Annotated in this window: 50 protein-coding genes and 1 tRNA gene (2 of these 51 cut by a window edge); 20 read left to right on the top strand and 31 right to left on the bottom strand. The window is 68.1% G+C overall.

Annotated features, from left to right (window positions below; all coding sequences use genetic code 11):
* Both lysX and G6N57_RS19390 read left to right on the top strand, forming a co-directional pair.
* Positions 1 to 2,016, top strand: partial view of a bifunctional lysylphosphatidylglycerol synthetase/lysine--tRNA ligase LysX gene (gene lysX, locus G6N57_RS19395; protein WP_077740991.1) — the 3' portion only. It extends 1,299 nt beyond the left edge of the window; 2,016 of the gene's 3,315 nt are visible here — the last part of the coding sequence; its start codon lies beyond the left edge, outside the window; the stop codon is at positions 2,014 to 2,016.
* 74 nt (positions 2,017 to 2,090) lie between these two features.
* The gene (locus tag G6N57_RS19390) at positions 2,091 to 3,425 is read left to right on the top strand and encodes an alpha/beta hydrolase (RefSeq protein ID WP_234815643.1); all 1,335 of its coding nucleotides are present in this window, start codon (positions 2,091 to 2,093) and stop codon (positions 3,423 to 3,425) included.
* Between the two features lie 3 nt (positions 3,426 to 3,428).
* Here G6N57_RS19390 and G6N57_RS19385 read toward each other — a convergent pair whose 3' ends face one another.
* Together G6N57_RS19385 and G6N57_RS19380 are read right to left on the bottom strand one after the other, a co-directional pair.
* Positions 3,429 to 4,508: a hypothetical protein gene (locus tag G6N57_RS19385; RefSeq protein ID WP_097925888.1), complete on the bottom strand. Its 1,080-nt coding sequence runs from the start codon at positions 4,506 to 4,508 to the stop codon at positions 3,429 to 3,431.
* Positions 4,505 to 5,845 carry a hypothetical protein gene (locus G6N57_RS19380; RefSeq protein WP_407665940.1) on the bottom strand — a complete coding sequence of 447 codons (1,341 nt, stop codon included), beginning with the start codon at positions 5,843 to 5,845 and terminating at the stop codon, positions 4,505 to 4,507. Before G6N57_RS19380 ends, G6N57_RS19385 begins: the two co-directional genes overlap by 4 nt.
* Positions 5,846 to 5,907: 62 nt before the next feature.
* Between G6N57_RS19380 and G6N57_RS19375 the strand changes: the two genes are divergently transcribed.
* A complete protein-coding gene (locus G6N57_RS19375) occupies positions 5,908 to 6,351 on the top strand; it encodes a hypothetical protein (protein ID WP_077740993.1) in 444 nt (147 codons plus the stop codon).
* Position 6,352: 1 nt separating this feature from the next.
* Here the strand turns inward: G6N57_RS19375 and G6N57_RS19370 are convergent, their stop codons facing one another.
* The 3 genes from G6N57_RS19370 to G6N57_RS19360 all read right to left on the bottom strand — a co-directional run bounded on the left by G6N57_RS19370 (position 6,353) and on the right by G6N57_RS19360 (position 9,872).
* Positions 6,353 to 7,549, bottom strand: coding sequence for a CHAT domain-containing protein (locus tag G6N57_RS19370; RefSeq protein ID WP_174814497.1), 1,197 nt, complete (start codon positions 7,547 to 7,549; stop codon positions 6,353 to 6,355).
* On the bottom strand, positions 7,546 to 9,291 hold the full coding sequence (locus G6N57_RS19365; RefSeq protein WP_077740995.1) for an ATP-binding protein: 1,746 nt from the start codon (positions 9,289 to 9,291) through the stop codon (positions 7,546 to 7,548). The genes G6N57_RS19370 and G6N57_RS19365 overlap by 4 nt, the downstream gene beginning before the upstream one ends.
* A gap of 71 nt (positions 9,292 to 9,362) precedes the next feature.
* Positions 9,363 to 9,872: a lipoprotein LpqH gene (locus G6N57_RS19360; protein WP_077741976.1), complete on the bottom strand. Its 510-nt coding sequence runs from the start codon at positions 9,870 to 9,872 to the stop codon at positions 9,363 to 9,365.
* Positions 9,873 to 9,964: 92 nt separating this feature from the next.
* Here G6N57_RS19360 and G6N57_RS31710 point away from each other — a divergent pair, with 92 nt between their 5' ends.
* From G6N57_RS31710 to G6N57_RS19345, 3 genes are read left to right on the top strand one after another with little or no spacing between them, the layout of a single operon-like run.
* Positions 9,965 to 10,327, top strand: a complete 363-nt coding sequence (locus tag G6N57_RS31710; RefSeq protein WP_165777760.1) for a hypothetical protein — start codon at positions 9,965 to 9,967, stop codon at positions 10,325 to 10,327.
* A gap of 3 nt (positions 10,328 to 10,330) precedes the next feature.
* Complete coding sequence (locus G6N57_RS19350) at positions 10,331 to 11,494, top strand: winged helix DNA-binding domain-containing protein (protein WP_077740996.1); 1,164 nt, start codon at positions 10,331 to 10,333, stop codon at positions 11,492 to 11,494.
* Positions 11,491 to 12,060: a DUF1109 domain-containing protein gene (locus G6N57_RS19345; RefSeq protein WP_077740997.1), complete on the top strand. Its 570-nt coding sequence runs from the start codon at positions 11,491 to 11,493 to the stop codon at positions 12,058 to 12,060. The genes G6N57_RS19350 and G6N57_RS19345 overlap by 4 nt, the downstream gene beginning before the upstream one ends.
* Before the next feature lie 26 nt (positions 12,061 to 12,086).
* Here the strand turns inward: G6N57_RS19345 and G6N57_RS19340 are convergent, their stop codons facing one another.
* Positions 12,087 to 13,733 (bottom strand): ATP-binding cassette domain-containing protein, encoded by a 1,647-nt coding sequence (locus G6N57_RS19340; RefSeq protein WP_077740998.1) that lies wholly within the window; start codon positions 13,731 to 13,733, stop codon positions 12,087 to 12,089.
* Between the two features lie 63 nt (positions 13,734 to 13,796).
* Complete coding sequence (uvrA, locus tag G6N57_RS19335; protein WP_077740999.1) at positions 13,797 to 16,691, bottom strand: excinuclease ABC subunit UvrA; 2,895 nt, start codon at positions 16,689 to 16,691, stop codon at positions 13,797 to 13,799.
* 73 nt (positions 16,692 to 16,764) lie between these two features.
* Between uvrA and G6N57_RS19330 the strand changes: the two genes are divergently transcribed.
* Positions 16,765 to 17,448: an MBL fold metallo-hydrolase gene (locus G6N57_RS19330; RefSeq protein WP_077741000.1), complete on the top strand. Its 684-nt coding sequence runs from the start codon at positions 16,765 to 16,767 to the stop codon at positions 17,446 to 17,448.
* A 22-nt stretch (positions 17,449 to 17,470) separates the two neighbouring features.
* On the opposite strand, the gene G6N57_RS19325 is transcribed toward G6N57_RS19330, so the two are convergent.
* On the bottom strand, positions 17,471 to 17,914 hold the full coding sequence (locus G6N57_RS19325; protein ID WP_065458495.1) for a universal stress protein: 444 nt from the start codon (positions 17,912 to 17,914) through the stop codon (positions 17,471 to 17,473).
* A 346-nt stretch (positions 17,915 to 18,260) separates the two neighbouring features.
* Here G6N57_RS19325 and G6N57_RS19320 point away from each other — a divergent pair, with 346 nt between their 5' ends.
* Positions 18,261 to 19,799 (top strand): glycosyltransferase family 39 protein, encoded by a 1,539-nt coding sequence (locus G6N57_RS19320; RefSeq protein WP_077741001.1) that lies wholly within the window; start codon positions 18,261 to 18,263, stop codon positions 19,797 to 19,799.
* Between the two features lies 1 nt (position 19,800).
* On the opposite strand, the gene G6N57_RS19315 is transcribed toward G6N57_RS19320, so the two are convergent.
* From G6N57_RS19315 to uvrB, 5 genes are all read right to left on the bottom strand, one after another.
* Positions 19,801 to 20,646 (bottom strand): acyl-CoA thioesterase, encoded by an 846-nt coding sequence (locus G6N57_RS19315; protein ID WP_097925887.1) that lies wholly within the window; start codon positions 20,644 to 20,646, stop codon positions 19,801 to 19,803.
* Positions 20,647 to 20,706: 60 nt separating this feature from the next.
* A tRNA-Cys gene (locus tag G6N57_RS19310) sits at positions 20,707 to 20,777 on the bottom strand.
* A gap of 61 nt (positions 20,778 to 20,838) precedes the next feature.
* A complete protein-coding gene (locus G6N57_RS19305) occupies positions 20,839 to 21,609 on the bottom strand; it encodes a DUF899 domain-containing protein (protein WP_077741003.1) in 771 nt (256 codons plus the stop codon).
* Positions 21,610 to 21,697: 88 nt separating this feature from the next.
* Positions 21,698 to 23,116, bottom strand: coding sequence for an MFS transporter (locus tag G6N57_RS19300; protein WP_077741004.1), 1,419 nt, complete (start codon positions 23,114 to 23,116; stop codon positions 21,698 to 21,700).
* A 45-nt stretch (positions 23,117 to 23,161) separates the two neighbouring features.
* Entirely contained in the window at positions 23,162 to 25,321 is a 2,160-nt protein-coding gene (gene uvrB, locus G6N57_RS19295; RefSeq protein ID WP_077741005.1) for an excinuclease ABC subunit UvrB, read from the bottom strand.
* 67 nt (positions 25,322 to 25,388) lie between these two features.
* Between uvrB and G6N57_RS19290 the strand changes: the two genes are divergently transcribed.
* Entirely contained in the window at positions 25,389 to 25,895 is a 507-nt protein-coding gene (locus G6N57_RS19290; RefSeq protein ID WP_174814575.1) for a ribonuclease FAU-1 family protein, read from the top strand.
* An 11-nt stretch (positions 25,896 to 25,906) separates the two neighbouring features.
* A complete protein-coding gene (locus tag G6N57_RS19285) occupies positions 25,907 to 26,482 on the top strand; it encodes a hypothetical protein (protein WP_077741006.1) in 576 nt (191 codons plus the stop codon).
* A gap of 3 nt (positions 26,483 to 26,485) precedes the next feature.
* Here the strand turns inward: G6N57_RS19285 and G6N57_RS19280 are convergent, their stop codons facing one another.
* From G6N57_RS19280 to rpsA, 3 genes are all read right to left on the bottom strand, one after another.
* Positions 26,486 to 27,220 (bottom strand): FadR/GntR family transcriptional regulator, encoded by a 735-nt coding sequence (locus tag G6N57_RS19280; protein ID WP_077741007.1) that lies wholly within the window; start codon positions 27,218 to 27,220, stop codon positions 26,486 to 26,488.
* Between the two features lie 104 nt (positions 27,221 to 27,324).
* Positions 27,325 to 28,488, bottom strand: coding sequence for a dephospho-CoA kinase (coaE, locus tag G6N57_RS19275; protein ID WP_077741008.1), 1,164 nt, complete (start codon positions 28,486 to 28,488; stop codon positions 27,325 to 27,327).
* 75 nt (positions 28,489 to 28,563) lie between these two features.
* Positions 28,564 to 30,003 (bottom strand): 30S ribosomal protein S1, encoded by a 1,440-nt coding sequence (gene rpsA / locus G6N57_RS19270; protein WP_003884756.1) that lies wholly within the window; start codon positions 30,001 to 30,003, stop codon positions 28,564 to 28,566.
* A 227-nt stretch (positions 30,004 to 30,230) separates the two neighbouring features.
* On the opposite strand from rpsA, the gene G6N57_RS19265 reads away from it, so the two are divergent.
* Both G6N57_RS19265 and G6N57_RS19260 read left to right on the top strand, forming a co-directional pair.
* Positions 30,231 to 31,421: a PrsW family intramembrane metalloprotease gene (locus G6N57_RS19265; RefSeq protein WP_077741979.1), complete on the top strand. Its 1,191-nt coding sequence runs from the start codon at positions 30,231 to 30,233 to the stop codon at positions 31,419 to 31,421.
* 5 nt (positions 31,422 to 31,426) lie between these two features.
* Positions 31,427 to 32,062 carry a LysE family translocator gene (locus G6N57_RS19260; RefSeq protein WP_097925886.1) on the top strand — a complete coding sequence of 212 codons (636 nt, stop codon included), beginning with the start codon at positions 31,427 to 31,429 and terminating at the stop codon, positions 32,060 to 32,062.
* Between the two features lie 18 nt (positions 32,063 to 32,080).
* Here the strand turns inward: G6N57_RS19260 and polA are convergent, their stop codons facing one another.
* Together polA and G6N57_RS19250 are read right to left on the bottom strand one after the other, a co-directional pair.
* Positions 32,081 to 34,819: a DNA polymerase I gene (gene polA, locus G6N57_RS19255; RefSeq protein WP_077741980.1), complete on the bottom strand. Its 2,739-nt coding sequence runs from the start codon at positions 34,817 to 34,819 to the stop codon at positions 32,081 to 32,083.
* A gap of 10 nt (positions 34,820 to 34,829) precedes the next feature.
* Positions 34,830 to 35,717 (bottom strand): LysR family transcriptional regulator, encoded by an 888-nt coding sequence (locus G6N57_RS19250; protein ID WP_097925885.1) that lies wholly within the window; start codon positions 35,715 to 35,717, stop codon positions 34,830 to 34,832.
* A gap of 70 nt (positions 35,718 to 35,787) precedes the next feature.
* On the opposite strand from G6N57_RS19250, the gene G6N57_RS19245 reads away from it, so the two are divergent.
* The 3 genes from G6N57_RS19245 to G6N57_RS19235 are packed head-to-tail and all read left to right on the top strand — an operon-like array spanning position 35,788 to position 38,724.
* Positions 35,788 to 36,918, top strand: a complete 1,131-nt coding sequence (locus G6N57_RS19245) for an FAD-dependent monooxygenase (RefSeq protein WP_077741011.1) — start codon at positions 35,788 to 35,790, stop codon at positions 36,916 to 36,918.
* On the top strand, positions 36,915 to 37,580 hold the full coding sequence (locus tag G6N57_RS19240) for an alpha/beta fold hydrolase (protein ID WP_077741012.1): 666 nt from the start codon (positions 36,915 to 36,917) through the stop codon (positions 37,578 to 37,580). Before G6N57_RS19245 ends, G6N57_RS19240 begins: the two co-directional genes overlap by 4 nt.
* 37 nt (positions 37,581 to 37,617) lie before the next feature.
* On the top strand, positions 37,618 to 38,724 hold the full coding sequence (locus G6N57_RS19235) for an ABC transporter substrate-binding protein (RefSeq protein ID WP_077741013.1): 1,107 nt from the start codon (positions 37,618 to 37,620) through the stop codon (positions 38,722 to 38,724).
* Here the strand turns inward: G6N57_RS19235 and G6N57_RS19230 are convergent.
* Together G6N57_RS19230 and G6N57_RS19225 are read right to left on the bottom strand one after the other, a co-directional pair.
* Positions 38,657 to 40,150: an FAD-dependent monooxygenase gene (locus G6N57_RS19230; protein WP_077741014.1), complete on the bottom strand. Its 1,494-nt coding sequence runs from the start codon at positions 40,148 to 40,150 to the stop codon at positions 38,657 to 38,659. The genes G6N57_RS19235 and G6N57_RS19230 overlap by 68 nt on opposite strands.
* Complete coding sequence (locus G6N57_RS19225; RefSeq protein WP_077741015.1) at positions 40,147 to 40,716, bottom strand: TetR/AcrR family transcriptional regulator; 570 nt, start codon at positions 40,714 to 40,716, stop codon at positions 40,147 to 40,149. The genes G6N57_RS19230 and G6N57_RS19225 overlap by 4 nt, the downstream gene beginning before the upstream one ends.
* Positions 40,717 to 40,825: 109 nt before the next feature.
* Here G6N57_RS19225 and G6N57_RS19220 point away from each other — a divergent pair, with 109 nt between their 5' ends.
* From G6N57_RS19220 to G6N57_RS19210, 3 genes are all read left to right on the top strand, one after another.
* A complete protein-coding gene (locus G6N57_RS19220; protein WP_077741016.1) occupies positions 40,826 to 41,290 on the top strand; it encodes a Zn-ribbon domain-containing OB-fold protein in 465 nt (154 codons plus the stop codon).
* A complete protein-coding gene (locus G6N57_RS19215; protein WP_003884768.1) occupies positions 41,290 to 42,489 on the top strand; it encodes a lipid-transfer protein in 1,200 nt (399 codons plus the stop codon). The genes G6N57_RS19220 and G6N57_RS19215 overlap by 1 nt, the downstream gene beginning before the upstream one ends.
* Before the next feature lie 88 nt (positions 42,490 to 42,577).
* Positions 42,578 to 42,805: a DUF167 domain-containing protein gene (locus G6N57_RS19210; RefSeq protein WP_075919992.1), complete on the top strand. Its 228-nt coding sequence runs from the start codon at positions 42,578 to 42,580 to the stop codon at positions 42,803 to 42,805.
* An 85-nt stretch (positions 42,806 to 42,890) separates the two neighbouring features.
* On the opposite strand, the gene G6N57_RS19205 is transcribed toward G6N57_RS19210, so the two are convergent.
* The 3 genes from G6N57_RS19205 to G6N57_RS19195 form a co-directional block, all read right to left on the bottom strand.
* Positions 42,891 to 44,897: a DUF7064 domain-containing protein gene (locus G6N57_RS19205; RefSeq protein WP_077741017.1), complete on the bottom strand. Its 2,007-nt coding sequence runs from the start codon at positions 44,895 to 44,897 to the stop codon at positions 42,891 to 42,893.
* A 45-nt stretch (positions 44,898 to 44,942) separates the two neighbouring features.
* Positions 44,943 to 46,880, bottom strand: coding sequence for a primary-amine oxidase (locus tag G6N57_RS19200; protein ID WP_077741018.1), 1,938 nt, complete (start codon positions 46,878 to 46,880; stop codon positions 44,943 to 44,945).
* Between the two features lie 65 nt (positions 46,881 to 46,945).
* Entirely contained in the window at positions 46,946 to 48,460 is a 1,515-nt protein-coding gene (locus G6N57_RS19195; protein ID WP_077741019.1) for a carboxylesterase/lipase family protein, read from the bottom strand.
* A gap of 76 nt (positions 48,461 to 48,536) precedes the next feature.
* On the opposite strand from G6N57_RS19195, the gene G6N57_RS19190 reads away from it, so the two are divergent.
* On the top strand, positions 48,537 to 49,253 hold the full coding sequence (locus G6N57_RS19190; protein WP_077741020.1) for a hypothetical protein: 717 nt from the start codon (positions 48,537 to 48,539) through the stop codon (positions 49,251 to 49,253).
* Here the strand turns inward: G6N57_RS19190 and G6N57_RS19185 are convergent.
* Entirely contained in the window at positions 49,250 to 49,591 is a 342-nt protein-coding gene (locus G6N57_RS19185; RefSeq protein WP_075919997.1) for a hypothetical protein, read from the bottom strand. The two genes, G6N57_RS19190 and G6N57_RS19185, sit on opposite strands and share 4 nt — an antisense overlap.
* 124 nt (positions 49,592 to 49,715) lie before the next feature.
* On the opposite strand from G6N57_RS19185, the gene rbpA reads away from it, so the two are divergent.
* Positions 49,716 to 50,054, top strand: coding sequence for an RNA polymerase-binding protein RbpA (rbpA, locus tag G6N57_RS19180; protein WP_003880369.1), 339 nt, complete (start codon positions 49,716 to 49,718; stop codon positions 50,052 to 50,054).
* 69 nt (positions 50,055 to 50,123) lie between these two features.
* Here the strand turns inward: rbpA and G6N57_RS19175 are convergent, their stop codons facing one another.
* The 7 genes from G6N57_RS19175 to G6N57_RS19145 all read right to left on the bottom strand — a co-directional run.
* Complete coding sequence (locus G6N57_RS19175) at positions 50,124 to 50,930, bottom strand: polyprenol monophosphomannose synthase (protein ID WP_075919998.1); 807 nt, start codon at positions 50,928 to 50,930, stop codon at positions 50,124 to 50,126.
* A 9-nt stretch (positions 50,931 to 50,939) separates the two neighbouring features.
* Positions 50,940 to 52,811 (bottom strand): apolipoprotein N-acyltransferase, encoded by a 1,872-nt coding sequence (gene lnt / locus G6N57_RS19170; RefSeq protein ID WP_097925883.1) that lies wholly within the window; start codon positions 52,809 to 52,811, stop codon positions 50,940 to 50,942.
* Positions 52,801 to 54,396 carry an amidohydrolase gene (locus G6N57_RS19165; protein WP_097925882.1) on the bottom strand — a complete coding sequence of 532 codons (1,596 nt, stop codon included), beginning with the start codon at positions 54,394 to 54,396 and terminating at the stop codon, positions 52,801 to 52,803. The genes lnt and G6N57_RS19165 overlap by 11 nt, the downstream gene beginning before the upstream one ends.
* Before the next feature lie 16 nt (positions 54,397 to 54,412).
* Complete coding sequence (locus tag G6N57_RS19160; protein ID WP_077741022.1) at positions 54,413 to 54,907, bottom strand: FxsA family protein; 495 nt, start codon at positions 54,905 to 54,907, stop codon at positions 54,413 to 54,415.
* 70 nt (positions 54,908 to 54,977) lie between these two features.
* The gene (locus G6N57_RS19155; protein WP_197908738.1) at positions 54,978 to 56,243 is read right to left on the bottom strand and encodes an amidohydrolase family protein; all 1,266 of its coding nucleotides are present in this window, start codon (positions 56,241 to 56,243) and stop codon (positions 54,978 to 54,980) included.
* Positions 56,240 to 56,881, bottom strand: a complete 642-nt coding sequence (locus G6N57_RS19150) for a GntR family transcriptional regulator (RefSeq protein ID WP_077741023.1) — start codon at positions 56,879 to 56,881, stop codon at positions 56,240 to 56,242. The genes G6N57_RS19155 and G6N57_RS19150 overlap by 4 nt, the downstream gene beginning before the upstream one ends.
* Positions 56,881 to 57,671, bottom strand: the 3' portion of a protein-coding gene (locus tag G6N57_RS19145; protein WP_077741024.1) for an isopenicillin N synthase family dioxygenase. The gene runs 280 nt beyond the window's last position; only the last 791 of its 1,071 coding nucleotides appear in the window; its start codon lies beyond the right edge, outside the window — the gene reads right to left on this strand; its stop codon occupies positions 56,881 to 56,883. Before G6N57_RS19145 ends, G6N57_RS19150 begins: the two co-directional genes overlap by 1 nt.

The following is a 57,671-nucleotide window of genomic DNA, read 5'->3' as shown; positions in this document are numbered from 1 at the left end:
CGCGACGGAAACGCCGAGGTGGTCGCGTTGCTGTCGCTGGTGCCGTGGGGCGCCAACGGCGTCTCGCTCGATGTCATGCGCCGCTCCCCGCAATCCCCCAACGGCACCATCGAGCTGATGGTCAGCGAACTGTGCATGCAGTCCGAAGGCATTGGGGTCAGCCGGATTTCACTGAACTTCGCGATGTTCCGGTCGGCCTTCCAGCAGGGCGCCCAGCTCGGTGCCGGTCCGGTGGCCCGGCTGTGGCGGGCCCTGCTGGTGTTCTTCTCCCGCTGGTGGCAGCTGGAAACGCTGTACCGATCGAACATGAAGTACCAGCCCGAGTGGGTACCCCGCTACGCCTGCTACGAGGACGCCCGGCTGATCCCTCGGGTCGGCGTGGCCTCGGTGATCGCCGAGGGATTCCTGGTCCTGCCCTTCTCCCGGCGGAACAAGCAGCACACCGGTGAACACGTCGCGGCTCCCGCCGACCTGGTGGGGTCGGGCCGGCTGCACCACGACGGCAGCGCGCCGGACCGCAACGGGCTGCGCGACGATCTGGCCGACGACGATCAGCCACGCCTGCCCGAGCAGGTCCGGGTCCGGATGGCCAAGCTGCGCCAGTTGCAGGAGAACGGTGTCGATGCCTATCCCGTGGGTCAGGCTCCCAGCCATACCGTCGCGGCCGCACTGGAATCCGCCGACGGTGAGACCGTCAGCGTGGCCGGGCGGATCCTGCGGATCCGGGATTACGGCGGCGTGCTGTTCGCCCAACTGCGCGATTGGTCGGGCGAAGTTCAGCTGTTGCTCGACAACGCGCGCCTGACCCAGGCCGCCACCGCAGACTTCACCGCGACAATCGACCTCGGCGATCTGATCGAGGTCAGCGGCTCGATGGGACACAGCCGCCAGGGCACCCACTCGCTGCTGGTCGACAGTTGGCGACTGATCGGCAAATGCCTGCGCCCCCTGCCGGACAAATGGAAGGGACTCACCGACCAGGAGGCCCGGGTGCGGGCCCGCTACGTGGACCTGGCCGTCAACACCGAGGCGCGGGACCTGATCCGGGCCCGCAGCGGCGCGCTGCACGCCATCCGGGAAACGCTGTACGCCAAGGGTTTCCTCGAGGTGGAAACGCCGATCCTGCAACAGATCCACGGCGGCGCGAACGCCCGGCCGTTCCTGACCCACATCAACGCCTACGACCTCGACCTGTATCTGCGGATCGCACCCGAGCTGTACCTCAAGCGGTTGTGCGTCGGCGGCGTCGAGCGGGTCTTCGAACTGGGCCGGGCGTTCCGCAACGAAGGCGTGGACTTCAGCCACAACCCGGAGTTCACCCTGTTGGAGGCCTACCAGGCCCATGCCGACTACAACGTCTGGATCGACGGCTGCCGCGAGCTGATCCAGAACGCCGCCCAGGCCGCCAACGGCGCCCAGATCTTCCAGCGGCCACGCGCCGACGGGGTCCTCGAGCCGGTCGACATCTCGGGCCAATGGGCGGTCAAGACCGTGCACGACGCGGTCTCGGAGGCCCTCGGCGAGCACGTCACCGTCGAGACCGACCTGACCACGCTGCGCCGGCTGTGCGACGCGGCACACATCCCGTACCTGACCCACTGGGACGCCGGGGCCGTGGTGCTGGAGATGTACGAGCACCTCGTCGAGGACCGGACCGAGGAGCCGACGTTCTACAAGGACTTCCCGACCTCGGTGTCGCCGCTGACCCGGCCGCACCGCAGCATCCCCGGGGTGGCCGAACGTTGGGACCTGGTGGCCTGGGGTGTCGAGCTGGGCACCGCCTACAGCGAACTCACCGACCCCGTCGAACAGCGGCGCCGGCTGCAGGAACAGTCTTTGCTGGCGTCAGGGGGCGACCCCGAGGCCATGGAGCTCGACGAGGACTTCCTGCAGGCCATGGAATACGCGATGCCGCCGACGGGCGGTCTCGGCATGGGCGTGGACCGGGTGGTCATGCTGATAACTGGCCGTAGCATCCGCGAAACACTGCCGTTTCCCCTGGCCAAACCTCGTTAGCAGGCGCTTCACAGCCGATCCCAAGAATCGGCGACCACGATACGGGTGTGACGTTCACTCACCACCTGTCCTTGATGCACGGCTGGGTTCCGACCAGTGTCCAAGTCATCACCGCCGTGGTGCTGATCGCCGCGATCGGCTGGCGCACCCGCCGCTGGGCGCTCATGTGGCTGCCGCTGGCGGCTGCCGTAGGCGGAATCCTGGTCGCCGGCACCAACTGGTACATCGAGTCCGAGGGGCTGGCGGGCAACCCCGCGCCCCGGTCGCTGTGGGTGTGGATCGCGCTGTCCGGGGTGGCGATCGTGGTCCTGCTGGCCGGGTGGCGCGGCAGCCGGTGGTGGCGGCGCGGCACCGCGGTCATGGCGGTGCCGATGACCCTGCTGTGCACGGCCCTGGCGCTGAACCTGTGGGTGGGCTACTTCCCCTGGGTGCAGACGGCCTGGAACCAGTTGACGGCAGGCCCGCTGCCCGACCAGACCGATCAGGTCACGGTGGCCGCGATGCAGCGTCAGGGCACCATCCCGGCGAAGGGCCGCGTCGTTCCGGTCGAGATCCCCAACACGGCTTCGGGTTTCCGCCATCGCGGTGAGTACGTGTATCTGCCGCCGGCGTGGTTCGCCTCCAACCCCGCACCGCAGTTGCCGACGGTGATGATGATCGGCGGCGAGTTCAACACTCCCGCCGACTGGATGCGGGCCGGCAACGTGGTCAAGACGCTGGACGACTTTGCCGCGGCCCACCATGGGTACGCGCCGGTGCTGGTGTTCGTCGACCCCGGCGGCACCTTCAACAACGACACCGAGTGTGTCAACGGCAAGCGCGGGAACTCCGCCGATCACCTCACCAAAGACGTTGTGCCCTATATGAACACCCACTACGGCGTGAAACCGGCTGCGGCCGGCTGGGGCATCGTCGGCTGGTCCATGGGCGGTACCTGCGCGGTGGACCTGGCCGTCATGCACCCCGAGTTGTTCAGTGCGTTCGTCGACATCGCCGGAGACATCGGGCCCAATTCGGGCACCAAGGCGCAGACCATCGACCGGCTGTTCGGCGGGAACGCCGCGGCCTGGGATGCCTTCGACCCGAGCACCGTGATCAACAGGCACGGCCAGTACGACCAGACGGCCGGCTGGTTCGACGTCAACGACACGTCGACGGCGGGCAAGCCCGCAAGCCGCGCCAACGATCAGGCCAAGGCGGCCAACGCCCTGTGTGCGCTCGGCTCGAAACACGGCATCGCCTGCGCGGTGGTGACCCATCAGGGCACCCACGACTGGCCGTTCGCCAGCCATGCGTTCAACGCCGCGCTGCCGTGGCTGGCCGGCGTCCTCGACACCCCGCAGGTGCCGCCGATCGGACTGCCTCAGTCATCGCCCTCGGCGGCCTACATCCAGACCGCCGCCAAATAGTCGTCAGTAATCGGATTCGGCCGCACGGACCTCGGCGAGGAACGCATCGGATCCCAGGCTCGCCAACCGGGCCCGGGCGAATGCTCGCACCCGGGCGCGGTCGGATGCGGACTCCTCGACGCCAGCGGCGCCGACCCGCACCGAGGTCTGTGACCAGTCCAGGTTCCAGGCTCGGGATTCGCCGAGCGGCTGCCCGTCTGGGTCGTGCAACGGCAGGAGCGCGCGGCCCGCGGCGTCGAGCACTCCGGAGCCGCCGCAGCCGCCTGCGCGCAGTTCCACACCGATACCTGCCGGCGAATCCCGGCCCGCGAGCGCCACTCGCACCACAGCGCCGTCGGCGGTCACCGACCATTCGACGGTATCCTCGGCGGCGTCGAACACCCCGGGCGGTACCGCCGACCAATCGACGGACGCCACCCCGCCGGCGATCAGGCCGGCCCGACCCGACCCGTCTCCGGCCCCGGCCGCCAGCGCGTAATCCTCGCGCCGCGCGTCCGCGACGACGGTGGCCGGCCAGTCGATCCCGATCTCAGCGGCCAGCTCCCGGCATTGCGCAACCAGCTCGGCAACCCTCGGGTCACCTTGACCGGCAACGAAATTCAGTGTCTCCAGGTGGGGCGACAGCAAACCTTCCACGTCGGAATCCAGGGTGTCGTCGGTGAAGAAGTCTTCGGCCGCGACGGTCAGCAGCGCGAGCTCGGCGTCGAGCACCGGACGTTCCAGCGCCGCGATGCCGTCCCGGTCGCTGGCCGGCCACCACCGGCGCAGCCAGTGACCGATTGCCAAGCGCCGCAACGCATCCATCGAACCGGGCAGGACGTAGACCGCAGGCAGGTCGAGCCCTTGCCCCGGTTCCCGGTGGCGCAGCGCGTCCAGGACCGCGACGTGGCCTGCCTCGCCGAGCACGCGCCACAACCAATCGGCACGCTCCGGATCGGTGAAGGTGATGGAGGGCGGTTCGCCGGCTTCCCCATCGACCACCCACGACAGCACGGCTCCGCTGACCTCTAGGACGGCGACCACCGACGCATGACCTTCCATCGGACCTGTGCTCCACAGGCCGGCATCGGTACCGAGTATCACTGTGCCACCTGCACTTCCAGCATCGACTTGATCCGCTGTCGATGGTCGAGGCTGACCGATCTGGCCACACCTTCGAGCAGGGATCTCAGGTCGTCGATGTCGGCGCAGGATTCCTGCCACACGTCGCGGCCGTGCAGCCGTGCCCACAGCCGGCTCAGATAGGGCCGGGCGAACGCGGCGAGATCATCGATCACCTGCTGCTGGCGGGGATGCACCGCGGTACCCGCCGCCAGGTAGCGACGGGCGTGCAGCACGTAGGCCTCCTTGGCCAGCCGGGCCTGGATGCGGGACGACAGTTGATGGCGGCCCGACGCCGATGCATCCAGCGGATGCAGGTCGGTCGCCACCTCGATACCGGTGAGAAGCGCGGCCTGTTTGTCCTCGGCGAGCAGGCCCCACGGGGCACAGGCCCGGTCCACCTCCTCGGCGCACAGCAGCGGGAGATCGGGCAGCTCATCGCGGTCCAGGGCCCGGCGCAGGGTCGCCCGCACCCGGTCCACCACGCTGCGGTCCAGCGGCCGGTCCCCCTCGGCCGGTCCGCTGACCGGCGGAGGCTGTTGGGGCAGAACCGAACTCAGCCCGATCTCGACAAGCGACCATGGCAGGCCCGCGTCGGCGCGGCGCGCCCTGGCGCCCAGGTTGTAGGGCGTGGCGTCGGCCGCCAACGCCGACCACACCCGCTGCCGGGCCGCCTCGCCCCGGTGGCTGTCGGCCGGGCCGAGCACGGTGGCCAACCCGGCGAAGAACGGGCCGGTGATGGCGTCGGTAGCGACGACGTCAGCCCAGCTGCGTTCGAGTTGGCGATGCAACCGGTCGACGACCTGCGGTTCGGCCACATAGCTGTTGAGCGCCTCGATCGCCGTGCGGTCACGGCCCTCGTGCAACTCGGCCAGAACCTCGGCCGCCACCTGCGCGCGGTCCGACGCCGGGGCGCCCCGGGTCACCGCGAGTTCGAAACACGCCGGGAAATACAGTTCCTGGGCATTGCCGGTGGTGATCCGCAACCGCCGGCGCTGCTGTTTGAGCTCGGCGAACCAGGCCGCGGCAGCGCGCAGGTGGGGCCCACTGCGCACCACCTGATCGTGCAGCTCGGCCGCCACGTCGGGCGCCAGCACCGGTGCCGAGAAGTGGGTGTTGCTGCGCAGCCTGAGCACCAGGGGGTCGATGATCCTTTTGACGGTCCGGCGCAGCGGTCCGCCGTCGTCACCGCTGAACACCTCGACGCCGGGGCCGAGTGCGCGCCAGGCCCGATCGATCACGGCGCGGCGGGGCTGTGCGGAATTTGCGCCCGACGCGGGGACGGCCTGCGCCCCGGCGGTATCGGACCCGATGCTCACCGGCACCAGGATAGAGGCGAAGTTGGGTTCGGTAGCGCTCCCCCGGCCGGACCCTTGGCGTCATGACCGACACCGCGCTCCTCACCGTCCTGTGCCTGCTGGGCACCGGCGCCATACTCGCCGCCGTGCGTCGGGTGCGGTGTGCCCGTCCGAACGACGAGGCCGACGAACGTCTGGTCACCCTGCGCGAGCTGGTGGCCGAGTTCGATCACATGCTGGTCCGGAAGGGATTGCTGACCGGGGCGCAGGTTGCGCTGATCCGTAGCGGAACCCGGTCGCGCGGGATCGTCACCGGGATGCGGGCCACCGGGGCGGTCCGCGAGGACTACCGCGAGGTCGAGCTCGACCTGATGGTCAGCCGGCGCGGCGGTGGCCAGTTCCCGGTGCGCCAGCGTGCGATGATCCCGGCCACGGCCCTGGCGAAAGTGTCACCGGGCAACGTGATCGACGCGTACTACCGGCCGGGTGACGAGAGCACCGTCGCGGTGTGTGTGACCCCCGTCTGATTCAGCGGGCGCCGTCGACGGTGAACGTGGCCATCGCGGCCCAGTACAGCGGGCTGGCGGTGGTGTCGCCGTCGCGCCAGCGGCGCATCGCGGCGCGTTGCCAGCGGTTCACCGCCAGGCCCGCGTCATCGTCGCGATGCGCCAGATCGACCCCGACGATGGTGTCGGCCATGGGATCGGCCGCGGGTGCACCACCGAACTGCCGGAAACCCGCGGTCGTCGGCAGTGACCACAGCGTTGCGGTGACCAGTTGCGCACCGCCCAGAATCATCGCCGCAACCAATCCGGCCGCCTCGTCGAACCGGTAGTCGCCGCCGGATGCGCACGCCAGCAACGCCACCCGGGGTGGGATCGGCAGCTGCGCCGCGATCAGCTCCCCGGCCGTCAGCGGCCGCTCTTCGGCCAGATGCAGCGCGGCCCGGTCGGCATGTCCTGCGACACCGTCTGCGGCACTGGCATGCCCGACGTAGAACAACCGGCTCGGGTCCTGTGCACACGCATCGGCCAACCAGCGCCGGTCGGTGTCCGTGCGACGAAACAGTTCGACCGCCGCGTCCACCTTCGGCAGGACGGGTCCGCCGGCCACCAGATCGCCGAAATGCTCCGACAGCGGAGTCTGAGGCGACGGACGGCCCAGCACCGAGCCCAGGGCCGAATCCGGCCGCTGCCCGGGAATCCGCGGATCCAGCACCAGCAGTGGTGGGCCACCGAGGCGGTCCTGCCAACGGGCGGGGCTGCGCGGCGCGTGAACGACGTTGGGCGGCACGGCCATCAGCACGTCCACCAACTCCATCAACCGGAATGCATCCGGTCCGGGCATCGCCAGCTGCCCCCAGGGCACCCGGCCCAACCGCGGGCTCGGCGTCACGAAAAGGACCGGGCGAACGTCGGCGACGCAGTCGGCCAGCAATTGCCAGCCGTCGATCCCGATCAGGTGCGAGCCCAGCAACCGGGCCAAGTCGAGTTCGGCCTCCGCGGTGGCGAACGCACCTGTGGTCATGGCCCGTTCGATCGCGTCGGCCGGCGTTTCGGTACCGATCGGGTCGGGCAGTGCGGGGTTGAGGACCGCCTCCACGGCCTGCATGTGTGGTTCCTCGATCACCCAGGTGACCGAACGCTCCGGCTCCCCCACCACCCGCAGGCTCACATAGGTGGCGATGCCGACGTCGGCGAACCGCAGTACGAGAGTGTCGCTCATGGCCACGTCGTCCATTCCGCGCCAGGGGCGGTGACGTCCTGGCCGTACCGCTGCAGCGCCAACTCCCGGTAGTGACTCATGATCGGCCCCGAAACCGGATCCATTCGCAGTGGAGGCAACGGTCCGAGTCGCGTCAGCGCACCTTCGCCGCCGACCGGCTCGGCGGCCGCTGCCACGGCGAGTTGTGGTGCGAGTTCGGCTTCGACCGGAACCATCGCCGTGGCGGTTCCGGTCCAATCCTCGGCCGGCCCTGGAGCGGCCGCCGGATCGGTACTGAAAGTTCCTCGTGCACTGTGGTATTCGACCAATTCGCAAGTCAGCTCGGTATTGTCCGATTCCCAGGCCACGGCGAACGCGCCCGCCAGCAAGGGAGCCGACACCCCGCTCGCCCACCGGGCCCTGGCCCCGGCGTCGGTGATCGTGTAGCGCACCGAATCGACCGCCAGCGCGGCGGGGACCTTGAGGTCGATGGCACGGTCGAGCTTGACCATCGCACGGCGGTACTCGGGCGTGCCCGGGGTGCAGTCGACCACGCCGAGCCCCGCCGCATGCCTGGCCTCGACCTCGTTCCAGTCCTGGCCCGGTTCGCCGACGCCGTCGAAACCCATTTCCACCAGTGCATCGGCTCGCCAGATGTTGCCGAGGTGCGCATCGAGTCTGGCGTACTGCAGCCAGCTGTGCCGGGGCGATGCGTCCAGGTATTCGCGGGCCTGCTCCACCATGTGCACCGCTTCTTCGAAGGCGCCCCGGAAGATGGCGATCCAGCTGCGCTGCAACAGGATCCGGTGTATGTGCAGCGGCTTGCCGAGTTCCCGCCAATGTCGTTCGGCGTGTTCCCAGCATTCATCGGCTTCCTTCAACCGACCGAGCCCCAACCGGATCAGCCCGAAATACAACCAGCTGCGGGACACGTCGTGGGCCCGGGCATGCTCGGCGATCACCGGGTAGGCCACGGTGATCAAGTCCTGAGTCTCGGCGTAGGAACCGGCAGACCAGGCCGAGGCGGCGCGCTCGAGCTGGGCTCGGGCGCCGGCGAGTTTCCAGCCGCGGGCCTCTGCCCGGGCACCGGCCCGGCGCAACCACGGCTCGGCTTCATCGAGACGACCGGACTCGATGCAGAACCGGCCGTAGCCGAGTGCTCCCGCGACGAAAAGGTAGTCGGATTCGATGTCGTCGGCGCCGGGCGCCGCATCCTGCAGGGCGTCGAGGACCTCGGCCCACACCGGCACCGATGCGGCGTAGAGGTCGTCGTCGCACAGACCGCTCGCGATCAGAATCCTGGTGTAGCAGATCAGGTTACGGTGTTCGGGCGCCAAATCGTCGAATTCGCCGGGGGCTTCGATCAGCGTCGCCAGATGTGCGGCGGCACTGTCGTGCTCACCGCGGGCCGCGGCGAGTCCGGCGTCGAGAAACTCGACGCGACGGGTGTACCGGCAGATCATGCGATCGATGTCGTGATCGGACATGGTGGCCTCGGCGGCGAGGTCGGGGCGCTGCCCCGAGCGGATCGCGACGTAGATCGCCAGGCAGTCGCGGATGCGGGAAATGCTTTCCACCACACCCTCATACGCGGTGCGCACCAGGTAGATCTCACCGAGCTGGGCGAACACCTCGAGCGCATGGTCGTCACGGTCGGCCTGCTCGATCAGCGGCAACAGGGACACCAGCAGGTCACGGGCAGCGACCTCATCGGCAGCCAGCGCGAGGTGACGGGCGCGGTCGAGATCGCCGGCGATGGTCACCCCTGCACCATATAAAAGCGGCGGGCGCACCCGGCAAATGGTCTGCCGGGCACGCCCGCCATGTCGGGAGATCAGCCGCAGGACACCGTGATGGTGAACGGCTTGTTGATCATCCCGGCCATCGGGTTCTTCATGTCGGCGCCCGACGCTTCACCGGTGATGGTGTAGGTGTCCCCGTCGACCTTGACCTCGGCCGACCCGACCTTCACACCCATGGCCTCGCTGACCGCCAGCGCGCTGCCGTCGTAGACCAGGCCGAGCGACTCGACCTTCGGAGTGGCCTCGTCGGTCATCACCACGCCGAGGCCCTGCTGGCCGCCGATCGCGGCGCTGCCGACGTTGATCTTGCCGCCCTGCTTGACACAGGTGACCGAGTTCAGGTCCAGGCCAGCCAGATCTGATCCGTCGACCTTCACCTGAGCATTGCTGCCCGAGCTGACCTTGGTGTCGGATGCCTTGGTGTCGGTCGCCGATGCGGCCGGCTTGTCACCGGACTTGTCGGCGGGCTTGTCGTCCGAGCAGCCCACCAGCACCACACCGGTCGCGAGCAGTCCCATGGCGCCTGCGACAACTCGATTCATGGTCATTGCGTCTTCCCCTTCGTTCCGCGTTGCCCCGATGGCTCCGTCGTGCGCTCAGTCAATGCGGGGTCAAGTGCTACCGATCCCAAGAAATGTCGGTTCCCGCAGGTAACGTGGGTTTCGTGACCAAGGACCCAGATCAGCCGGATCAGCCAGAAGAAGCCGAGGAGCCCGCTGCGATCGAGGGTGAGATCGTTCCCCAGGCTCCGGCCACCGGCCCGGCGTCCGCGCCCGTCGAGGTGCCCGACACCGGCTACACCGCCGCCGGGGTGCCGACGTTCGACGCGGTCAGGGAGAAGATCGAGACCCGGTACGGCACCGCGCTCGGCGCTGCTGAGCTGGCCGCCGAGACACCCGAGGGCCGCTCCGTCGAGGAGCAGTACGAGAAGCGCCAACAGGCAGCCGCCGAGCGCTTGCAGCAGATCCGTGAGTCCATGCACAAGGACGACACCTGATCCGTGCGCACGTTCACTATTGCCGAGCGGCGGGCCCGGCTGGCCCGGCGCCATTTCCTGAGCCAACCGGCCTCCTCCGTCTCCGGCACCACGGGCGCCTTCGTCGGCTTGCACGCCACCGACCCCTCGACGCCCTATCTGTCCCTGTTCGCCCGGCTGCCCGGCTTCACCGTCGACGACCTCGACAGCGAGCTGTACCAGCGGCGCACGCTGCTCAAACACCTCGCGATGCGCCGCACGCTGTGGATCGTCCGTACCGAGGACCTGCCGCTGGTGCAGGCCGGGGCCAGTGACCGGGTGGCAGGCAACGAGCAGCGCAAGCTCGTCGGCGATGTGGAGAAGGCCGGGGTGGCCGCCGACGGCACCCGATGGCTGGACACGGCATGTCAGGCGGTCCTGGCCCACCTGCGCGAGCACGGCCCGACCCCGGCGGCCCAGCTGCGCACCGCACTGCCCGAGCTCGCCGGCAGTTTCGACCCGGCGCCGGGAAAGCGCTGGGGCGGTGAGACCCCGCTTTCCCCAAGGGTTTTGACGGTCCTCGGGGTACGCGGGGAGATCGTTCGCGGCCCCAACGACAGCGGCTGGACCAACTCACGGCCGCGGTGGGCGGTCACCTCCGAATGGCTCGGGACATCGGTGCCGACGGCCGAGCCGGACCATGCCCGCGCCGAACTGGTGCGCAGCTGGCTACGGACATTCGGTCCGGCCACGGTCACCGACATCAAGTGGTGGTTCGGCAACACCCTGACCTGGGCCCGCCACGCCCTGCGCGATGTCGGCGCCGTCGAGGTGGACCTGGCAGGTACGCCCGGCTATGTCCTGCCCGACGACCTCGACGTCGAACCGGACGCCGAGCCGTGGGCGGCCCTGCTCCCGGGTCTGGACGTCACCACGATGGGGTGGTTCGACCGTGACTGGTATCTCGGCGATCATCGCCCGGAGGTGTTCGACACCAACGGCAACGGCGGGCCGACGGCGTGGTGGAACGGCCGGATCGTGGGCGGCTGGGGCCAGGATGCCGACGGCCGCGTCCAGCTTCATCTGCTGGAGGAGGTCGGTCGCGACGGCACCCGCGCGCTGCGGCAGCGCGCCGACGCCCTCACCGAATGGCTGGCCGGTGCCCGCGCCAATCCCAGGTTCCCGTCGCCGTTGTCCAAGCGCTCATGACGCGGCTCGCCGGTTGGGCCCTCTTGGCCCTGACCGGATGCGCTGTTCTCGGCCTGCTCTACGGAGCGAGCTTTCCCGGAGAGCCGTCGGACATCCTCTACGCCGCGGCGCTGTCCCTGACCGCGTTGTTCGTGATCTGGTGCGTCGTCGCCATGGCGTTGCGAGGCAGAGCCGGACGTCGCGAATGGGCGGTGATGCTGGCGAGCCCGGCGCTAGTGGTCGCCGGAATCGGGCTGGCTTGCACAAGCGTTCCGCTGCAACTGCATTGGCGGGCGGCGCAGCCCTCGTTCGAACGTGCACTACAGGCATTCGTCGACGACGCCGCCTTCGGGCGACAACCCCACCGCATCGCGGGCTACACCGTTGATTCGGTAGGGCACCGGACCGACAATTTCATCGACTTCGTCCGCCACGATGACATGAACGGCTTCGACGGGTTCGCCTACAGCGCCGACGGCAGTGCACCGCGTACGGTCCACCAGCCCGCGGGCGATTACGTCATCAGCTGGGCGAAACGGCTTGGCCCGCATTGGTTCGCGTTCCAGAGCTACCACACGATGCGGTGACCGATCCGGTCACCGCTGACGAAAAGCTAACCCCGCGTGCGTACCACCCGCGACTCGTCCCATACCGGGTCGGTCGATTCATAGACGAAGCCATCGGCTCCGAACACCAGGAAGCGGTCGAACGACCGGGCAAACCAACGGTCATGGGTGACCGCGACCACCGTGCCCGCATAGGCGGCAAGTCCGTCCTGTAGCGCTTCGGCGCTGGCAAGATCGAGGTTGTCTGTCGGTTCGTCGAGCAGCAGCAGTGTCGCGCCGCCAAGTTCGAGTAGCAGGATCTGCAACCGGGCCTGCTGGCCTCCAGAGAGTGTTTCGAAAGGCTGTTCCGCGCAGGCCTGCAGCTCGTAGCGAGCCAGCGCGCTCATCGCTTCGGTGCGCAGCCTGGCATGCTCGACCATCACGATTTCGCACGGTGTTCGGCCGGCGAGATCCGGGCGCGCATGGGTTTGCGCGAACAGTCCCGGCGATACCCTGGCACCGAGACGCGCGAGACCACTGTGTGCCACGGGCTCGGCGGCGACTGCCCCACGAGGCAGCTCGTCGGCCACCGCGGTCAGCATTCGCAGGAAGTGCGATTTGCCAGAACCGTTGGAACCCAGCACCGCAACGCGCTCACCGTAAAAAATCTCCAGGTCGAACGGCCGCATCAGACCGGTGAGTTCGAGGTCATTGCAGATCACCGCGCGTCGGCCGGTGCGGCCACCCCGCAACCGCATCTTGATGTCCTGATCACGCGGCGGCACCTCGGGAGGGCCCGCCTCTTCGAACTTGCGCAGCCGGGTCAACGCGGCCTGATACCGCGACGCCATACCGTCGTTGTACGCGGCCTTCTGACGCAGCTCGACGACGAGCGTCCTCAGCTTGGCGTGCTCCTCATCCCATCGCCGGCGCAGTTCTTCGAGACGTTCGTTGCGGTCCCGGCGGGCCTGCGCATAACTGGCGAAACCGCCGCCGTGGACCCAGACGTGCCGCGATTCGACCGTCACGATCCGTTCCGCGGTGCGGTTGAGCAGCTCCCGGTCATGGGTGACCATGAGGATGGTCTTGTTCGTCTCCCCCAGCCGCTGCTCCAGCCACTGCTTGCCCGGCACGTCGAGATAGTTGTCCGGCTCGTCCAGCAACAACACCTCGTCGGGTCCGCGGAGCAGCGCCTCCAGCACCAGTCGTTTCTGTTCGCCACCCGACAGTGTGTTCACCAGTCGCCAGCGACAGGATTCGTAGGGCACTCCGAGCGCGGCGATACAGCAGGCGTCCCAGAGGATTTCGGCGTCGTACCCGCCGGCGTCGCCCCAGCCGGCGAGCGCGTTGGCGTAGCGCATCTGGCTGGGTTCGTCGTCACGCTCCATCAGAACGAGCTCAGCCGCATCCACGTCGACCGCGGCGGCACGCAAGCGAGGCGGCGCAACCGACAACAGCAGTTCGTGGACCGACGTGGAATCGCGGATACCTCCGATGAATTGGCGCATGACTCCCAGCCCGCCGCTGTGCGCCACCGTGCCCTGCTGGGGTACCAGATCGCTGGAGATCAGCCGCAGCAGTGTGGTTTTACCAGCACCGTTCGGACCGACAAGGGCCGCTGTCGTGCCGTCGGCGATCCGGAACGAGACATCGTCGAGCAGCTGCCGACCATCCGGCAGCGTATGGCTGATGTGTGCGACCTCAACGTGGCCCATACGAGCCAGTCTCCAAAACCGCACAGCCCCGGTGCAACCGGATTATCGGCCGCACCGGGTCGATCAGGCGCTGACCTTGCGGCGCTTGGGTTTCGGCGCGGGCGCCTCGACCAGCTCGGCGAGGAACTGGCCGGTGTAGCTGTCCGGGTTGGCTGCCACATCCTCAGGAGTGCCCTGAGCGACGACCGTGCCGCCCCCTGCGCCGCCCTCGGGACCCATGTCCACGATCCAGTCCGAAGTCTTGATCACGTCGAGGTTGTGCTCGATGACGATCACCGTATTGCCTTTGTCCACAAGGCCGTTGATCACCTTCAGCAGCTTGCGGATGTCCTCGAAATGCAGGCCCGTGGTGGGCTCGTCGAGGATGTAGACGGTGCGTCCGGTGGACCGCTTCTGCAGTTCGGCGGCCAGCTTGACGCGTTGCGCCTCACCGCCGGACAGTGTCGGCGCCGGCTGGCCCAGCCGGACATAGCCCAGACCGACATCCACGAGTGTCTTGAGATAGCGGTGGATCGAGCTGATCGGCTCGAAGAACTCGGCGGCCTCCTCGATCGACAGATCCAGCACCTCGGCGATGGTCTTGCCCTTGTAGTGCACCTCGAGGGTTTCCCGGTTGTACCGGGCACCCTGGCACACCTCACACGGCACATAGACGTCGGGCAGGAAGTTCATCTCGATCTTGATGGTGCCGTCACCGGAGCAGGCCTCGCACCGGCCGCCCTTGACGTTGAACGAGAACCGGCCCGGCTGATAGCCGCGGACCTTGGCCTCGGTGGTGGCGGCGAACAGGGACCGGATCTTGTCGAACACCCCGGTATAGGTGGCCGGGTTGGACCGCGGTGTGCGGCCGATCGGTGACTGGTCGACCCGCACCAGTTTGTCCAGCTGGTCGAGCCCGTTGACGCGGGTGTGCCTGCCGGGCACCTGCCGGGCACCGTTGAGCTTGTTGGCCATCACCGAAGCCAGGATGTCGTTGACCAGCGTCGACTTGCCCGAGCCGGACACCCCGGTGACCGATGTGAGCACGCCGAGCGGGAACGCGACGTCGATCTCCTTGAGATTGTTCTCCCGCGCTCCGACCACAGTGACCTGCCGACGCTTGTCGGTGGGCCGCCGGATGGCCGGTACCTCGATGCTCTCCTTGCCGGAAAGGTAAGCGCCGGTGATGGATTCGGGGTTGGTCAGCAGATCCTGATAGGTGCCGCTGTGCACGATCCGGCCACCGTGCTCACCGGCCGCCGGGCCGATGTCGACGACCCAGTCGGCGTGGGCGATGGTGTCCAGGTCGTGTTCGACGACGATCAGCGTGTTGCCGAGGTCGCGCAACCGCACGAGCGTGTCGATCAGCCTGCGGTTGTCGCGCTGATGCAGGCCGATGGACGGCTCGTCGAGAACGTAGAGCACCCCGACCAGTCCGGAGCCGATCTGCGTGGCCAACCGGATGCGTTGTGCCTCACCGCCGGACAGCGTCGCGGCTGCCCGCGACAGCGACAGGTAGTCCAGCCCGACGTCGAGCAGGAACCCGAGGCGCGACTGGATCTCCTTGAGCACCTGCCCGGCGATGGCCTGCTCGCGCGGCCCCAACGTCAGTGCGTTCAAGAACTCGGCACAGTCGGCGATGGACAGCTCGGCCACCTGGGCGATGGACTTCGCGCCGAACTCGCCCGCGGCCATCGTCACCGCCAGGATCTCTGGCTTGAGCCGGGTCCCGTGGCACTCCGGACACGGGATGTCGCGCATGAAGCCCTCGTAGCGTTCCTTCATCTGCTCGGAGTCGGTCTGCTCCATCCGGCGCTGCAGGAATGCCATCACGCCTTCGAAATCGGCGTAGTAGGACCGGGTGCGGCCGTACCGGTTCTTGTACCGGACATGGACCTGGTGATCGGAGCCTTCCAGGATCGCCTTGCGCGCCTTGGCGGGAAGCTTCTTCCACGGGGTGTCGATGTCGAAACCGAGTTGATCCCCCAGCCCGGACAGCATCCGGGTGAAGTACTCGGCGCTCTGCCCGACGGCCCACGGCGCGATGGCGCCCCCGGCCAGGGTCAGGTCCGGGTCGGGCACGACCAGTTCCGGGTCGACCTCTTTGCGGATGCCCAGGCCCGTGCACTCCGGGCAGGCGCCATAGGGCGAGTTGAACGAGAACGACCGGGGTTCAAGATCATCCACGGCCAGCGGGTGGCCGTTGGGGCAGGCCAGCTTCTCGGAGAAACGCTGCTCACGGTGCGGATGGTCGTCCTCGCGGTCGACGAACTCCAGCACCACGATGCCGTCGGCCAGGTTGAGCGCGGTCTCCACCGAATCGGTGAGCCGCTGCTTGGAGCTGGCCTTGACCGTGAGGCGGTCGACGACCACCTCGATATCGTGCTTTTCCTGCTTCTTGAGCTTCGGCGGGTCGGTCAGGGAGTGCACCACGCCGTCCACCCGGACGCGGCTGTAGCCCTGGGTGTTGAGCTTCTCGAACAGGTCGACGAACTCGCCCTTGCGGGTGCGGACCACCGGAGCCAGGACCTGGAAGCGCAGGCCCTCGTCCATGGCCAGCACCTGGTCCACGATCTGCTGCGGGGTCTGGCGGGCGATGCGCTCTCCACACACCGGGCAGTGCGGGGTGCCCGCGCGGGCGTACAGCAGGCGCAGGTAGTCGTACACCTCGGTGATGGTGCCCACGGTCGACCGCGGGTTGCGGTTGGTCGACTTCTGGTCGATGGACACCGCAGGCGACAGGCCCTCGATGAAGTCGACGTCGGGTTTGTCCATCTGTCCCAGGAACTGCCGGGCGTACGCCGACAACGACTCGACGTAGCGGCGCTGCCCCTCGGCGAAGATGGTGTCGAAGGCCAGCGAGGATTTGCCGGACCCGGACAGGCCGGTGAACACGATCAGCGCATCACGCGGCAGATCGAGGTCGACACCTCGCAGATTGTGCTCACGCGCACCCTTCACGATCAGGCGGTCAGCCACGCGTTTCCTTTCCCACGACAGACTTCACGCCCATGCTATGTGCGACCACCGACAAGCCCGATACGGTGGCGCTATGACCAGCCCCCACATCGCGGTTGACGACACGTACACCGGTCACCAGGAACCCGGGACCGCTGCCAGGCGCACCCTCCCGAACGCCTCGATCATCAAGGTGTCGGTCGGACCCATGGACAACAACGCCTACCTGGTGACCTGCAATTCCACCGGTGAGACGCTGCTCATCGACGCCGCGAACGACGCCGAGGTGCTCCTGGACGTGATCAAACAGCAGACGCCCAAGCTGTCCCTGATCGTCACCAGCCATCAGCACTTCGACCACTGGCAGGCGCTCGAAGCTGTGGCAGAGGTCACCGGGGCACCGACAGCCGCCCACTCCCTGGACGCGGAGCCCTTGCCCGTCACCCCCGACCGCATCCTGGCCGACGGCGACACGATCACGATCGGCGACCTGACGTTCGACGTGATCCATCTCCAGGGCCACACCGAGGGATCGGTGGCGCTGGCGCTCACGTCACCCGACGGCGTCACGCACCTGTTCACCGGCGACTGCCTGTTCCCCGGCGGCGTCGGCAAGACCTGGCAGCCCGGAGACTTCGAGCGACTCCTTGGCGATGTGAGCACCAAGGTGTTCGACGTCTATGACGACAGCACGGTGGTGTACCCCGGCCACGGAGACGACACCACGCTCGGCACCGAACGTCCCCACCTCGGGGAGTGGCGCGAGCGCGGTTGGTAGTCGGTCAGCCCGTACGGGCGGCTCAGCTGGTGTGGACGATGAGCACGTCGGTCTTGGACCGGCGTGCCACGTTCGCGGGCACCGAGCCCAGCAGCCGACCGGCGATGGTGCTCAGGCCGACGTTGCCGACCACCAGCAGATCCGCCGAGACATCCTCGGCCAGCTCGACGAGCGCATCGACGGGGGCGCCGACGACCGGCCGCTCCTCGATGTCGGTGGCGCCGGCGGCCTTCGCCCGGTCGGTCGCCTCGCGGAGGATGGCGTAGATCGGCGCATTGCCGGCCATCTTGTAGCCCTCGTCCTTGAGCACGTCGGCGGCACGCTGGTCTTCGCTCTGGGGGAAGTACGCGGTTGCCACGATCAGCTTGGCATTCGAGCCGGCGGCAATCTGACCGGCGCGGTCGACTGCACGCAACGACGAATCAGATCCGTCCGTGCCGACCACCACGGTTCGATACGCGCTCATCAATACCCTCCCACTGTCAGTTGCAACGCCACCCGAGACAGTAACCCGTCACCGCTGACCAGGGGTGCGAATCACGACACCCACACGGACAACCGGCAACTGGACCCCATTATCAGGTCCCGAACGGCGATTCGGCACTGATGTTAACCCTCGGAACCGCAAAATCGGTGCTGACCGTGACGCAGTCGACGCCGACCGAATCAGGGTTGCCGTCAGGACGATTCGCCGCCCGTAGTGATCCAGCTCATCTACCTGCGAAGGTCGGCAATCACGCTGTCGGAGAGAGCGAGTCGGGTGCCTCAGGTTAACCTTTGCCATCGGTTGAGGGGGTGACACCGTCGCTGACGTGGATCTATCGCTGAATGACCGTGCCGATGGCACGGACCGCGGGGTCGGTCGAGAAGTCCGATTCGACGCTCTGGCGGTGGCCGCATTCGCCGTTGTGCTGTGCGCTTTGGGGGCCGCCCGGCCTTCGCTGTGGTTCGACGAGGCCGCCACCATATCGGCGGCTACCCGCTCGGTTTCCCAGCTGTGGGAGCTGATCGGCCACATCGACGCGGTACACGGCCTCTATTACCTCGGCATGCACGGCTGGTTCACCATATTCCCGGCAACCGAGTTCTGGTCCCGCCTCTCCAGCTGCCTTGCGGTCGGTGGCGCCGCGGCAGGAGTGGCAGTGCTCGGCCGGCAGTTCTGCAATCGGACGGTGTCGGTCTGTGCCGCAGTCCTTTTCGCGATGCTCCCAAGGATCACCTGGGCCGGCATCGAGGCCCGCTCCTATTCGTGGTCGACGCTGGCGGCGGTGTGGCTGACGGTTCTACTCGTCTCGGCGATCCGGCGCGACCGCGCCGCGCGGTGGGCGTCATACGGTGCGCTGCTGGTGTTTTCGACGGTCCTGAACATCTTCGTGGTGCTGATGGTGATTCCCCACGCGGTAGCCGTAGTCCTGCTCAGCGACCGTCGTCGCATCCGGAGCACGTGGGCTGCGGTCACCGCCGCAGCCGTGGCGGTGGTGATCCCGTTCGGGTTGTGGTGCCGTTCGCAGAGCTTTCAGGTCGGCTGGATCTCACCGCCGGGCCTGCACACGGTCACCGAAGTCGCGTTGGAGCAGTACTTCGACCACAGCGTGGCCTTCGCGCTACTGGCAGCCGCGACACTGAGCGCACCGCTGCTGGTCCGGCGGCTGCGGCCCACCGATGGGAGCACGCGGCGACTGGTGGTCGTGGCCGCGGTGTGGGTGGTGGCACCGACTGCGGTGCTGGTGGCGTATTCGGCAGTCGCCCAACCGCTTTACTACCCGCGTTACCTCTCCTTCACCACGCCTGCGATGGCGCTGCTGCTCGCCGTGTGTGTGGTGGCTCTGGCCCGCAGCCGTGAATGGATCACCGCGGCGCTGGCGGTGTTCGCGTTGGCCGCGACACCGAACTACATCACCGTGCAACGCGGTCCATATGCCAAGGAGGGCATGGATTTCAGCCAGGTGGCCGACGTCATCACGGCGCACTCCTCCCCCGGCGACTGCGTGATCTTCGACAACACCACCGCGTGGAAGCCGGGACCCATCCGGCCCATCACCGCCGCCCGACCAGCCGCGTATGCCCACCTCGTCGACCCCGGCCGCGGCGCCCGGGCCTGGCAACGAAACCGGTTGTGGGATGCGCACCTCGGGATCTGGGGTGTCGCCGATGAGGTGCGCCGATGCACGGTGCTGTGGACCGTGTCCGAACGTGACCCCGCGGTGCCGAGTCGCCAGAGCGGACAAGGCCTACCGCCCGGACCCCGGCTGGACCGCGCTCCCGCCTATCAGGTACCCGAAGGCATGGGCTTCCACATCGTCGAACGCTGGCAGTTCAACTTCGCCCAGGTGGTGAAGTCCACCCGGTGAGTCAGCCGCGGCGGCGGCCGAAGTACATCTCCTGGGTCGTCGAGCACACGAGCTGCCCCGCCCGGTTGTAGATGGTGGCGTTGGCCAGTCCGCGCCCGTTGATGCCGCTGGGTGAAACCTGGTCGGACAACACCCAATCCGTCAGATCGGCGGGACGGTGGAACCAGATCGCGAGGTCGATCAACGCCGAGAATGTGGTCACATGGGTGCCGCGCCGCATCGAGAGGGTGGAATCCAGCAATGCGGTGCCCGAAAAGTACGTCAGCAGACAGCTGTTGACGATGGGATCGTCGGTGACGGGTTCGGCGGGGCGCCACCACATCCGGGTGTGCTCGGGCGGTTCGGGCAGATCGATGGCCAGTCGGGGCGGCGGGTCGATGTAACGCCGCTCGATCCACTGCGGGCGCACCCAGAACCCGCCGGCCTCGTCGGCGAACGCCTGCAGCTGCTCCCCGACCGGCGGCAGGGTCTCCGGATCGGGTACCTCCGGCCGGGCCTGCTGGTAATCCGCGGCGTCCATCGGAACGCTGAACGAGACGAGCGCTTCCAGCAACACCTCGTCGCCTTGGCGGCCGATGACCCGGCGCGTGGACAGTGAGCCACCGTCGCGCAGGTTGCTCACCTCCATCTGCACCGGATACCGGGCATCGCCCGCCCGGAGCAGATAAGCGTGCAAGCTGTGCGGCAACCGGCCCGGGACGGTGCGGCTGGCGGCCATCAGGGCCTGGGCGGCGATGTGGCCGCCCACGATGTGATGGCTGGGGTTGTCCCGCTGCTCGGCGACGAACATGCCGTCACCCGACTCCGTCAGGTCGAGCGTGGACAGGACGTCGGCAAGGGGCAGCATGGGCACCGCAGCATTATTCGATGAAGCCCCCGCCCATCAGTGGGCGGGGGCTCTCATTCGAGCGAGTGACGGGATTCGAACCCGTGTAAACGGCTTTGCAGGCCGGTTCCTAGCCACTCAGACACACCCGCATCGGTTGACCACTGTGCCAGCCGCGCAGGTGTGCGCCCATAGTTTCGATCGCAATGATCACTAACTGTCGTCGGCCTCCCCGACCGGCCTGCCGACCACTGGCCCGCCCTGTGGCCACCCGGCCGGCGAGTCCTCCCACGGTTCCTGGCGCCCGTACGGGGTGAGGTCGAGGAATGGATAGCCCACCGCGGTGTGGTCGAGGCCGCGCGCGAAGGCCGAATAGGTGTGGAAGACCTCGTCGCCGCGGCGCAGGAAGACGCTGGCTCCGGGCCAGTCGCCGCGGAGGTCGTCGTCACTGAAACCGTCGGCGCGGAGCTCATCGGCGGACTTGTAGTTGTATTCGATCGGTGCACGGGCTGGGTCGAGTGTCACGTGGTAGTCGTAGGTGAAGTCACCGTCGCGCGACGAGTACCACGGGAACGTCCAACCGTGCGCGTCCCGGTAGGCCGCGATGCTGGCATAGGGCGCCCGGGATACACAGGCGAACGTGACGTCCTTGCCGTGCAACAGCTCTCGATCCCGTTCGGTGAAGGTCAGATCGGCCGCCGCCGTGCAGCTCGGGCAGCCCTGGTCGATCGCGTCGATCCACATGAAGTGGTGGATGTAGAGCTGGCTGCGGCCCTCGAACAGGTCGACCAGCCGCACTTCGCCGTTCGGCCCCTCGAAGGTGTAGTCCTTCTCCACCTTCACCATCGGCAGCCGGCGTCGTTGGGCGTTGACCTCGTCGCGGAGGTGGGTGACCTCGCGTTCGGCGGCCAGCAGTTTCTTGCGCGCCTCGAGCCACTCGTCCCGGGTCGCGACATCTGGGTAGGCATTGAGCGTCAGCGGCATCGAATCACTCCTTGTATCGGTCTTATACGAGTGAGACTCACGCCGCCGCTGAAACTCATCGCGCACGAGTGTGCGCAAAGTGTTGGTGTTACGCGGCGTGTTGGGGAGCAGACACGCACGCTCGCGGTGCAGACCGGAAGGAGGCCACCGCGCCGAGCGCGGCGAGCACCGCGAACACGGCGAACAGCCAACGGGCTGCAGCCGCATCGCCGGTATCGCGCAGGTTGACGACGACACCGGCCAGACCCGCTCCGAACGCGCCGCAGATCAATTGCACGGTGTTGATGGCCGCCGCCGCAGCCGGCCCCTCGTCCGGGTCGTCGACGCTGCTCATCGCCCATGCGGACAGGTGCGGCCAGGCGATGCCGATCCCGGCGCCGGTGACCGCGAGCGCCACCGCCCACATCGCCACCTGCCACGGCGCCATCCCGTCCCGGATCAACACCGCCCCGAACGCCAGCCCGGCCGCCATCACGACCGGCGCGAGCGCCACCGTGCGCACGATCACCCGCCGGTTCTGCAGGGAGGCGCTGACGATCTCACCGGCGGTCCAGCCGACCGACAACACCGCCGCGAAGAACCCCGCCATCACCGGTGTCAGGTGTGCCAGCCGTTGACCGAACAGTGGCACGTACATGTCGACCATCGTCGCGGCCATCAGCACGCCCAGGCTCAGGTAGATCCACTTGAGCGGACCCGCTCCGAAAGTACTGGGCGGCAATACCGATGCCCCGGCGCGACGGTCGATGAACACGAATCCGGCCACGAGCACCACTCCGACACCCAGCAGTGCAGCGGTGGCCCGCCAATCGTGCGGTATGCCGGCCACGCTGACCGCCATGGCCGCCGTGCCCAGCACCGCCAGTGACCGCACCGGAATGCCCGGGGCCGGAGCCGATGTCGCGCCGTTGCGGCCGGGCAGTGCCACCGGAACCAGCGCGGCCATCGCGCCCGTCAGCACCACCAGCACGCCGAAGGCCCACCGCCAGTGCCCGAACTGGGCGAACATCCCGCCCGACGCCGGGCCGATCACCGTGCCGACCCCCCACATAGCCGACACCAGCGCAGAAGCCTTGGTCCACAACGTATTCGGAAGCGCAGTGTTGATCACGGCGTATCCCAGGCCCGCCAGCAGCCCACCGGCGAAACCCTGCACGGTGCGCCCGGCGAGCAGGACCTCCATACTCGGTGCCAGTGCGCAACCAAGGCTTCCCGCGCCGAAGACCGTGAGCCCCAACAGGTACGCCTGTCGCGGCCCCAATCGCATGAGCATCGAGTGGACTGTGGTGGCCGCGATCACCGAGGCGACCAGGTACACCGTCGTCACCCACGCGTAGAACCGCTGGCCACCGATGTCGGCCACCGCACTGGGAAGCAGGCTGATGGTGAGGAACTCGTTGGTGGCGTACAGCAGCACGCCGCCAGCCAGCACGGTGGAGGCGCCCAGGTGTCGGCCACCCAGCAATTGCCGCCAGGTCCCGGTATCGGGCGTCACGGTATCGGTCACGTCGACGACGCTAGAAGCTGAACCGCTGTTGAGGTCAACACCGGCTTACTTCAGGCCGGCCGCGTCCATCCCCCGCAACTCCTTCTTCAGATCCTGGATCTCGTCGCGGATGCGCGCCGCCAGCTCGAACTGCAGATCGCGCGCCGCGGCCATCATCTGCTCGGTCAGATCCTTGATGAGATCCGCCAATTCGGCACGCGGCATGTTCGAGGTGTCGCGACCCTCGACGATGCCGGCGCTGACCGCCCGCCCGGGCTCCCCCTGAGCGCGCCTGCCGCGCGAGGCGTTGCGCCCCGACCCGCCGACCTCAACCGATTCGGTGTCGTCGGCCTCGCGGTACACCTGGTCGAGAATGTCGGCGATCTTCTTGCGCAGCGGCTGCGGGTCGATGCCGTTGGCCTCGTTGTAGGCGATCTGCTTGGCCCGGCGACGTTCGGTCTCGTCGATGGCCTCACGCATCGAGTCGGTGATCTTGTCGGCGTACATGTGCACTTCGCCGGAGACGTTGCGGGCCGCGCGGCCGATGGTCTGGATCAGGCTGCGCGTCGAGCGCAGGAAGCCCTCCTTGTCGGCGTCGAGGATCGCGACCAGCGATACCTCGGGGAGGTCCAGGCCCTCACGCAGCAGGTTGATACCGACCAGCACGTCGTATTCGCCGAGGCGCAGCTGCCGCAGCAGTTCGACCCGTCGCAGCGTGTCGACCTCCGAATGCAGGTACCGCACCTTGATGCCGAGTTCGAGCAGGTAGTCGGTGAGGTCCTCGGCCATCTTCTTGGTCAGCGTCGTCACCAGCACGCGCTCGTCGCGCTCGGTCCGGGTACGGATCTCACCGATCAGATCGTCGATCTGGCCCTTCGTCGGCTTCACCACAACCTTCGGGTCGACCAGACCCGTCGGGCGGATGACCTGTTCGACGAAATCGCCACCGGCCTGGCTGATCTCGTAGGCGCCCGGGGTTGCCGACAGGTACACCGTCTGCCCGATCCGGTCGGCGAATTCCTCCCAGGTCAGCGGCCGGTTGTCGACGGCCGACGGCAGCCGGAAGCCGAAATCCACCAGGTTGCGCTTGCGGGACATGTCGCCCTCGTACATGCCGCCGATCTGGGGCACCGTGACGTGCGATTCGTCGATGACCAGCAGGAAATCCTCGGGGAAGTAATCCAGCAGCGTCGCAGGCGCCGAACCGGCCGGCCGGCCGTCGATGTGGCGCGAGTAATTCTCGATGCCCGAGCAGAACCCGACCTGCTTCATCATCTCGACGTCGTAGTTGGTGCGCATCCGCAGCCGCTGGGCCTCCAGCAGTTTGCCCTGCCCCTCGAGCTCGGCGAGGCGCGCCTCGAGCTCGGCCTCGATGGTCGAGATCGCGTGCGCCATCCGCTCCGGCCCCGCCACATAGTGGGTGGCCGGGAAGATGCGCAGCGAGTCGACCTGACGGACGATGTCGCCGGTCAGCGGGTGCAGGTAATACAGCGCCTCGATCTCGTCGCCGAAGAACTCGATGCGGACCGCGAGCTCCTCGTAGGACGGGATGATCTCGACGGTGTCCCCGCGCACCCGGAACGTGCCGCGGGTGAACGCCATGTCGTTGCGGTTGTACTGCACGTCCACCAACAGCCGCAGCAGCCCGTCGCGTGGCACCTCCTGGCCGACCTCCAGCTCCACCGAGCGGTCGAGGTAGGACTGCGGGGTGCCGAGGCCGTAGATGCACGACACGGAGGCCACCACGACCACGTCGCGCCGGGACAGCAGGCTCGAGGTCGCCGAGTGCCGCAACCGCTCGACATCGTCGTTGATCGAGCTGTCCTTCTCGATGTACGTATCGGTCTGGGCGATGTACGCCTCGGGCTGGTAGTAGTCGTAGTACGAGACGAAGTACTCAACGGCGTTGTGCGGCAACATCTCCCGCAACTCGTTGGCCAGCTGGGCGGCCAGCGTCTTGTTCGGCGCCATCACCAGGGTGGGCCGCTGCAGCCGCTCGATCAGCCACGCGGTGGTGGCCGACTTGCCGGTACCGGTGGCGCCGAGCAGGACCACGTCGCGCTCGCCGGCCTTGATCCGGCGCTCCAGCTCGTCGATGGCGGCCGGCTGGTCACCGGCCGGGTCGTACTCACTGACCACCTCGAACCGGGCGCCGGTGCGGACGATATCGTCGACAGCCCGGTACTCCGAATGCGCGAGCACAGGATGTTCGGTCGCGAAGGCCATGCTCACCAGCCTAGAACTGCGCACCGACAACTTCCGCCCGCGTTCGCTGCACGCGTAGGCTTGGCCCATCCACCCGCCCAAGCACGAGACATTCGACCTGGTGGCCCGCACGAACACCGACCCTAAAGGCATCGTGCGGGCCGTCGACGTCTACACCGTCGAGCCCTGGGGCCTCTACATGGCCCGGCCGACGCCCGGCCGGGCCCAGTTCCACTACCTGGAGTCCTGGTTGCTGCCGTCCCTCGGGCTGCGGGCCAGCGTGTTCCATTTCAACCCCGGCCACGAGCGTGACCAGGACTTCTACCTCGACATCGGCAGCTACACCGCGGGTCCGAGCGCCTGGCATTCCGAGGACCACTACCTGGACCTGGTGATCCGCACCGGGCGCGGCGTCGAGCTGTGTGACGTCGACGAGTTGCTCACCGCCGTGCGGCACGGTCTGCTCAGCCCGGAGGTCGGCGAGCAGGCGGTGCAAACCGCGGCCGGCGCGATCGAGGGCCTGGCGAGCTGCGGCTATCAGCTTGATCGGTGGTTGTCCGGCAACGGAATGGCCCTCACGTGGAGAGACGCGTAAGGTCGGGATTCATGAGTTCAGCTAAGTACGCCTGGGGAGTCCTCCCCGCGCTGGCAGGACTGCTCACCGGCGCACTGTTGATCCCCGCTGCGGCACACGCCGACCCCGAGGCACCGCCCCAGGTCGAGCCGCTGCCCGACCAGCAGCTCCACAACGTCACCTACCGCGCACGGATCGACGGCGTGTCGCGTAACGCGACCATCGCCTACAAGATCGACGACCAGAACATCAACACCGCCGACCCGTCGATGCTGCCGGGCCGCATCTTCGAAGCCACCGGCGTGGTCTCCAATCCGCAGACCGCCGGCATGGCGGTCCGGATCGACTGGCCGTACTCGGCGAACCTGCACTGCGAGATCCTGGTGGACGACCAGGTCGTCGCCCAGGCCGACACGTTCGTCGGCCCGCGGCTCACCCGTCCCAAGGACGATCCGAACTACGGCAGCCTGCCCTGCGGCGCACCGCTGAACAACTCGGTGCCGGGCACCATCCCCGACGCCGTTCCGCCCGGATCGGATACCGCGCTGCCTGCGCCCGTCGATCCGGCGGCCCCGGCACCGGAGGAACCCGCGCCGCCTGCCGCCTGAGCGTCAGCGCTTCAGCCAGGACTCGACCGTGTGCCGGGTGTCATCGATGTGGGCCGCCATCTGCGCGGCGGCCAACTCGGGATCACGGTTCTCGATCGCTTCGAGGATCGCCTCGTGGTAGTCGTTGGCGTTGGGCTCCAGACGTCCGAAGATGGCACCGACCGGTAGCCACATCCGCCGGCGGGCGTCGGCCACCGCCTCCAGCAGCCGGTCATTCTGCGAAGCCTGGGCGATGCCGAGGTGAAACGCCGAGTCCAGCGTCTGGAAGTCCGTGGTGTGCCGGGCCGACGGCTCATCCATCCCGACCCGCAGCGCGGACTCCATGCCTTTGAGCAGCTTGCGTAGCTCGGTGACATCGGTGGCGCGGCGGCGCTCGGCGGCCAGCCGGGTGGCTCCCGTCTCGACGATGATGCGGTAGTCGAACGCATCGCGGACCTCACGCTTGTTGCGGCGCAGCTCGCGGCGCATCTCGGCCGGGTCGTACTGCGGCGCCTGGACCGTGAACCCACCGCCCCGGCCACGCCGCACGGTGATCAGGCCCTCCTTCTCGAGGACGGCCACGGCCGCGCGCACGGTCGTGCGCGAGACGTCGAGCATGTCCGAGAGTTCGCGTTCGGTGGGCAGCCGATCGCCGGGCCGGAACTGACCGAGTTCCAACGCCCGCCGCATCTGGTCTACGACCAGCTCGTGGGCCGCGATCTGACGAACCGGGACCAACGCCGTTTTGGCTGGTGACATGCGTCCCCCCTTCGGACGCTTCGAACGCTACCGCACGGCGTGCGAGCAGCCCAGACACGTGCCCGCTGGTCGGCCAGGTGCGAAAACCGGTGCGGCTCAGCGCCCTAGGGCTGCCAATCCGTCGCCTCTGCCCACTTCTGGGCGCGCCGGTAGGCATCCAGGAACCACGGCTCCTTGGCCACGGCGTAGTCCGGTGTGGCCATCGCGGCCCGCTTGGCGGCCAGATAGTCGGCCTGTACGCCCGGGTTGGCCCGCAGCCAGTCGACGAACATCAGCGCGAACCGCTGATTGGGCCGGCCGTCCACCCGGATGTGCACGTTGGTCGGCCGGCCCGGGTCCGCCGAGGCATGGAAACGCTTGTGCCACAACGCCGGATCGTCATCATGCGGAGTGTCGGCGGTAATCCCCGGCACCACCGGATAACCGGCCGTCAACAGCGCGTCGGCGAGTTCGTCGGCGACCGCCAGGGACGCCACGGTCACCTGTACGTCGATGACATCCTTGGCGTCCATCCCGGGCACGGCGGTCGATCCGATGTGGTCGATGCGTACCGCACGATGTCCACATGCGGTGTTCAGCCGGGCCAGGATCCGTCGGGCCTGATCCGGCCACGTCGGGTCATAAGGCACCACGACGGGCTCGCGCCGGGCCGGCTGCCGGATCTGCAGGTTGTGCGCGAACGGCAGGATCCGCTCGTGCCAGAGGGCACGGGCCGCTTCCACTACGGCGCCGGGGCTGCCCGAATTGTCCAGCCACACATCGGCGACCGCGCGGCGCTGCTCCTCGGTGGCCTGCGCGGCGATCCGGGCGCGAGCATCTTCCTCGGTGAATCCGCGGTACTCGATGAGCCGCTTGACGCGGATCTCCGGGTCGGCGTTGACCACGATGACCAACGGGAACATCGGCGCCATCTGAGATTCCACCAGCAGCGGGATGTCCTCGACGATCACCGCGTCTTCGTGCGCCGCCGCAATGAGTTCCGATCGGCGGTGCGCCACCAGCGGATGCACGATGCCGTTCAGGGTGGCGCGCTTCTCGTCGTCGCTGAACGCGACGGCGGCGAGTGCGGGACGGTTCAACGCCCCCTCGGGGAGCAGGATCCCCTCACCGAACGCCTCGACCAGCTTGGCCAGACCCTCGGTTCCGGGTTCGACCACCTCACGCGCGATGACGTCGCCGTCGACGACGATGCCGCCGAGATCGCTGAATGTGGCCGACACTGTTGACTTCCCGGCGCCGATACCGCCGGTTAACCCGATGCGAAGCACGCCCCACAGTCTGACAGGCCCCCCGAACGACGAACGCCCCGACCCAAAGGGCCGGGGCGTTCGTTGCAGTACTACTTAGGCGTTGCCTGCGAGCTTCTCGCGCAGAGCGGCGAGCTGTGCATCGCTGGCCAGCGTGCCACCGGTGGACTCCTCCGACCGCGAGGACCCGTTGGACACCGGACGGGCAGCTTCCTCGGCCTCGGCCGCGGCGAACTTCTCCATCTGGGTGGTGTGCATCTTGTGCCGGCGCTCGGCCTCGGCGTAGCGGGCCTCCCACTCCTCCCGCTGCTTGTCGAAGCCTTCGAGCCATTCGTTGGTCTCGGCGTCGAAGCCCTCGGGGAAGATGTAGTTGCCCTGCTCGTCGTAGCTGTCGGCCATGCCGTACTTCGACGGGTCGAACTCTTCGGTGTAGTCCTCGTTGGCCTGCTTGAGGCTCAGCGAGATCCGGCGACGCTCCAGGTCGATGTCGATGACCTTGACCATCGCGTCGTCGCCGACCTGGACCACCTGGTCCGGGACCTCGACGTGGCGCTCGGACAGCTCCGAGATGTGCACCAGACCCTCGATGCCCTCCTCGACGCGGACGAACGCACCGAACGGCACCAGCTTGGTGACCTTGCCCGGCACGATCTGGCCGATCGCGTGGGTGCGGGCGAAGTGACGCCACGGATCTTCCTGAGTCGCCTTGAGCGACAGCGAAACCCGCTCGCGATCCATGTCGACGTCGAGCACCTCGACGGTGACCTCGTCGCCCACCTGAACCACCTCGGACGGGTGATCGATGTGCTTCCAGGACAGCTCGGAGACGTGCACCAGACCGTCGACGCCGCCGAGATCGACGAAGGCGCCGAAGTTGACGATCGAGGAGACGACACCCTTGCGGATGGCGCCCTTCTGCAGCTGGTTGAGGAACTCGCTGCGCACCTCGGACTGGGTCTGCTCCAGCCAGGCGCGGCGGCTCAGCACCACGTTGTTGCGGTTCTTGTCCAGCTCGATGATCTTGGCCTCGATCTCCTTGCCGATGTACGGCTGCAGATCGCGGACGCGACGCATCTCGACCAGGGAGGCGGGCAGGAAGCCGCGCAGGCCGATGTCGAGGATCAGGCCGCCCTTGACGACCTCGATGACGGTGCCCTTGACGGCCTCGTCCTTCTCCTTGAGCTCTTCGATGGTGCCCCAAGCCCGCTCGTACTGTGCGCGCTTCTTGGACAGGATCAGGCGGCCTTCTTTGTCCTCCTTGGTGAGAACGAGGGCCTCGACTTCATCGCCCACGGAAACGACCTCGTTGGGGTCGACGTCGTGCTTGATGGAAAGTTCGCGCGAAGGAATGACACCTTCGGTCTTGTAGCCGATGTCGAGCAGGACCTCATCGCGGTCCACCTTGACGATGGTCCCTTCGACGATGTCGCCATCGTTGAAGTATTTGATGGTCTTGTCGATGGCGGCGAGGAAATCCTCCGCGGAGCCGATGTCGTTGACGGCAACTTGCGGGGACGTGACGGAGGGACTTGGCATGTGGTGGGTTGCTCCGGACAGGTTTACTCGTAGGGACAGTTGTATTGCTGTTATTGCGGTAGTGCCGATCCATGACGCGTCGAGCTGCGTACACAGATACGTAACGAGGGTACTCGACCAGGCACACGCAGGACAAACCGCCCCCGCAGCGGGGGTGGCCGGGGCTTGCCGGGCGGTCGCCCGATTTTGTGCCCGGAATCGAGTGCGCCCGCGGCTACGCTCTGCAGGTGGCGTACTACCCGACCCCCGGACCGACCCATCGGCAGTGGTTTCCGGTCACCGCTCCATTGCCGAGGCCGGTTCGCAAGGTCGGCGCCCCGCTGGCCGCGATCATCGCCTGCGGCGTCGTCATCGGGGCACTGGTACTGCTGTTCACCGCGCTCAACCCGGCCGGCGCGATCATCGGTTTCACCCTGTCCAGCATCGTGATGACCGGGGCCGTGTTCGCGTACCTGTGGCTGGACCGGTGGGAACCCGAACCGCCCCGGCTGCTGCTGCTCGCCTTCGGCTGGGGTGCCGCGGTGGCGGTCGTGCTGTCCCTGATCCTGAGCCTGTTCACCGATGCGCTGCTGGCGCCCGGTGTCGACTCGGCTGAATCGGCCCACAGCTTCGCCTCGGTGGCGATCCGGGCACCGTTCATCGAGGAGGCCGCCAAGGGCCTGTTCCTGCAGATCATGATGACCGGGCGGCGCCGCAACGAGCTCAACTCACTGACCGACTGCCTGGTGTACGCAGGCCTGGTCGGCATCGGTTTCGCCTGGCTGGAAGACATCATGTACATCTCCAGCGCCGACTCACTGGCCGGGTCGCTCGTCACCGCCGCGATGCGCCTCATCATGGCCCCGTTCGCCCACTCGCTGTTCACCACGATGACCGCCATCGGGGTGTACTTCGCGCTGCAACGGCGCAGCGCCGGCGCCAAGATTCTGTACATCCTGGCCGGATATCTCGGCGCGGTGTTCATGCACGGACTGTGGAACGGTTCGTCGCTGGTGGGAGCCGGGACCTACTTCATCGTGTACGTGGTCTGGATGGTGCCGATCTTCGTCATCATGATCGTGGTCGCGGTCACCAGTCGCCGCCGCGAGCAGCGCGTGGTGGCCGCCAAACTGCCTGGCATGGTCGCCGCTGGCCTGATCACCCCCAACGAGGCCACCTGGCTCGGGGCGTTGAAGACCCGCCATGCGGCGATCAAGCAGGCCACGCTCGCCGGCGGACGGCCAGCGGGCAAGGCGGTCGCGGCGTTCGCCGCCGCGGTCGTCGAGCTGGCCTTCGTCCGCGACCGCATCGACCGCGGCTTCGGCGATGCCCAGGTGTACGCGCTGCAGCAGGAAGAGGTCTACTCCGTGACCGCCGCACGGTCGGCCGCGCCGATCCTGCACTGGATGGCCAACTATCAGGCGCCTGTGCGTTACTGACATCCATGCTCGCCCACATCCTCGACGTACTGCCTGCCTTCCTGGTCGCGTCGGTGATCCTTGCCGCGCTGCCCGGTCCGGCGACTGCGCTGTTCCTGCACCGCTCGGTGCGTGACGGCAGATCCGCGGGGCTGGCGGCGGTGGTCGGCAACGAGATCGGCATCTGCGGCTGGACCCTGGCCGGCGGCGGCGGACTGTCGATCCTGCTGACCGCCAACCACTGGCTGTCACTGGCGCTGCACATCGTCGGGGCCGCGATCCTGGTCTGGCTCGGTGTCAGCGCCTGGCGCAGCGCGAAGCACCCGGCCGGCATGGACGTGGCACTGCCGCCACGCGGCCGCACCCCGGCGGCGGCGTTCCGCGCGGCCCTGCTGTCCATCGCCGCCAACCCGAAGGCGGCGGCCTTCGGCATCGTCGTACTCCCCCAGTTCCTGCCCACCACCGGCCCGGTGCTGCCGACTCTGCTGGTGCTCGCCGCCATTCAGCTGGTGATCGACACGTCGTGGTGCGTCGGTGTCGTCGTGGCCGCCGACCGGGCCCGAAACGTCCTCAACCGCACCCACATCCGTCGCCGGATCGAACGCGTGATGGGGGCCGCGCTGATCGCACTGGGTGTGGGGCTGGGCGCCGACGCCCGCTAGCCGGCGCCCGATGGGCGGCTAGTGCGCCGCGGCGTCCCAGCTGGGGCCGTACCCCACCGATACCTCCAGCGGCACGTCCAGCGGGTAGGCGTTGCCCATGTGCTCGCGGACCAGCGCCTCCAAGGTGTCCCGCTCCCCCTCGGCCACCTCGAACAACAGCTCGTCGTGGACCTGCAGGAGCATCCGGGACTTCAGCCCGGCGTCCTTGATCGCCGCGTCGACGTTGATCATCGCCACCTTGATGATGTCGGCGGCGCTGCCCTGGATCGGCGCGTTCAGGGCGGCCCGCTCGGCCGCCTCGCGCACGTTGCGGTTGGTGCTGTCGAGCTCCGGCAGGTAGCGACGACGGCCCAGCACCGTCGAGGTGAACCCGTCCTTGCGGGCCTGGTCGACCACGTCACGCAGGTAGTCGCGTACCCCGCCGAACCGGTCGAAGTACTGCTCCATCTGCACCTTGGCCTCTTCGGTGGAGATCTTGAGCTGGCTGGCCAACCCGTAGGCGCTCAGCCCGTAGGCCAGCCCGTAGGACATCGCCTTGACCCGGCGCCGCAGCTCCGGGGTCACCTCGTCGATGGGCACCGAGAAGGCCCGCGACGCCACGAACGAGTGCAGGTCCTCACCGGTGTTGAACGCTTCGATGAGGCCTTCGTCCCGGGACAGGTGCGCCATGATCCGCATCTCGATCTGGCTGTAGTCGGCGGTCATCAGCTCGGCATACGGTCCGTCCGGACCCTGGCCGACGACGAACGCGTCGCGGATGCGACGACCCGCCTCGGTACGGATCGGGATGTTCTGCAGGTTGGGCTCGGTCGACGAGAGCCGGCCGGTCGCCGCGATGGTCTGGTTGAAGGTGGTGTGGATGCGGCCGTCGGAGGCGACCGAGTTGAGCAGGCCGTCGACCGTGACCTTGAGCCGGGTGGCGTCACGGTGGGCCAGTAGGTGCTGCAGGAACGGGTGCCCGGTCTTGTCGAACAGGGACTGCAGCGCATCCGCGTCGGTGGTGTAACCGGTCTTGGTGCGTTTGGTCTTCGGCATCTCGAGTTCGTCGAACAGCACCACCTGCAGCTGCTTGGGCGACCCGAGGTTGATCTGCTTGCCGATCACCGCATAGGCGGCCTCGGCGGCGTCGCGGATCTGATCGGCGAACTCGCTCTGCAGCTCCTGCAGCTTGTCCAGGTCGACGGCGATGCCGATGGACTCCATCTGGGCCAGCGCCCGCTGCACCGGCAGCTCCATCCGGCCCAGCAGTGACGACGAGTCGATACGGGCCAGTTCCTCGTCCAGCGCGTCGGCGAGGTCCAGCACCGCGCAGGCCCGCAGGATCAGCGTCTGCACCGCCTGCTCGTCGACGCCGTCCGAATCGTCCAGAAGCGAAAGCTGTTGCTGCTCAGGCGTTTCGGCCCGCAGCTCACGGCGCAGGTAGCGCACCGCCAGGTCGTCGAGTGCGAAGCTGCGCTGGCCCGGACGCACCAGATAGGCGGCCAGCGCGGTGTCGGAGGTGACGCCGCGCAGCGTCCAGCCCCGGCCGGCCAGATCATGCATGGCCAGTTTCGCCTCGTGCAGCGCCTTCGGCGGGCCGGGATCCCCCAGCCACCGCGCCAGCGCCTCCTCGTCCTCAGGGGTCAGCGTGGCGGTGTCGATGTAACGCCCGTCGCCGTCGGCCGCCACGATGGCCAGCGCGGTGGCGTCGGCGTCGTAGGCCAGGTGGGTGCCGACCACGGCCAGGCCGAACCGGTTGCCCAGGCTGTGCTCGGCGAGCCACGCCGCGAGCTCTCCTGGTTCCAGCGCCCGGCCACGGACGTCGAACCCGTGCTCGACCTCCGGCTCGGAGGCGACCAGGGTCTCGAACAGCCGGTCCCGCAGGACGCGGAATTCCAGGTCGTCGAACAGCCGGTGGATCTGGTCGCGGTTCCAGGGCTGCATCCGCAGCGTGTCCGGCGTCTGGGCCAGGGGTACGTCGCGCACCAGATCGGTCAGCTCACGGTTGAGCACCACGCTGGACAGGTTGGCCCGCAGCGAGTCGCCCACCTTGCCCTTGACCTTCTCGACGTTGTCGACCAGTGACTGCAGCGAGCCGTACTCGACGATCCACTTGGTCGCCGTCTTCTCCCCGACCCCGGGGATGCCGGGCAGGTTGTCGCTCGGGTCCCCACGCAGGGCCGCGAAATCCGGATACTGCGTCGGGGTCAGCCCGTACTTCTCCACCACCGCGTCCGGGGTGAACCGGGTCAGCTCGCTGACCCCCTTGCGCGGGTAGAGCACGGTGACGTTGTCGGTGACCAACTGCAGCGAGTCACGGTCGCCGGTGACCACCAGCACCCGATAGCCCTCCTGCTCGGCCTGGGTGGCCAGCGTCGCGATGATGTCGTCGGCCTCGAAGCCCGGCTCGGCCAGCGCGGTGATGCCAAGAGCGCCGAGCACCTCCTTGGTGATGTCGATCTGCCCGCGGAACTCGTCGGGCGTGGCGGACCGGCCTTCCTTGTACTCCGGGTACTTGTCCTTGCGGAAGGTCTGGCGCGACACGTCGAACGCGGCCGCCACGTGGCTGGGCTGCTCGTCCCGCAGCAGGTTGATCAACATCGAGGTGAACCCGTAGACCGCATTGGTGGTCAGCCCGCCCTGGGTCTTGAAATTCTCGGCGGGCAGCGCGTAAAACGCCCGGAAAGCCAGCGAATTGCCATCGAGAAGCATCAATGTGGGTTTGTCGTCGGCGGTCGGGTTCGGCGCGTTCTTCGTCTCGGTCTTCGCGGGGCTCACGGCCCTCACTCTATGCGGGGCCACCGACGCGCAGACGGCGACGAGCCATCTCGATCAAGACCTTGGCGGCCGGGCTCATCGGGCCCTGCACCCGCCACGCGAACACCAGCCGGCCGCGCAGCTCGGGCGTGATGGGCAGCGGGTGCAGCGCCGGGCGGGTGATGGCCACGGATTCCGGCAACACCGCGACTCCGAGCCCACGCTCGGCGAGCTCGGCCAACGCATTCGGGGTACTCGCCTCGAAGGCGACGCGTACCGCCACCCCGGACGCACGGCAGGCCTGGTCGAACTGGTGGCGGATCCCGGCGCCGCTCGGCAGGGCGATGATCGGGTGGTCCACGAGATCACGCAGCGCGACACGGTGTCGCCGACCCCACGGATGGTCGTCCGCCACGGCGGCGACGATGCGCTGATCGGTCACCACCTCGGCAGCCAAACCGGCAGGCAGTTCGGCGCCCACCGACACGATGGCCACATCGAGGCGTCCCGAACGCAGACCGTCCAGCAGTGCGTCGGACTCGTCGGTGGTCAGGGTGATGTCGACCAGCGGGTGCGCGGCGTGGAACTGGGCCAGCAGATCCGGCATGTCGAAGTCATGGGCCGTCACGGTGCCCACCACCACCGAACCCCGCACCAGCGCGCCGAGTTCGTCGACGGCAGTGCGGGCCGCGGTTACCGCGGCCAGCGCCGCCCGGGCGTGCGGCAGCACCGCCGCGCCGGCAGCGGTCAGCCGCACCGCCCGGCGGCTGCGGTCGAACAGCTCATGGCCGAGTTCGCGTTCCAGATGCCGGATCTGCGCGCTGACTGCAGGTTGCGCGACGTGAACACGCTCGGCGGCACGGGTGAAGTTGGCTTCCTCGGCCACCGCGACGAAGTATTCGAGCTGGCGCAATTCCATAAGAAATCACAATAGTTTGTGGAATGACTATGTATTGGACTTATCATTCGACGCTGACCAGGCTGGAGTCATGTCCACAGACCCCATCGTCATCGCCGGCGCCGGAATCGGCGGCCTCAGCACCGCACTCGCGCTGCACGCCAAGGGCTTCCAGGTCACAGTCCTGGAGAGCGCCCGGGAACTGCGGGCCCTCGGCGTCGGCATCAACCTGTTGCCCCACGCGGTACGCGAACTCTCCGAACTCGGCCTGGGCGAGGCCCTACTGGCCATGTCCGCGACCCCCGCCGTGATCGATTTCTACCGCTCCGACGGCGCCCTGTTGTTCCGCGAGCCCCGCGGAATCGAAGGCGGCTACGGGTATCCGCAGTGCTCGGTGCATCGCGGACGGCTGCAGATGCTGTTGCTCGAGGCGGTCCGAACCCGGCTGGGTCCCGACGCGGTACGCACCGGCGCCGCGGTCACCGGTTTCGAGGAATCCGACCACCGGGTGCGCGTGGCCACGCACGCAGGTGAGTTCACCGCCGCGGTGTTCGTCGGCGCGGACGGCGTGCACTCCGAGGTGCGCAGGCAGTTGCACCCCGGTCCCGATCCACTGGCCTGGTCGGGCGTGCGGATGTTCCGGGGCGCCGGCCATATTCAGCCGTTTCTCGACGGCCGCACGATGGCCATCGTCAAAGGTGACGACGGGGTCGAACTGGTCACCTACCCCATCGGCGGCGATCAGGTGAACTGGGTGCTGCAGGTCACCGAGGCCGCGCCCGGTCCACTTCCGGGGGATGCGAACTGGAACACCGAGGTCGATCCCGCGACGGTGGCGGCCCGCATGTCGGGCTGGCGGCTGGACTGGCTGGACCCGGCTGAACTGGTCAACCGATCCGAGGCGGTGTTCGAGTATCCGATGGTCGACCGCGAGCCGTTGTCCCGCTGGGGTACTCGACGCGTCACGCTGCTGGGGGACGCCGCGCATCCGATGTACCCCGTCGGCGCCAACGGCGGTTCCCAGGCCATCCTCGACGCCCGCGCCCTCGCCGATGAGCTTGCCGCCGGCCGGGGCGTCGCCGGCTACGAGGCCCGCCGGGTCCCCGAGACCACGGCCGTGGTGCATGCCAATCGCGAGATGCACGCCGGAGATCCCGAGGAGCTGGCCCGCGTCACCGCCGAATATCGGCGAAACACCCTCGCCGACAGGAGTTCCCGATGAGGACCTATGTGCTGGTGCCCGGTGCCTGCCACGGCGGGTGGTGCTTCGACGATCTCGCCGCCGCGTTGCGCGCCGAAGGTCACCGGGTGCTGGCGCCGACGCTGACCGGGGTGGCCGAGCGTGCCCACCTGGCCCATGCCGGGGTCAACCTGGAAACCCACATCACCGATGTGATCGCCGAGATGAGGTCCCGGCAGGTGACCGATACCGTCCTGGTCGGCCACAGTTACGGGGGCATGGTGATCACCGCTGTTGCGGATCGTGTACCGCAGCAGGTTGATTCGCTGGTGTACCTGGATGCGTTCGTGCCGCGCGACGGCGATTCCTGTTGGACCTTGACCAACGACGCACAACGCGAGTGGTACATCGGCGTGGATGCCACGGGTTACGGCGTGCCGCCGCTGCCGTTCTTCGACGCACGCGCGACGGCACACCCGCTGGCATCGCTGCTGCAGCCGATCCGGCTCGGCAACACACCGCCGGATGTCCGCCGGACGTTCGTCTACGCGCAGCGCTGGCCGACCGAATCGCCCTTCGCGCCCACGTACGAGCGGCTGCGGACCGACCCGGCGTGGACGACACATTCGCTCGACGGGGCGCATAACCTCATGCGCGACAACCACGATGACCTGGTCCGGATTCTGCTCGACGCCGCCGGGTAACGGATCGACGCCACGGTGGTCGCGCTAACCTTCCATCGTGCCGCCGTCACCTCCGATCGTGATCGGGCAGGTGACGTCGCTGACCGGCTCGAATTACATGGGTCTGGAAAACCGGGACGGAGCCGAGCTCGCGGTACAGCAGCTCAACGACGCGGGCGGTGTACTCGGTCGCCGCGTGGAGCTGGCGGTCGAGGACGACGAGAGTCTCCCCCCGGGTGCGGTGGCCGCCTACCACCGGTTGGCCGACCGCGGTGTCGCTGCCGTCGTCGGAACATCGTTCTCCAACGCGAGTTTGGCGGTCCTGCCGCACACCGATGAACGCCGGGTGGTGTACGTATCGACCGGAGCCGCGCACACCCAGGTCGATCCCGTCCGTCCGTATGTGTTCATGTCACCGCCGACGGGACATCTGGTCGCCGCCCAGCTTCTCAGATACTGCCGGGATCACGGCCTGACCAGAATCGCGGTCACCTTCGATTCCGACAGCGTGTTCAACCGCGAGGCATGGGCGACGCAGGAAGCCATGTTGGGCCAGTTCGGAATCGAAGCGGCCACCGTCGTGTCGGTCAAGGTCGACACCGAGAATTTCGGACCCGCTGTCGCCGAGGTCGCCGAGAGCGGCGCGCACGCCTTGATGGCATGGGTCACCGGTCCACCCGCGACCGGATTGGCGCTGGCCTTCCGGTCAGCCGGCCTGAGCATTCCGATGGTCGCGGGGCTCGGCGCCGCGAGCCCCAGCTTCGTGACCGAAGTCGGCCCGGGCGCCGACGGCATCGTCGTGGCGACCTCATTGGTGAGTGTGGTGTCGGATCTGCCGCCGTCAGCGACCCGTACTGTCATCGCCGCTCTCACCGAACCGTTCGATATCCGGCACGGCGCACCACCCTCTCAGTTCGCGGTGGACGGATACACCGCCGCGAAGCTGATTGCGGCAGCTGTCGACGCGGCCGGCGATGACGCGCCGCAGGCAGTCCAGCAGGCCATGGACTCACTGACATGCCTCACGCCGGAAGGCGAATACCACTTCTCCCCCACTGACCATTCCGGGCTCGATGCGAATGACGTGGCGATCGCGGTCATTCGAGACGGCCGGTTTCGCCTGACGCCGTGGTCTCGCGACGAGCTGCTCCGACACTTGAAATAGCGGTTGGCGCCTCCCCTGCTCGGCACAGTTGGTCGCGAATGACTTCAGGCCGGGTGCTGATCGCGCCGACGTAGCCGTCGGGGCGGACCAGCACGTAGGAGCCGACGGGCACGTCGTAGTCGGCAGTGACCCCCAGGCTCAGCTGCGGTACCCCGAAATCGACTGGATCGGAGCCGAATTGGAGCACGGTCCAGTGCGGACCGCGGAACACGTCGAACAGTCGGCGGCCGTCCGGCAGCAGACCGTCGGGAGCCCGGTCTCCGGCGCGCAGAGCACCGACCGGATCTGTGTCGACGGCGAGCGGGCCACCGCGGTAGTTGATGTCCAACTGGTGGATGGCCGCCGGCGCCGGCCCCGCCGCGCCGAACCCCTGGCGATGCAACAGGCCGCTGAGGTGCAGCACGTCGGCGGCCACCGGCAGACGTTCCGCCTCATAGCTGTCCAGCAGGGCCTCGGGCGCTCCGGCCGACACCGCGGCCAGCTTCCAGCCGAGGTTGTAGGCATCCTGCACCCCGGTGTTGACGCCCTGTCCCCCAGCCGGTGAATGCACGTGGGCCGCGTCCCCGGCGAGGAGCACTCGCCCCATCCGGAAGCGTTGCGCCATGAGCAGGTTCACCCCATACAGCGAGATCCAGCGCAGATCCGACAGCCTCACGTCGTCTCGACCCGACCGTTGTTCGAGCACCGCCTGCATGCCGTCGAGGGTCAGCGCGGGAACCTCGTCGCCCGGCGCCATCGTCACCACCAGCTGGTAGTGCTCACTGCCCGGCAGGTTCCACAGCGAGAACCGGGTGGACTGGTCGCCGTCCCGGGTCAGCAGGTGGCAACACCGGCCGTCGAGGCCGGAGGCCCGCACGTCGCCCACGATGATGCGTTCCTCGGTGAGCGCACCGCCCAGGAAGTCGACACCGGATGCCTTGCGGACCGTGCTACGGCCGCCGTCGGCGCCGACCAGGTAGTCGGCATTGATGGGACCCCGACTCGTCTGCACCGTGACGCCGTCGCTGTCTTGCGTGAAACCTGTTACCTCGGTGCCGAATTCGATGGCCCCGCCGAGTTCGGCGAACCGCGCCGCCAGGATCTGGTCGGTGCGCCACTGCGGGATCAGCCAGGTGTCCGGGTACGGCACCGCCGGGGTGGGTTCCAGCTCCGGCAGTCCCAGCAGGTCGTAGATCCGCTTCTGCCAAACCACGTCTGTGCCGCGGTACAGCCGCATGGGCGGAAAGGCCTCACCGGCGGCCAGCACGGCACCGATCACGCCGAGGTCGTCGAAGACCTCCAGGGTGCGCGGTTGCAGCCCCTTACCGCGCGAGCCGGGGAACAGCGCCGCCGCCTTGTCCAGCACCCGGCAGGGCACGCCGCGGCGGGCCAGCTCGATGGCGAGAGTAAGCCCGGTCGGTCCGGCACCGGCGATCACGACGGTCATCGGCCGGCACCTCCGAGCAGCACCAGCAGCACGTCATCGATGAGCCGCGCACTGAATGCCGCGTCGACCGGCAGGTCGAGGTGAACCTGGCGCAGGATCATCGCCTCGGCCACGTCGTGGATGAGCTCGACATCGGTGTCGGCGGCGAGGTCACCCCGGGCGATGGCTCGTCGCAGCGCATCGTGGAACGGCGAGAGCTCCTCTTGGGCGAGGTGTTCGCGGATGGCCTCGGCCAGTTGTGCATCGTGGCGCATCAGCGTCGCGAGTTCCGCGGTCACCCGGGTCAGCGGGTCCGCCACGTCCGCCGCGACGGCCTCCATGACGGCGAACAGGTCGCTGCGCAGCTGCCCGGTATCGGGCACGGACGCGTTGCGGGCGGCGTCCGCGGCGTCCAAGGTGGCGCGGACGAGCTGGGCCTTGTTCGGCCACCTGCGGTAGATGGTGGCCTTGCTGGCACCGGCCCGTGCGGCCACGGCATCAATGGTCAGCGCCTGATATCCGCGGTCCACCAGCAGCTCGGCCGTCGCGGCCAGCACGGCCTGCTCACGCTCCATACCTCGAACCATGCACGAAGAGTACGAAACAGTTTCGTACTCTTCAACCGAAAATCTTGGTCCGCGGGACAAAACTGCAACACGTTTCAGTTCTGCGGTCTTGATCGTTTAGGCTGGCCGCGTGCCAGCAGCATCTTCGCAACCCGCGATCGACGGATGGTTCGCCACCGACGACGCCGGTGCCACCCACCTGATCGGCGGCAAGTGCACCCAGTGCGCCACCTACGTGTTCCCGCCGCGCGAGAACAACTGCCCCAACCCGGCCTGCGACAGCGACACCCTTGACCTGGTTCCGCTGTCCCGCCGCGGAAAGGTGTGGAGCTACACCGAGAATCGGTATCTCCCGCCGTCGCCGTACCCCAAGACCGACCCGTTCGAGCCGTTCGCGATCGCCGCGGTCGAGCTGGCCGACGAAGGTCTGATCGTGCTCGGCAAGGTCGTCGAAGGCACCCTCGCCGCCGACCTCAAGGTCGGCATGGAGATGGAGCTGACCACCATGACGCTCTCCACCGACGACGAGGGCGTCGAGCGCACCACCCACGCCTGGAGGGTTGCGGACGCGAGGAGCAAGGAGGGCACAGCCTGATGAGTCCAGAGCCTTTGTACATCCTCGGCGCGGGCATGCACCCGTGGGGCAAGTGGGGACGCGACTTCACCGAGTACGGCGTCGTCGCCGCGCGGGCCGCCCTGGCCGAGGCCGGCCTGAACGCCCAGCAGATCCAGTTCATCGCCGGTGCCGACACCATCCGCAACGGCTACCCGGGCTTCATCGCCGGGTCGACGTTCGCCCAGAAGCTGGGCTGGAACGGCGTGCCGGTGTCCTCGAGCTACGCGGCCTGCGCATCGGGCTCGCAGGCACTGCAGAGCGCCCGCGCCCAGATCCTGGCCGGATTCTGCGATGTCGCCCTGGTGATCGGCGCCGACACGACGCCCAAGGGTGCGTTCGCGCCCGTCGGCGGCGAGCGCAAGAACGATCCGGACTGGCAGCGCTTCCACCTGCTCGGCGCGATGAACCCGGTGTACTTCGCCCTGCTGGCCCGGCGCCGGATGGATCTGTACGGCGCCACCGCCGAGGACTTCGCCCAGGTGAAGGTGAAGAACTCGCGCCACGGCCTGCAGAACCCGAATGCGCGCTACCGCAAGGAATCCGCGATCGAAGACGTCCTGGCCAGCCCCGTGGTCTCCGACCCCCTGCGCCAGCTCGACATCTGCGCCACCTCCGACGGCGCCGCCGCGCTGATCGTGGCGAGCGCGGACTTCGCCCGCAAGCACCTGGGCTCGCTGGAGGGCGTGCCCTCGGTGCGCGCCATCTCCACCGTGACCCCGCGCTACCCGCAGCACCTGCCCGAATTGCCGGACATCGCAACGGATTCCACCGCCGTCGTGCCGGCTCCGGAGCGGGTGTTCAAGGACCAGATCCTCGACGCGGCCTACGCCGAGGCGGGCATCGGCCCCGAGGACGTCAGCCTGGCCGAGGTCTACGACCTGTCCACCGCGCTCGAGCTGGACTGGTACGAGCACCTGGGCCTGTGCGCCAAGGGTGAAGGCGAGCAGCTGCTGCGTTCGGGCGCGACCACCATCGGCGGCCGCGTCCCGGTCAACCCGTCCGGCGGTCTGGCCTGCTTCGGCGAGGCCATCCCGGCCCAGGCCATCGCGCAGGTGTGCGAGTTGACCTGGCAGCTCAAGGGTCAGGCCACCGGCAGGCAGGTCGAGGGCGCGAAGGTCGGCGTGACCGCCAACCAGGGCCTGTTCGGCCACGGTTCCTCGGTGATCGTCGCCCGGTGATCCCCGTTGCCGCGCGAGCGTGCGTGTCTGCTCCGCGACACGCCGCCGCGCGGCAGCATTTTGCGCACACTCGCGTCACGATGGCGGCGTGAGCGAAACCGTCGCCGTCCGCGTCAAACCCGGCAGCCGCAAAGGCCCGCTGGTCGAGGTCGCCGACGACGGTGAGCTCACCATCTATGTGCAGGAGCGCGCTGTCGACGGCAAGGCCAATGACGCCGTCACCAAACTGCTGGCCCAGCATCTGGGCGTGCCGCGCAGCCGCGTGGAGTTGATCTCCGGAGCGACTGCGCGGCTCAAGCGTTTTCGCATCACCTGATCGCCGGCGAGCGTGCACAGACCGCCGCTCAAACGCGGCGTGTCGGCCGACAGACGCGCACGCTCGCGGTGCAAAGGGGCCTGCGTCAGCCCAGGTTGCGGTTCCACTCCAGCCAGCCGATCCCGGTGCGCCCGTCGGCGGTGCGCACCTTCGCCCAGGCCCGGGGGAACTGACTGACGCGGCCGGCGCCGTCATCTCCCGGAGCCACCAGCAGCACCGGCGCATGGCCCTGGATGTCCACGGTTACCTCGGTGTCGCCGGGTTGCAGCGTGAGTGTGGTCGACACCGGCAGACCGTCGTCGCCGACCGTGTATTGCGCTGTCACTGCCTGCAATTCGACGAGCGGTTGGCCTTCGCGCTGTGAATAGCCGATACCGATCGGCGGCATCCCGGGAATCCGGATGTCCACACCGTGCAGGTGGGTGCCGTCATCGAGGTGGATCGCGCTCCACACCCAGTTCATCGCCCACCAGTCCCGCACACCCCACGAATGGTCCCGCTGGCCCGCGACGGCTTCGACGGTGTGGGTCTGATCGCCGATGATCACCGTCCCCGTCACCGTGCACGGGATCTCGTAGCGCGGGGTGATCCGGTACTGGTACGGGACGCCGGCGGTGTGCCAGGTCAGGTCCAGCGTCACGGAGATGGCCTGCCCCGACTCGCCGCGCAGCAATGCCGACGGGTCGTCGAAAGCCTCGCCGGTGCCCGTGGCGGTCAGGCGGTATACCTCCAGCGGCTCGTCCGGGTGCAGGTTCAGCTCGACCCCCTCCCCCTTGACCGCCGACGGTTCGGCCGGCGGCGCGTGAAAGTCGTTGAGCGCCACGGTCGGAATCCCCGGACCGCAGAACAGGACATTGACCCAGGCGGTGTCCTGGTTGGGGATCAACCCCAGCCGGAACCAGCCGCCGAATCCCGCCTCGGCGTCGACGAAGTCGAAGTACCAGCTCTCGTTCCACAGGTCTTCGCCGGTGGGGGTGTGCGCGAACTCGTCCTCGGCGGCGGGCACCAACGGCTCCGGGATGGCCGGTGGCGCAAGGACATCGAGCGCGTGGGTGTCGAGGACGTGGCTGCAGTGCCGGTCGAGCATCGTCATGAACATCGCGTCGCCGCGTTCGGTACGTTCCACCAGCATCGAGGAGATGATCGCCATCATCACGCCGAAGAAGCTCTGCCTGCGGATGCCGTCGCGCACCTGATCGAGCGTCAGCGCCGAGTCCGGTCCGAGCGCGCGGTGATAGGTCGTCAGCAACTCGTCGTAGTGGGCGCGGCGCTGCTCGACGGGCAGGGCGCAGCCGATGAAGTACGCGACGTCGGTGAACGCCGGTCCTCTGGTGACGGTCTGCCAGTCGACCACGGTCAGCGTCCGGTCCGCGCCCGCATCGCCGAACAGCATGTTGTCGAGCCGGTAGTCGCCGTGCACCAGACCCATCGGCCGCTCGGGCGCGCCCTCGTCGGCCAGGTAGGCGTCGAAACTCTCGACGAGACGTTCGCACACCCGGCGCTGTTCCGGCGTGATCAGGCCCGCGTAGCGCTCGACGAATGCCGCGTACAGGCCGGCGATCAGACCCTGGTTGACCGGGGCCTCACGGTTGAGCCACTCAGCCCGGTTCAGTGCCTCGGCACCCGCCGCCGACCCGTGCATGCGGCCCAGCTCGGTGAGCGCCACCCCAGCCTGTTCGACTGTGGCGCCGCGGATCTCGTCACCCACCACCGCGGGTACGGCATCGCCCAGCAGCAGGTCGAATGCGCCGGTTTGCGTGTCGATCGCGGCGTGGTAGCACGGCGCGACCGGCCAGGGAGCCAGGGCCGGGGCGATATCGGTGTAGAACCGGACCTCACGTTCGTAGAGCCCCAGCGCCAGCCCGGTCTGGCGGCTGTTGGGGTCGGTGGCGGCCACCTTCAGCACCACCGACACCGGGCCCTCGGCGTCCGGCGCGTAGCTCAGCGAAACGCGATAGCACTCGCTCATCTGGCCGGTTCCGATCCGCTCGAAACTGAATCCACTGACCGGGCCGGAACCCAGCGCAGTGGTCAGCCAGTCACAGGTCAGGTCTTCGGGGCGGTCGAGCACGGCGGTCTGAGTCGGTTGCACACAGGCAACGTAGCAGTGTTCCGCATCACATATGACAGGTGTCAACTAATGATGCGCCGCCTTGGCGTGACCGTGCGCGCAGGCGTCCGGCGGGGTCGGCGCCACGTCCAGCGCCGGGTTGCGGTCGAAGAACCCGAACGGCTTGAGCCAGAACGACACCACGTCCACGGGCATCACCGGCCAGTCCTCCGGGCGGGTGATGTGGTGGATGCCGAACACGTACCAGAGCACCACATCGGTGTTGTCGATCGACCGGTCCGCCCTGGTCCACTCACCCAGCCCGGTGTCGGCCACCGATTGGTTGACGAACTCCCCCGCCGGCCAGCGTTCGTCGGGCCGGTTCGGGGTCACCCACAGGGTGTGGGTGATGACATTGGCGCGTTGCACCACCGGCGAGGCCGGATCGAACATGGCCGGGATCGCCCCGGTGGGGACGAGCTTGTAGGACGGGTGCGTGCCCAGGCCGTTGACGACGTTGGTGTTGACCACCTTCCACGCCCGCTGGGTGGCGAAGCTGACATCCTGCTTGCCCTCCTGCTCGGTGCGCAACGCCTGGTTGTGCACCACCAGCGACAGGCCGTACGGGTTGTCGGGGCTGATCGGTTCCGCGTACGACTCGGTCATGTAGACCGTGTTGTCGGTCCCGTCGATGTCGAGGTCCAACCGGGCGATCAGGAAATGCTGATGGAACGGCGCATAGGTACGCTCGTCGACCAGGGTGCCGTTCTTCGGCGTCGGCCCGGCCGGGAACGGTGTGGTGACCATGATCCCCGTGGCGCGGACCTCGCACTCGATGTTGCCGTCCTGGTACAGCCGCCAGTACACCAGGTACTCGTAGTTGGCCACCGTGACATGGAATGACAGTGTGAGCCTGCGCATCCGGCGCACCTCGGCACCGGCGTCGTGGTCGACGTGCTTCCACAGCACCGCGTTGTCTTCTTCGTGGATGCAGATCGCGTTGGTGATCGTGTAGGGCTCCCCCTTACTGTCGTGCAGAACCGCGTCCAGATAACGGATCTCGCCGAGACAGTCACAGCCCAGCTCCAGCGAGGTGGTCATGAATCCCAGACCCCACTCGCCGATGTCGAACGCGGTACGCCGGAAGTGGTCGACCGAGGAGTCCCGGTAGGGCACCACCATCTCGGCGAACGACATCCGGTGGGCCACCGAACGATTCGTCTCACCGTCGCGGTACCGCACGCTGTGCAGCGTCATCCCCTCACGGTGGTTGAAGCCGACCCGCAACGACCAGTTCTGCCACTGGAGCAGGTTGCCGTCCAAGGTGAACGACGGACCATCGGGCTGGGTGATGTTCAGCGGCTTGAGGGGCTGTCGGCGCGAGGCCGACCGGATCCGATCCGGGATGTGGCGCGGGACGTATTCGCCCATCACATCGGGTTTTTCGTTGCTGCCGTCATCCTCGACCCGCAGCACCTCCATGCTGTTGACGTCGATCACGCAATGCAGGCCGCTGACCGGGTGGGCGTACGGATTGGCCCCGGCGGCCTGCTTGTACCAGGTGTCCGACCACCCGATCCGCCGGTCGCGGTATTCGGGCGGCGCGACCGCGTCACCGTAGGTCCAGGTGTCCATGAACACGTTGTCCAGGTCCGTGATACCGCGTCGGGCGAGCGCGGCGATGACGTCGGGATGCCTGCGCAGCACCTCGTCGCATTCGACGAACTCGTCGACGGTGAAGTTGGCCTGAACACCCGGGACGTGGTCGAAATTCTCGACCCGGTCGTCGGTCAGCGACACCACGCCCTTGTAGGTGGCGTTGGCCGATCGATCCAGACAGATGACGGCCGCCCGCCGGGCCGGGGTCGCGCCACCGCCGTCGAACTCGGCCAGCTCCGCCTTGGACGGCTCGGCGAGTTCCACTGAGGCGACCCGCCAGCCCTCCCCGACTCCGTGCTCACGCCGCAATATCGCTGCCACCGCGCGAAACTCGTCGGCGGACAGCGGATCCAGGGGGTAGTCCACACCGGATACGCAACCACATCCCGCCGACCCCCTGCAGCAAATCGACCAGAGTGACAGTGACGAGATCAGCCCTCGGCGAGCGTGAACCCTTCCCAGGCCTGACGCCGCACCGCCCGAGGGTCGTATTCGACGCGGGGCCGGCGGTCGAACACGAACACCGCCCGGTCGTCGGTGTCGTAGGCGGGCCAGCCCGGCCCCGGTTCACCGGTCCGGGTGAACTCCCGCCAGCGTCTCTGCACATCACGGCTGACCCGGCGGGCCGACGTGCGGTCGCCGACCGCGGTCAGCAGCGCGCCGTAAGTCGTGTGGTACGTGTCGAACACCGCCAACAACTCCATGGCGTGCGTCGCGCCCAGCCCCGCCCAGTGCAGGGTCCGCGGCGCATAGTCGTAGCGGTACACATACGTGGGTGCGTGCCTGCTGTGTGCCTCGGCGATCTGCCAGGTGGCCGACGCGAACGCGAAGTCGCCACCGAGCCGTACGCAGGCCGCGCTGCTCGGATAGTCCGGGTAGGCCGCCACGATCCGGCGCCGCTCCTCGGGATCGGTACGGGCGAACAGCTTCTCGATCATCGGCTCGTTGGTGGGCAGCAACTGGAGGAACCGCGTGAACAGCCGTCCCTCGTCGGCATTGTTGCCGACGATCAGCGGAACCCGGTGTGCGCTTCCCTCGGCCATCGCGGTGACCGGATCGACCGGTAGGTAATCGGTGCCGAATGTCGGGCCGACCGGAAACGCGCCCGGCATATCCGTCTGGCCGCGCTGGATCATGGTTTCCAAGGCTCGGCCCAGCTCGGCCGGCCGCGCGGACATCAGCGCCTCGGCCGCCGATCCTCCATCGGGACTGACCAATTCGGCGAGCTGATCGGCGATCCGGGCGGCGGCTTCCGCGGAGCTGACCATCCCGCTGGCCGGGCTCTCGGAGATCACCCGGGCGAACAGCCCCTCGGCGTCGGGCACGGCGAGCAGGGTCGCGACCGCATGTGCACCCGCACTCTCGCCGAAGATCGTCACGTTGTCGGGGTCGCCGCCGAATACGGCGATGTTGTCGCGTACCCAGCGCAGCGCCAACACCAGGTCGCGCAGGAACAGGTTGTCATCGATCGGATGCTCCGGAGTCGACAACGACGACAGCTCGACACACCCGAGCATGCCCAGCCGGTAGTTCACGGAGACGAACACGCAACCGCGACGGGCCAGCGCGGCACCGTCATAGATGGGGGTGGCCGAGCTGCCCAGGATGTAGCCGCCGCCGTGCACGAAGAACATCACCGGCAGCGGACCTTCGGAGTCGTCGGGGTGCTCCGGCGCCACCACGTTGAGCGTCAGGCAGTCCTCGCTCATCGGCTGGTGCTTGCCCACCCCGACCACCGTGTAGCGACGTTGCTGAGGTGCGCAGTAACCGAACCCGTGGCAGTAGCGCACTCCGGGCCATGGCTCGGCCGGTTCGGGTGCCCGCAGACGCAGTCGGCCGACCGGCGGCTTGGCGTAAGGAATGGAGCGCCAACGGTGTACGCCGTCGCGCGTGAAGCCCTCGACGATGCCGGTACTGATATTTGCCCGGACTGTCCGCTCGTGCATGAACCGACCGTATCGAACTAGACGGGTGTCGACGGACAGGCGGTGGCCGTGACACGCGCCCGCTAGCCTTGCGGGTATGCGCACCGTTGTGACTGTTGGGGCTGCTGTGCTTTCGGCGGCTCTGGTGGCGGCCTGCTCGTCCGGAGGGGGGCACGAGTCGCAGCCGACTTCGCAGCCCCGGATGTCGATGCCGGCCGGCGCCCCACACATCAAGACCACCACGCCCACCACGACGACGACATCGCCGATGCCCACCACGGCACCGGCCGCCGGGACCCCGATGAACCGGGTGATCAAGTGGGTGGAGGCAGGCACCCCGGTCGATGCGTCCGGATTCCACACCGCGACGCGCGACGGGCAATCCACCAGCCTCGGCGAGGACGTCGCGTTCGTCGCCCCCTCGGGCACCGCTCGGTGCGCGACCGACAAGAACGTCAACGGCCAGCTGGCGTGCCTGATCAAGGCCGACGATCTGCCGTCGAAACCGGCCGACGTGGAGGGCCAGTGGATCCCCGGCTGGGTGGACTTCACCGGGGAAACGGTGGATATCGGCTCGCTGCACGGTGATCCGGGCCGATTCGGCTACGGCGACGGCGCCAAACTGGACGAGGGCAAGTCCCTGGCCTTCGGCGACTACCGGTGCCGCGCCGATGCCACTTCTCTGGTGTGCGTCAACTATGCGCACCAGTCGGCAGTGCTGCTGAACTCCTCCGGGGTCGAACCCCTGGGCTGCCTCAAGCCGGTCCCGCCGCCGGTCGGCGTCGGGCGTCAGTTGGGCTGCCCGCCCGACTAGCGCCAGCCGTCGGCCGCCTTGGCGGCCTCCATCAGCGCGTCGCACAGCTGCCGCAGTTCGTCTGCCCCGGCGCCCTCGTCGACCGCGATGGCGACATCTTCGGCCGCACACCTGACCTGGTACACCCGGTCGGACAGCTGGGCCGCCTCGTCCGCGCTGAGCACCACCGAATCCGGGGCCAGCGACGTGCCCTTGACCATGGCGCGTTGTTCGTAGGCCCGCTGCCGGCAGGACTGCCGGCAGTATTGTCGGCGTCGGCCCATCTGCGCGTCGGCGACCTCACGCCCGCACCACCGACACGGCTGAGGTCGGTCGCGTCTGCGGATGCCGGTCGCCATGGCTCACGACTGTAGACTGCCCGGGGCCTCGACCCGCGTATCATCAATGGTCGAGTCGGGAACTTGGCAACGCCGAGCAGCGTTGATACATCCGGACAAAAACGCCAAATAAGGAGTGTTGACGATGGCTGATCGCGTCCTGAGAGGCAGTCGCCTCGGAGCCGTGAGCTACGAGACCGACCGCAACCATGACCTTGCGCCGCGTCAGGTGGCCCGCTACCGCACCGAGAACGGTGAGGAGTTCGACGTCCCGTTCGCCGACGACGCCGAGATCCCCGGCACCTGGCTGTGCCGGAACGGGCTCGAGGGAACCCTGATCGAGGGCGACGTGCCGGAGCCCAAGAAGGTCAAGCCGCCGCGTACCCACTGGGACATGCTGCTGGAGCGGCGCTCCGTCGAGGAGCTCGAAGAGCTGCTCAAGGAGCGTCTCGACCTGATCAAGACCAAGCGCCGCGGCAGCTGACCCGCGCGCGGAACGCAAAAAAACCGCGATATGCCCGGGTGGGCATATCGCGGTTTTTCACATCTGGGGTTAGCGGACCACGCCCCTGGCCCGGTCCAGGCGCCCACGGATCCCCCACTCCGCGACCTTGAACATCGCCTCGCGGATGTTGGAACCACTCATCTTGGAGACGCCCAGCTCACGTTCGGTGAACGTGATGGGCACCTCGACGACCTTGAACCCGTTGTTGATCGCGCGCCAGGTCAGGTCGATCTGGAAGCAGTAACCCTTGGAGTCGACCGCCGACAGGTCGATCTTCTCCAGCACTTCGCGCCGGTACGCGCGGTACCCCGCCGTGATGTCGTGGATGCCGACACCGAGCAGGAGCCGGGAGTAGGTGTTGGCAGTCTTCGACAACACCAGCCGCCGGACCGGCCAGTTGCGCACCGTGCCGCCGGAGACATACCGCGAACCGATGGCCAGATCCGCCCCGGCGTCTACGGCATCGAGCAGCCGGTTCAGCTCCTCAGGTGCATGGCTGCCGTCGGCGTCCATCTCGACCAGGACCGAGTAGCCACGGCCGAGCCCCCAGGCGAAACCGGCCAGATACGCCGCGCCGAGGCCGGCTTTGCTGGTCCGGTGCATCACATGGACGCGATCCGGGTCGGCCAGGGCAAGCTCATCGGCCAGCTGGCCCGTGCCGTCGGGGCTGCCGTCGTCGACCACCAGGATGTGCACCTCGGGGCTGGCGTGGTGGACACGCCCGACGATCAGCGGCAGGTTCTCCCGCTCGTTGTAGGTGGGAATGATCACCAGGGTGCGCTGACTCGGGCGTTCACCGTCCTGGCGAGGGCTGGATTCCCCCTGCCGCTGCGCTCCGTCACCAGGGACTGTCATGTGGCTCCTTCATCGTCGCGGGCCTTCGCCGGTGCGACGCCTCAACATTCTTTGCACGAACCCTCCATTGTGCAGTATTGCGGCCAGCAACGCCCCAAATCCAATCGTGACCAGCACCACCTGCAGGGCAGGCCCCCACTCGGTGGCGGGCGTCACATCCGACTTCAGCCGGATCTGCATGTCCAGATGGGCGGGCTGGAAGAAGTCGGTGCGGGCCAGCTCGCGTCCGTCCGGGGCGATCACCGCACTGATGCCGGTGGTTCCGGCGACCACGAGGTACCGGTCGTGCTCGACGGCCCGGAGTTTGCCGAACGCCAGCTGCTGCGCGCTCATGTTCTCGTCGAACGTGGCGTTGTTGGTCGGCACCGTCAGCACCTGGGCGCCGCTGAGTACCGATTCGCGTGCGGCCCGGTCGAAGATCACCTCCCAGCAGGTGGTCACCCCGATCGGCACACCTGCGGCGTGCACGACGCCGTTGCCCTCCCCCGGCACGAAGTAGCCGGCCCGGTCCGCATACGACGACAGGTGCTTGAAGAAGCTGCGCCACGGCAGGTACTCGCCGAACGGCTGCACGATCTTCTTGTCATGGCGCTCACCCGGCCCGTGCTCGGGATCCCAGACGATCACGGTGTTGGTGGCCACCGGGTTGTCCGCGGTGTAGCCGTCGGCCTTGGTGACGGTGCCGACCAGGATCGGGGCCCCGATCGCATCCGCGGCCGCGGTGATCTGTGCGGCGGCGTCGGCGTTGGCCAACGGATCGATGTCGGAGGCGTTCTCGGGCCAGACCACGAACATGGGCTGCGGAGCCCGGCCGGCACGGACATCGTCGGCCAGCTGCAGCGTCTGTTTCACATGGTTGTCGAGCACGGCGCGGCGCTGGGCATTGAATTCCAGGCCGAGCCTGGGCACATTGCCCTGCACCGCGGCCGCCGTCACCGTCTGTTCGTCGCCCGCGCCGGTTCCGGAATGACGAACCTGCGGCCACAGCAGCGCCGTGGCCAGCAGCACGACGGTGATGCTCAGACCGGGCAGCATGACCGCGGGCGCCGGGAAGCCCGGCTTGTGGCCGTGATGCCACCACTGCACGATCTCGTAGGCCAGCAGCGTCGCGCTGAAGCCGACGAGGGCGACCGCGAGGGAAACCAGCGGCGCGCCACCCAACCGCGCGAGAGCCAGTAGTGGCCCGTTGGTCTGCCCGAAACCCAGGACACCCCAAGGGAATCCACCGAAGGGCACCGTCGATTTGAGCCATTCCTGGGTGACCCACAGCGCGGCGAACCACAGCGGCCACCCGGGCAATCGCCTGACGAGGACCGCGGCCAGGCCGAACAGCCCGCAGAACAACGCCTCCATGGCAGCCAGGGCCAGCCACGGTACCGCCCCGACCAAGCCGCTGATCCACGGCAACAAAGGAATGTAGAACGCCAGACCGAACAGGAACCCGTAGCCGAACCCACCCGCGAGAGTGGTGGAGCGTCGGGTCAGCACCCAGCCGATCAATGCCAGCCCGACGAACGCCGCCCACCACCAGCCGGTGGGCGGATAACTCAGGCACAACGCCAGCCCGCCGCCGACGGATGCGCTCAGCGGCGCCCACCGCACGGCCGCGGCGCGGCCGAACCGCGACGCCCAGGCTGCCACCACAGACCATCGGTCCGGTGTGCCCGCCGCGGTCAGGCGATAGCCGCGCTCCTCGGGTTCGTCGTCGGGATCGATGTCGGCGACCGGATCGCCGGTGACGTCCTCGTCGAGTTCCTCGAAAGCCTCGTCATCGAGTGCGTCGAGTTCCGCGAGCTCATCTTCTTCGACGGCCGGGATCACGTCGGTGACCTCGTTGGGACGGGGCCGTTCGGGTCTGCGCCGGGGACGGTCAGTGCCCATGGATGACGGCACCCCGGTGAACGGTCTGACGGCAACGCGGCAGCTCCGCATCGGCGGCCAGCCTCGGCAGGGCAGGCACTCGCGAGCGCGGATCGGTGGACCATCGCTGGACGGCGTTGGCCGGTGCGCTGACCTCCAGGTCGTCGGCGTCCCACACTGCGTAGCTGGCCGGTGCCCCGGGAGTGAGCGTTCCGGTGACGCCGTCGCGCACCCCACCGGCGCGCCAGCCACCGCGAGTGGCCGCAGCGAACGCGGCCCGAGCCGAAATGGCGCTGCCCGCGCTCTGGTGCGAAACCGCGGCACGCACGGTTTGCCAGGGGTTCATGCTGGTGACCGGGGTGTCGGAACCGAAGGCGAGGGGCACGCCTTCGGATGCTAACAGCGCGAACGGGTTGAGCCGGTGAACTCGATCAAGCCCGAGACGCTGGGCATACATGCCGTCGTCCCCACCCCACAGGGCGTCAAAGTTGGGCTGCATGCTGGCCATCACGCCCCAGGTCCCCAGTTGGGCCGCCTGTTCGGGGTTGACCATCTCCAGATGCTCAAGACGGTGGCCGCAGCGAGCGACTGCCGGGCCACCCAATCGCTGTGTGGCCGCGGCGAATCCGTCGACGACGGCGGCGACGGCGGCGTCGCCGATCACGTGGAACCCGGCCGGGATGCCGGCCTCGGTGCAGGCCAGTACATGCCGGGCGATGGCCTCGACATCGAGGTAACAGTTGCCGCAGGTGTCGGGGGCGTCGTGGTACGGCGCGTGCAGCCACGCGGTGCGCGAGCCCAGGGCACCGTCGACGAAAAGGTCTCCGGCCAGGCCACGGGCGCCGGTCTCGGCGATCAGGTGACGGGCGTGCTCGGCGTCTCGGGCCGGCTCACCCCAGTACCCGACGACCTCCACGCCGTGCTCCAGGGCACGCAGTTCCTGCCAGTCGAGCAGGCCGCCGATCTGCGGGCCGGCGCACTCGTGCACCGCGGCGATGCCCATCGCGGCGGCGTGATCGAGTGCCGCGACGCGGGCGGCGTGCCGCTGCTGCGGGGTGAGCTGCTCCCGCGCGGCCGCGCGCACCAGGTGATGCGCGTCGGCGCTCAGCGGGCGTTGCGGGTCGAACCCGGCGGCCTCGACGAGGGCAGACACCAACCGGCGCAGCCCGGTGCTGGCGGCAGCCGAATGCACGTCCACCCGGGCCAGATAGGCCGGCCGGTCCCCCAGCACCGTGTCGAGATCCTCGGTGCTCGGGCCGGTGCGCCCGGGCCAACCCGACTCGTCCCAGCCATGCCCCCACACCGGCCCTTCCGGATGCCGGCGCGCGTACTCGTCCACCAGGCGCAGGCAGTGCTGCAGCGAGGTGGCCCCACGGAGGTCCAGCCCGTCCAGGTTGAGCCCGGTCGCGGTCAGATGGACGTGGCTGTCGACGAATGCGGGTGCGACGAAGCCGCCGTCCAGGTCGACGACCTCGGCGTCGGGAAACTGCGCGCGGCCGATGTCGTCGGTGCCCAGCCACGCCACCACGCCGTCGCGGACGGCGAATGCGGTCGCGTCGGGGTAGCTGGGGCTGTGGATGCGCCCGTTGATCAGAAGTGTGGTCAAGCTCTTCGAGTGGCGGTTAGGCCTTGGGAGGCAGGCGGTACGGATCGACGTCATTGACGTCGATTACTTCGCCGTCAATGTAGTCGCCGGTCCCGTGCCGATAACCGGCGGTCCCGGTGGAGGCACCGTAGCCGGCCGGCGCCGCGACGATGATCGGCATCCGCCGGGCGACCAGCCCCGTGAGCAGCGGCCCCGCCGCCGCACGGGCGGGCGGCAGCAGCAACAACGCACCGAGAACCGAGCTGGCCAAGCCGGGAATCACCACCAATACGGTGCCCAGCGCCACCAGCACGCTGTCCGACACCGCGCCCTGGGGATCGGACAGCCCACCGGACAATCCCGCGTGCAGTCGGCGGATCTGCCGGTTGAGCTGTGAACCCGCCAGCATCAGCCCGATCACGAACGAGGCCAGGAGCAACAGCACGGTGTAACCGAACCCGATGGTCGCCACCAGGGCGACCATCACCGCCATCTCTACGAGGAGATAGATCAGAAACAGCCGCTTTGCCATGTTCTCTACAACGTGTGACGGGCCGGTGAGGTTCCGGCTCGCCGTGGGGAGGTCCGCGGCACGGCGCCGTTCATGGCTGTGCCGTCCAGGCCGTCGTCTCGGTGACCGACACCACCGCCCCATCGTGGATCACGATCCGATCGGCGGGTGCATTCGCGAGCACGTCGAGCAGCCCTGTCCCGCGTACCGCCAACAACTCGGCACGCGCACCCACCCGCGGGCCTGCCGGCGGGAGACCCAGCACCCGGCGGGCGTCGTCGGTCACCATGGCAATCGCCACCTGAGGATCGACATGGCCGGCGATGACGGACAGCGCCGCCGTTTCCAGCGCGTCACTGCGGCCGAGCGGGTTGAACGGATCACGGACGTTGTCGGCCCCCGCAGCCACCGGCACGCCTGCCGCCCGTAGCGGCCCGATGGCGGTGAGGCCACGCGGAGTTGCCACCGGATGATCGCGTCCCTGCAGATACAGGTTGGTGATCGGGTTGGCCACCACGCCGATTCCGGCGTCGGCGATCTGCGGTAGCAGTTCGCCGAGTTCGGCACGCGTCATCGTGCCCAGCCGGGTGCAGTGACTCGCGGTGCGAATCCGGTCCGCCGGCCACCGGCGCGCCCGCTGCGCATACGCCGCGATCGTGTGGTGGTCGCCCACCAGGAATTCGTCGGTGTGCAGATCGGTGCCGACTCCGCGCTCTTCGGCGACACCGAGCAGCCGCGCCAGCTCGGCGTGGGAATCGGTGGCACTGTGCGGCGAACCGCCGACCAGGTCGGCACCCGCATCAAGTGCGGCGTGTAGCAGCTCGACGTCCGAATACTCTTTGAGCAGCGCGACGATTTCGATGTCGATCAATCCGCTCAGCTCTTGCCGTACCGCCGCGACGGCGCGCACCGCACGTAGCGGGTCACCACTGGGCAGAAGGTCGACGTGGGTACGGACCGCCGTGGTGCCGTTGCGGATCAGGGCCAGTGCAGCCGCCGATGCCCGTTGACGAAACGAGTCCTCGTCGAAGCCCGAGGACCCCTCGCGCCAGGTGGCGATGGCACCGTAGAGGTCAGTCAGCTGCGGCTGCAACGCATCCCAGGACAGGGCCTTGTCGAGGTGAGCGTGCGGCTCGGCCGGCGCGGTCAGCAGCACGTACCCGCGCAGATCGACTGCGTCATCCGGCAACGGTCCGTTCTGGGACGTCGCAGCAGGCACCACGCTGCGGACCACGCCGTGACCCGCAGCGCGGCCGATCTCGACGTCGACCACCGAACCGTCGACCAATGTCGCACCGAACAGCCGCGATACCTGTTGCGGCAGTCTACTTTTCACCCGATCGAGCACCGCTGTCATGAGCGGCACGTCCGCACGTGGAGTCCGGCCACATGGGCGGTGGCGGCCGCGCATGCCCCGGAGGCATCGCCGGCCTCGATCGCGGCGACGATCCGGTCGTGCTCGCTGACCGCCAACCGCCGGTTCAGTTCGGTGGTCCACATGTCGGAACGGTAGAGATGTGCCTGTCCGTCGAGACGGGCCAACGCATCGCAGAGTGCGTGATTCCCGGAGGTTTCCCTGATCAGGGTGTGGAACTGAAGGTCGAGCGACGCATCGCGGTGCTGGTCGGCGGGCTCCTGCAGCAGATCACGCTGTACCTGAACCATCTTGCGGAGCTGTTCGACGGTGGCGCGGTCGGCGTTCAGGGTGGCGCTGTGCGCGGCCAGACCGTCGAGCACCTCACGGACCTGGAACACCGCCTTGATCCCCTCGGCATCGAGGTTGGCCACCCGCGCACCGGCATTGCGGGTATGCGTCGCCAGCCCTTCGTAGATCAACTGCTGGACGGCTTCTCGCACCGGGGTGCGGGAGACGTTGAGCGCAGTGGCGAGTGCTGGGACGCTCAGCGGGCACCCCGGTACCAGCTCGCCGCTGAAGATCATCTCCTGCAGTGCGTCATGGACCGAGTCGTTGAGCAAACCGCGCTCCGACGTCATCACGTGAATTCCCCCCTCCGCCCGGCGACGGCCACCCGGGCCGCCTCGCGCAGGGTGGCGCGCGGCGCCACCCCGGTTCGCAAACCCGCGACCTTCATCGCGATGTTGTCGGCCACCGTGATCGGCTCGTAGCCGACCTCCCCCGGCGCCAAGGTGCCGGGGAGCGCTTCCAACACCGCATCGTGATTCCCGTCGAAGAAGAAGGCCGCCGAGCGCCGCCGCTGGATCGTGCCGTTGCGCACCGGCGGGTCCACCCGGTGAATCGTGGACATCCAACGGTCGTTGGTCCAGCGCGCCATGGCGTCACCGAGGTTGATCAGCAGAGCTCCGTCGGCCGGTTGGACATCGTGCCACGACCCGTCTCGCGCCAGCACCTGCAGACCGGGAACCTGATCCGCCCACAGGATGGTCAGGATTCCGAAGTCGGAGTGCGCGCCCATGCCGGTGAGCTCTCCGGCGATCTCGGTATTCCCTTCCGGCAGTGCGAAGTTGTTCATCTTCAGCACCTCGATCGAGTGATCGATCATGGGCTCGAAGTAGCCCGGCACCAACTCGAGGGCGTCGGTGACCACTCGCATCATGGTCCGCGCCAGCACCTGTGCGTGAGCGAAGTACTCCTGCACACGCGGCCGGAAGTCCGGGACGTCGTCGGGCCAGTTGTTGTCCGCATAGCTGCTGTGCGGCAGCTTCAGACCGGGGAACGACGCGGCTTCGGCCCCCACGGTGAACGCCTCGTAGAAGTCGTTCATCCGGTTGGCGGACGGTATGCCCAGACTCATGCTCAGCGATT

Source organism: Mycolicibacterium boenickei, assembly GCF_010731295.1.
Lineage (GTDB): Bacteria > Actinomycetota > Actinomycetes > Mycobacteriales > Mycobacteriaceae > Mycobacterium > Mycobacterium boenickei.
This window is presented reverse-complemented; position numbering and strand designations above follow the sequence as displayed.

Excerpts from the sequence above, each read along its gene's own strand:
- G6N57_RS19390 (WP_234815643.1), top strand. The coding sequence starts at position 2,091 with ATGCACGGCTGGGTTCCGACCAGTGTCCAAGTCATCACCGCCGTGGTG.
- G6N57_RS19375 (WP_077740993.1), top strand. The coding sequence starts at position 5,908 with ATGACCGACACCGCGCTCCTCACCGTCCTGTGCCTGCTGGGCACCGGC.
- G6N57_RS19370 (WP_174814497.1), bottom strand. The coding sequence starts at position 7,549 with ATGAGCGACACTCTCGTACTGCGGTTCGCCGACGTCGGCATCGCCACC.
- G6N57_RS19360 (WP_077741976.1), bottom strand. The coding sequence starts at position 9,872 with ATGAATCGAGTTGTCGCAGGCGCCATGGGACTGCTCGCGACCGGTGTG.
- G6N57_RS31710 (WP_165777760.1), top strand. The coding sequence starts at position 9,965 with ATGTCGGTTCCCGCAGGTAACGTGGGTTTCGTGACCAAGGACCCAGAT.
- G6N57_RS19345 (WP_077740997.1), top strand. The coding sequence starts at position 11,491 with ATGACGCGGCTCGCCGGTTGGGCCCTCTTGGCCCTGACCGGATGCGCT.
- G6N57_RS19340 (WP_077740998.1), bottom strand. The coding sequence starts at position 13,733 with ATGGGCCACGTTGAGGTCGCACACATCAGCCATACGCTGCCGGATGGT.
- G6N57_RS19330 (WP_077741000.1), top strand. The coding sequence starts at position 16,765 with ATGACCAGCCCCCACATCGCGGTTGACGACACGTACACCGGTCACCAG.
- G6N57_RS19325 (WP_065458495.1), bottom strand. The coding sequence starts at position 17,914 with ATGAGCGCGTATCGAACCGTGGTGGTCGGCACGGACGGATCTGATTCG.
- G6N57_RS19315 (WP_097925887.1), bottom strand. The coding sequence starts at position 20,646 with ATGCTGCCCCTTGCCGACGTCCTGTCCACGCTCGACCTGACGGAGTCG.
- G6N57_RS19305 (WP_077741003.1), bottom strand. The coding sequence starts at position 21,609 with ATGCCGCTGACGCTCAATGCCTACCCAGATGTCGCGACCCGGGACGAG.
- uvrB (WP_077741005.1), bottom strand. The coding sequence starts at position 25,321 with ATGGCCTTCGCGACCGAACATCCTGTGCTCGCGCATTCGGAGTACCGG.
- G6N57_RS19285 (WP_077741006.1), top strand. The coding sequence starts at position 25,907 with ATGAGTTCAGCTAAGTACGCCTGGGGAGTCCTCCCCGCGCTGGCAGGA.
- G6N57_RS19280 (WP_077741007.1), bottom strand. The coding sequence starts at position 27,220 with ATGTCACCAGCCAAAACGGCGTTGGTCCCGGTTCGTCAGATCGCGGCC.
- rpsA (WP_003884756.1), bottom strand. The coding sequence starts at position 30,003 with ATGCCAAGTCCCTCCGTCACGTCCCCGCAAGTTGCCGTCAACGACATC.
- G6N57_RS19260 (WP_097925886.1), top strand. The coding sequence starts at position 31,427 with ATGCTCGCCCACATCCTCGACGTACTGCCTGCCTTCCTGGTCGCGTCG.
- G6N57_RS19250 (WP_097925885.1), bottom strand. The coding sequence starts at position 35,717 with ATGGAATTGCGCCAGCTCGAATACTTCGTCGCGGTGGCCGAGGAAGCC.
- G6N57_RS19245 (WP_077741011.1), top strand. The coding sequence starts at position 35,788 with ATGTCCACAGACCCCATCGTCATCGCCGGCGCCGGAATCGGCGGCCTC.
- G6N57_RS19240 (WP_077741012.1), top strand. The coding sequence starts at position 36,915 with ATGAGGACCTATGTGCTGGTGCCCGGTGCCTGCCACGGCGGGTGGTGC.
- G6N57_RS19230 (WP_077741014.1), bottom strand. The coding sequence starts at position 40,150 with ATGACCGTCGTGATCGCCGGTGCCGGACCGACCGGGCTTACTCTCGCC.
- G6N57_RS19225 (WP_077741015.1), bottom strand. The coding sequence starts at position 40,716 with ATGGTTCGAGGTATGGAGCGTGAGCAGGCCGTGCTGGCCGCGACGGCC.
- G6N57_RS19215 (WP_003884768.1), top strand. The coding sequence starts at position 41,290 with ATGAGTCCAGAGCCTTTGTACATCCTCGGCGCGGGCATGCACCCGTGG.
- G6N57_RS19195 (WP_077741019.1), bottom strand. The coding sequence starts at position 48,460 with ATGCACGAGCGGACAGTCCGGGCAAATATCAGTACCGGCATCGTCGAG.
- G6N57_RS19190 (WP_077741020.1), top strand. The coding sequence starts at position 48,537 with ATGCGCACCGTTGTGACTGTTGGGGCTGCTGTGCTTTCGGCGGCTCTG.
- G6N57_RS19185 (WP_075919997.1), bottom strand. The coding sequence starts at position 49,591 with ATGGCGACCGGCATCCGCAGACGCGACCGACCTCAGCCGTGTCGGTGG.
- rbpA (WP_003880369.1), top strand. The coding sequence starts at position 49,716 with ATGGCTGATCGCGTCCTGAGAGGCAGTCGCCTCGGAGCCGTGAGCTAC.
- G6N57_RS19175 (WP_075919998.1), bottom strand. The coding sequence starts at position 50,930 with ATGACAGTCCCTGGTGACGGAGCGCAGCGGCAGGGGGAATCCAGCCCT.
- lnt (WP_097925883.1), bottom strand. The coding sequence starts at position 52,811 with ATGGGCACTGACCGTCCCCGGCGCAGACCCGAACGGCCCCGTCCCAAC.
- G6N57_RS19160 (WP_077741022.1), bottom strand. The coding sequence starts at position 54,907 with ATGGCAAAGCGGCTGTTTCTGATCTATCTCCTCGTAGAGATGGCGGTG.
- G6N57_RS19155 (WP_197908738.1), bottom strand. The coding sequence starts at position 56,243 with ATGACAGCGGTGCTCGATCGGGTGAAAAGTAGACTGCCGCAACAGGTA.
- G6N57_RS19150 (WP_077741023.1), bottom strand. The coding sequence starts at position 56,881 with ATGACGTCGGAGCGCGGTTTGCTCAACGACTCGGTCCATGACGCACTG.